37 protein-coding genes (2 of these 37 cut by a window edge) are annotated in these 57671 nt (G+C 66.6%); 23 read left to right on the forward strand and 14 right to left on the reverse strand.

Going from position 1 to position 57671, the window contains the following annotated elements; translation table 11 throughout:
• The 8 genes from ACG00Y_RS23460 to ACG00Y_RS23495 all read left to right on the forward strand — a co-directional run.
• Nucleotides 1-722: the end of a beta-galactosidase gene (locus tag ACG00Y_RS23460; RefSeq protein WP_394483127.1), read on the forward strand. 1330 nt of this gene lie to the left of the window's left edge; the window shows 722 of its 2052 coding nt (coding positions 1331-2052); its start codon lies off the left edge, out of view; the stop codon is at nucleotides 720-722.
• 31 nt (nucleotides 723-753) lie between these two features.
• Nucleotides 754-2709 carry a sialate O-acetylesterase gene (locus ACG00Y_RS23465; RefSeq protein ID WP_394483129.1) on the forward strand — a complete coding sequence of 652 codons (1956 nt, stop codon included), beginning with the start codon at nucleotides 754-756 and terminating at the stop codon, nucleotides 2707-2709.
• Nucleotides 2710-2743: 34 nt separating this feature from the next.
• Nucleotides 2744-3952 carry a glycoside hydrolase family 27 protein gene (locus ACG00Y_RS23470; protein ID WP_394483131.1) on the forward strand — a complete coding sequence of 403 codons (1209 nt, stop codon included), beginning with the start codon at nucleotides 2744-2746 and terminating at the stop codon, nucleotides 3950-3952.
• Nucleotides 3953-3954: 2 nt separating this feature from the next.
• Nucleotides 3955-6273 carry a PDZ domain-containing protein gene (locus ACG00Y_RS23475; protein ID WP_394483133.1) on the forward strand — a complete coding sequence of 773 codons (2319 nt, stop codon included), beginning with the start codon at nucleotides 3955-3957 and terminating at the stop codon, nucleotides 6271-6273.
• A 258-nt stretch (nucleotides 6274-6531) separates the two neighbouring features.
• Complete coding sequence (locus tag ACG00Y_RS23480) at nucleotides 6532-7491, forward strand: PA14 domain-containing protein (protein WP_394483135.1); 960 nt, start codon at nucleotides 6532-6534, stop codon at nucleotides 7489-7491.
• Between the two features lie 103 nt (nucleotides 7492-7594).
• Nucleotides 7595-9187 carry a tryptophan halogenase family protein gene (locus ACG00Y_RS23485; protein ID WP_394483137.1) on the forward strand — a complete coding sequence of 531 codons (1593 nt, stop codon included), beginning with the start codon at nucleotides 7595-7597 and terminating at the stop codon, nucleotides 9185-9187.
• A gap of 347 nt (nucleotides 9188-9534) precedes the next feature.
• Entirely contained in the window at nucleotides 9535-10836 is a 1302-nt protein-coding gene (locus tag ACG00Y_RS23490) for a hypothetical protein (protein ID WP_394483139.1), read from the forward strand.
• 86 nt (nucleotides 10837-10922) lie between these two features.
• Nucleotides 10923-11912, forward strand: coding sequence for a hypothetical protein (locus ACG00Y_RS23495; protein WP_394483141.1), 990 nt, complete (start codon nucleotides 10923-10925; stop codon nucleotides 11910-11912).
• 121 nt (nucleotides 11913-12033) lie between these two features.
• Here the strand turns inward: ACG00Y_RS23495 and ACG00Y_RS23500 are convergent, their stop codons facing one another.
• From ACG00Y_RS23500 to ACG00Y_RS23560, 13 genes are all read right to left on the reverse strand, one after another.
• The gene (locus ACG00Y_RS23500; protein WP_394483143.1) at nucleotides 12034-13533 is read right to left on the reverse strand and encodes an alpha-N-arabinofuranosidase; all 1500 of its coding nucleotides are present in this window, start codon (nucleotides 13531-13533) and stop codon (nucleotides 12034-12036) included.
• Between the two features lie 121 nt (nucleotides 13534-13654).
• Nucleotides 13655-15094 carry a glycoside hydrolase family 43 protein gene (locus ACG00Y_RS23505; protein WP_394483145.1) on the reverse strand — a complete coding sequence of 480 codons (1440 nt, stop codon included), beginning with the start codon at nucleotides 15092-15094 and terminating at the stop codon, nucleotides 13655-13657.
• A 44-nt stretch (nucleotides 15095-15138) separates the two neighbouring features.
• Nucleotides 15139-16776, reverse strand: a complete 1638-nt coding sequence (locus tag ACG00Y_RS23510; RefSeq protein ID WP_394483147.1) for a glycoside hydrolase family 43 protein — start codon at nucleotides 16774-16776, stop codon at nucleotides 15139-15141.
• 63 nt (nucleotides 16777-16839) lie between these two features.
• The gene (locus ACG00Y_RS23515) at nucleotides 16840-18501 is read right to left on the reverse strand and encodes a glycoside hydrolase family 43 protein (RefSeq protein WP_394483149.1); all 1662 of its coding nucleotides are present in this window, start codon (nucleotides 18499-18501) and stop codon (nucleotides 16840-16842) included.
• A gap of 83 nt (nucleotides 18502-18584) precedes the next feature.
• Nucleotides 18585-20255 (reverse strand): glycoside hydrolase family 43 protein, encoded by a 1671-nt coding sequence (locus ACG00Y_RS23520; protein WP_394483151.1) that lies wholly within the window; start codon nucleotides 20253-20255, stop codon nucleotides 18585-18587.
• 56 nt (nucleotides 20256-20311) lie between these two features.
• Entirely contained in the window at nucleotides 20312-20671 is a 360-nt protein-coding gene (locus tag ACG00Y_RS23525; RefSeq protein ID WP_394483153.1) for a hypothetical protein, read from the reverse strand.
• Nucleotides 20672-20693: 22 nt separating this feature from the next.
• Nucleotides 20694-22295 (reverse strand): GH39 family glycosyl hydrolase, encoded by a 1602-nt coding sequence (locus tag ACG00Y_RS23530; protein WP_394483155.1) that lies wholly within the window; start codon nucleotides 22293-22295, stop codon nucleotides 20694-20696.
• A gap of 133 nt (nucleotides 22296-22428) precedes the next feature.
• Nucleotides 22429-24015, reverse strand: a complete 1587-nt coding sequence (locus ACG00Y_RS23535) for a glycoside hydrolase family 43 protein (protein ID WP_394483156.1) — start codon at nucleotides 24013-24015, stop codon at nucleotides 22429-22431.
• Between the two features lie 190 nt (nucleotides 24016-24205).
• Nucleotides 24206-25582, reverse strand: coding sequence for a glycoside hydrolase family 43 protein (locus tag ACG00Y_RS23540; protein WP_394483158.1), 1377 nt, complete (start codon nucleotides 25580-25582; stop codon nucleotides 24206-24208).
• Nucleotides 25583-25674: 92 nt separating this feature from the next.
• The gene (locus ACG00Y_RS23545) at nucleotides 25675-27147 is read right to left on the reverse strand and encodes a tryptophan halogenase family protein (RefSeq protein WP_394483160.1); all 1473 of its coding nucleotides are present in this window, start codon (nucleotides 27145-27147) and stop codon (nucleotides 25675-25677) included.
• Nucleotides 27148-27303: 156 nt separating this feature from the next.
• A complete protein-coding gene (locus ACG00Y_RS23550) occupies nucleotides 27304-30402 on the reverse strand; it encodes a TonB-dependent receptor (protein WP_394483162.1) in 3099 nt (1032 codons plus the stop codon).
• A gap of 131 nt (nucleotides 30403-30533) precedes the next feature.
• A complete protein-coding gene (locus ACG00Y_RS23555; RefSeq protein ID WP_394483163.1) occupies nucleotides 30534-31946 on the reverse strand; it encodes a hypothetical protein in 1413 nt (470 codons plus the stop codon).
• 389 nt (nucleotides 31947-32335) lie between these two features.
• The gene (locus tag ACG00Y_RS23560) at nucleotides 32336-33163 is read right to left on the reverse strand and encodes a FadR/GntR family transcriptional regulator (RefSeq protein ID WP_394483164.1); all 828 of its coding nucleotides are present in this window, start codon (nucleotides 33161-33163) and stop codon (nucleotides 32336-32338) included.
• A 590-nt stretch (nucleotides 33164-33753) separates the two neighbouring features.
• Here ACG00Y_RS23560 and ACG00Y_RS23565 point away from each other — a divergent pair.
• The 6 genes from ACG00Y_RS23565 (at nucleotide 33754) to ACG00Y_RS23590 (ending at nucleotide 44295) form a co-directional block, all read left to right on the forward strand.
• A complete protein-coding gene (locus tag ACG00Y_RS23565) occupies nucleotides 33754-34512 on the forward strand; it encodes a PEP-CTERM sorting domain-containing protein (protein WP_394483165.1) in 759 nt (252 codons plus the stop codon).
• 126 nt (nucleotides 34513-34638) lie between these two features.
• On the forward strand, nucleotides 34639-37485 hold the full coding sequence (gene galA, locus ACG00Y_RS23570; protein ID WP_394483166.1) for a beta-galactosidase GalA: 2847 nt from the start codon (nucleotides 34639-34641) through the stop codon (nucleotides 37483-37485).
• Nucleotides 37482-40184 carry a polysaccharide deacetylase family protein gene (locus ACG00Y_RS23575; protein ID WP_394483167.1) on the forward strand — a complete coding sequence of 901 codons (2703 nt, stop codon included), beginning with the start codon at nucleotides 37482-37484 and terminating at the stop codon, nucleotides 40182-40184. Before galA ends, ACG00Y_RS23575 begins: the two co-directional genes overlap by 4 nt.
• A 13-nt stretch (nucleotides 40185-40197) precedes the next feature.
• A complete protein-coding gene (locus tag ACG00Y_RS23580) occupies nucleotides 40198-41952 on the forward strand; it encodes a glycoside hydrolase family 9 protein (RefSeq protein WP_394483169.1) in 1755 nt (584 codons plus the stop codon).
• A 154-nt stretch (nucleotides 41953-42106) separates the two neighbouring features.
• The gene (locus tag ACG00Y_RS23585) at nucleotides 42107-43663 is read left to right on the forward strand and encodes a methyl-accepting chemotaxis protein (RefSeq protein WP_394483171.1); all 1557 of its coding nucleotides are present in this window, start codon (nucleotides 42107-42109) and stop codon (nucleotides 43661-43663) included.
• A gap of 86 nt (nucleotides 43664-43749) precedes the next feature.
• Nucleotides 43750-44295: a type II secretion system protein gene (locus ACG00Y_RS23590; protein ID WP_394483173.1), complete on the forward strand. Its 546-nt coding sequence runs from the start codon at nucleotides 43750-43752 to the stop codon at nucleotides 44293-44295.
• 83 nt (nucleotides 44296-44378) lie between these two features.
• On the opposite strand, the gene yicI is transcribed toward ACG00Y_RS23590, so the two are convergent.
• Nucleotides 44379-46649 carry an alpha-xylosidase gene (yicI, locus tag ACG00Y_RS23595; RefSeq protein ID WP_394483175.1) on the reverse strand — a complete coding sequence of 757 codons (2271 nt, stop codon included), beginning with the start codon at nucleotides 46647-46649 and terminating at the stop codon, nucleotides 44379-44381.
• 328 nt (nucleotides 46650-46977) lie between these two features.
• Here yicI and ACG00Y_RS23600 point away from each other — a divergent pair, with 328 nt between their 5' ends.
• The 9 genes from ACG00Y_RS23600 to chvE all read left to right on the forward strand — a co-directional run.
• A complete protein-coding gene (locus ACG00Y_RS23600; protein ID WP_394483177.1) occupies nucleotides 46978-48192 on the forward strand; it encodes an ROK family transcriptional regulator in 1215 nt (404 codons plus the stop codon).
• Entirely contained in the window at nucleotides 48192-49640 is a 1449-nt protein-coding gene (xylB, locus tag ACG00Y_RS23605; protein ID WP_394483179.1) for a xylulokinase, read from the forward strand. The genes ACG00Y_RS23600 and xylB overlap by 1 nt, the downstream gene beginning before the upstream one ends.
• An 18-nt stretch (nucleotides 49641-49658) precedes the next feature.
• A complete protein-coding gene (gene xylA, locus ACG00Y_RS23610) occupies nucleotides 49659-50975 on the forward strand; it encodes a xylose isomerase (RefSeq protein WP_394483181.1) in 1317 nt (438 codons plus the stop codon).
• Nucleotides 50976-51004: 29 nt separating this feature from the next.
• Nucleotides 51005-52141 carry a DUF5597 domain-containing protein gene (locus ACG00Y_RS23615; protein WP_394483183.1) on the forward strand — a complete coding sequence of 379 codons (1137 nt, stop codon included), beginning with the start codon at nucleotides 51005-51007 and terminating at the stop codon, nucleotides 52139-52141.
• Nucleotides 52138-53592 (forward strand): GH1 family beta-glucosidase, encoded by a 1455-nt coding sequence (locus ACG00Y_RS23620; RefSeq protein WP_394483184.1) that lies wholly within the window; start codon nucleotides 52138-52140, stop codon nucleotides 53590-53592. The genes ACG00Y_RS23615 and ACG00Y_RS23620 overlap by 4 nt, the downstream gene beginning before the upstream one ends.
• A gap of 87 nt (nucleotides 53593-53679) precedes the next feature.
• A complete protein-coding gene (locus ACG00Y_RS23625; protein WP_394483186.1) occupies nucleotides 53680-55149 on the forward strand; it encodes a GH1 family beta-glucosidase in 1470 nt (489 codons plus the stop codon).
• Nucleotides 55146-56588 (forward strand): MFS transporter, encoded by a 1443-nt coding sequence (locus ACG00Y_RS23630; protein WP_394483188.1) that lies wholly within the window; start codon nucleotides 55146-55148, stop codon nucleotides 56586-56588. Before ACG00Y_RS23625 ends, ACG00Y_RS23630 begins: the two co-directional genes overlap by 4 nt.
• Nucleotides 56585-56743: a hypothetical protein gene (locus tag ACG00Y_RS23635; RefSeq protein WP_394483190.1), complete on the forward strand. Its 159-nt coding sequence runs from the start codon at nucleotides 56585-56587 to the stop codon at nucleotides 56741-56743. The genes ACG00Y_RS23630 and ACG00Y_RS23635 overlap by 4 nt, the downstream gene beginning before the upstream one ends.
• Before the next feature lie 38 nt (nucleotides 56744-56781).
• Nucleotides 56782-57671, forward strand: partial view of a multiple monosaccharide ABC transporter substrate-binding protein gene (gene chvE / locus ACG00Y_RS23640; RefSeq protein WP_394483192.1) — the 5' portion only. Its footprint extends 172 nt past the window's final position; only the first 890 of its 1062 coding nucleotides appear in the window; it begins with the start codon at nucleotides 56782-56784; the stop codon falls past the right edge of the window.

Raw genomic sequence — 57671 nt, forward strand, 5'->3', positions numbered from 1 at the left:
ACATCAAGCAGGCGCACGGCGCCTTCGAGCCGCTGCTGAAGGACAACATCGACGTGGCCGTCATCAAGCTCACGTACGAGGACCTCAGCCGCTATCGGCTGATCATCCTGCCGGGTATGTATCTGCTGGACAAGGCCGCCACCGAGGCGGTGCGCAAGTTCGTCGCCGAAGGCGGCACGGTCGTCATGACGGCGCAGTCGGCCAAGGTGGACGACAACAACCAATGGCACGCCACACCCAAACCCGCCGGCCTGACCGACGTCTTCGGCCTGCGCACCAACGAGTTCTACGACTGGGTTGGCACGGTCAAGCTGGGCGACGAGGAGATCAAGGGCACGGTCAACCACTTCGAGGTGCTCGAGCCCTCCACCGCCCAGGTGCTGGCGCGCTTCAGCAACTTCGACGGCCAGCCCCCGGCGATCACGGTCAACAGCTTCGGCAAGGGCCGGGCCGTCTACGTCGCCACCACGGCGCAGGCGCCGATCATGAAGCCGCTGCTGCGCCAGCTCTGCACCGAGCTGGGCATAGCGCCCGGCCCCAAGACGCCGGACGGCGTGTACGCCCGCGCCGTCGACGGCCGCGTGCTCTACGTCAACACCAACTGGACGCCGGTGGACGTGCCGATCAGCGGCGCGATGCAGGGCGTGCTGGGCGGCCAGCGTTGGGACAAAACGCTGAAGCTGGAGGCGCTTGGCGTGGAAATGCTGGAACCCCGGAATTGAAGATGGCCCCCTAGGGACGAGAACGAACCCGATGAAGAAGAAAACCTTCCTGCCTCTGCTGCTGGTCCTGGTCGCTGCCACCGCGCACGCCGACGTGCGCCTGGCCGAAGTGTTCAGCGACCACATGGTGCTGCAGCGCGACCAGCCGCTGAACGTGTGGGGCCAGGCCACGCCCGGCCAGACGCTGAGCATCGACCTCGGCGGCCGCAGCGGCACGGCCCGCGCAGGCACCGACGGCCGCTGGCGTGTGCAGCTGGCGCCGCTGCCGGCCGGCGGCCCGCACCGTCTGGTCGTCAAGGGCGACCAGACGGTGACGCTGAACGACGTGCTGATCGGCGATGTCTGGCTGCTCGGCGGCCAATCCAACATGGAATGGCCGCTGGCGCAGACCGACACCGGCCCGCAGGAAATGGCCTCGCCGCAGAACGCGCAGCTGCGCCACCTGCGCGTGCCGCACCGCGCCAGCTTGAAGGCGGAGGCTGAGATCGCGCCGGCGCGCTGGGTCGTCGCCGAGCCCGGCCGCGTGGCCGAGTTCAGCGCCGTCGGCTACCACTTCGCCAAGCAACTGCAGGTCGTGCAGGGCGTGCCCATCGGCCTCATCAACACCGCCTGGGGCGGCTCCATGCTGGAGACCTGGATGAGCCGCGAAGCCGCGCTGCGCGACCCCGACCTCGCCCCCTTCGTCCAGAACCTGCCGGCTGACAACGCCGCCTTCGGCGCCACGCTGGCGCAGCGCACGCTGCCGCGCATCGCCGCCTGGCAGCCGGGCCTGCCGCTGCAGGGCGTGGACGCCGCAGGCTGGTCGGCCGCCAGCGACATCGACGGCAACTGGCCCACGATGAAGGCGCCAGGCAACTGGGAAGGCCAGGGCCTGCCCGGCGTGGACGGCGTGGTCTGGATGCGCAAGCGCGTCGAGCTGAACGGGGCCCAGGCAGCCGGCGCTGCGCAGCTCCACCTGGCCAAGGTGGATGACTGCGACGAGGCCTGGGTCAATGGCCAAAGGGTGGGCGGCCAGTGCGGCTGGGATCAGCCGCGCCGCTACACCGTACCCGCCGGCGTGCTGCGCGCTGGCGCCAACTGGATTGCCGTGCGCGTGACCGACAACGGCGGCGGCGGCGGCATCCATGGCGAAGCCGCCGAGCTGCTGCTGGACACCGCGGCAGGCGCGGTCTCGCTCGCCGGCGCCTGGCGGGCGCGCGTCGAGAAGGTCGCTGCGGCGGCCGGCCCGGCCATCAACGACGCGCCGACGCTGGGCCACAACGGCCTCATCGCGCCACTGCAAGGCCTGTCGGTGCGCGGCGTGCTCTGGTACCAGGGCGAGGAGAACGGCGGGCGCGCGGCCGCCTATGCCGACGGCTTCAAGCGTCTGATCCAGGACTGGCGCGCGCAGTTCGCCGACACGAAGCTGCCCTTCTTCTTCGTGCAGCTGGCGTCCTGGTTCCCGCTGGCCGACAACCGACCCGACGGCAACAGCTGGGCCGAACTGCGCGCCAGCCAGGCCGCTGCACTGGCACTGCCCCACACCGGCATGGCCACGGCCATCGACGTGGGCGACGCGGTCGACATCCACCCGCGCAACAAACGCACCGTCGGCCAGCGCCTAGCCGGCCTTGCGATGCACGAGCTGGGCCTGCGTGCCGCGCCGGCCACGGGCCCGCGCCTGACCGGCCATCAGGCCAAGGGCAGCGAATTCGAGCTGCGTTTCGACACCACCGTGGGCGGCCTGCGCACGGCCCGGACCGGCGAGCCGTTGCGCGGCTTCTACGTCGCCGGTACCGACCGCCGCTGGATGCCTGCCGAAGCGCGCATCGACGGCGACCGCATCGTGCTGCGCAGTGCCGCCGTGGCCGCGCCCGTGGCGGCGCGCTATGCCTGGGTCAACAACGCCAGCGAAGCCAACGTCGTCGGCGGCGACGGCCTGCCGCTGCCGCCGCTGCGCACCGACGACTGGCCGCTTGAATCGGCCGCGCGGCGCTACGGGCGCTGACAACGAGTCTGACCTCTTTCGAAAGTACCTCCACATGCAGTCCCTCTTCCGACGCGCCGCGCGCGCCCTGACCCTGCTCTGCGTCGTTGCAGCTGCCCCGGCTCAGGCTCACGAAACGCTCAAGCTCGACGCCCCCAAGCCCAACCTCGCGCCCACGCCACCCATGGGCTGGAACTCGTGGAACAAGTTCAAGTGCGACGTCAGCGAGAAGCTGATCCGCGAACAGGCCGACGCCATGGCCGCCTCGGGCATGAAAGATGCCGGCTACCAGTACATCGTCATCGACGACTGCTGGCAGAAGAGCCGCGACGCCGACGGCAACATCCAGGCCGATCCTGAGCGCTTCCCCAGCGGCATCAAGGCACTGGCCGACTACGTGCACAGCAAGGGCCTGAAGTTCGGTCTCTATTCCGACGCCGGCTCCCTGACCTGCGGCGGCCGCCCCGGCAGCGCCGGCCATGAGTTCCAGGACGCGCGCCAGTACGCCAAATGGGGCGTCGACTACCTGAAGTACGACTGGTGCCATACCGGCACCCGCAACGCCGAGGCCGCCTACACCATCATGGCCAAGGCGCTGCGCGAGTCGGGCCGCGACATCGTGCTGTCCATCTGCGAATGGGGTACTGCGCAGCCCGAGCGCTGGGCCCCCAAGCTCGGCCACCTGTGGCGCACCACCGGCGACATCTACGACGCCTGGGAAGGCAAGAAGGACTGGTCCATGGGCATGACCAACATCCTGGACCTGCAGGCCGAGCGCGAGTCCGTTGCCGGCCCCAATGCCTGGGCCGACCCCGACATGCTGGAGATCGGCAACGGCAACATGACAACCACCGAGTACGAGAGCCACTTCTCGCTGTGGGCCATGCTGGCCGCGCCGCTGATCGCCGGCAACGATATGTCGAGGATGGACGCCGACACGCTGCGCATCCTGACCAACAAGGACGTGATCGCCGTCGACCAGGACGCGCTGGGCAAGCCGGGCCGCCGCGCGCTGAAGGAAGGCGACCTGGAAGTCTGGGTGCGTCCACTGCAGGGCGGCGAATACGCGGCCGTGCTGTTCAACCGTGGCAGGACGCCGGCCGACATGAAGCTGAACTGGGACCGCCTGGGCCTGCCCGGCAACCAGAAGGCTGACGTGAAGGACCTATGGAGCAAGAAGGTCGCGAAGGGCGTCAGCGGCAGCTACGGCGCGAGGGTCGCGCCGCACGGCGTGGTCATGGTTCGCGTCAAGCCCGCGCCATGAGGATGAGGGCTCTTCTGCTCACGCTGGCGGTGCTGGCCGGCGGTGCACAAGCCGAGACGCTGACTGTGAAGGACGCCGGCTCGCTCGAAGCCGCCCTGCTCCAGGCCCGAGCCGACAAGCGCATCCGCCGCATCGAGCTGGCGAGCGGCCGCTACGCGCTGACCGCGCCCATCGTCATCGACGAGACGCTGTCGGGCACGGGCAAGGAGCCCTTCGTGCTCGCCGCCGCGCCCGGCGCCCAACCGGTGCTGAGCGGCGCGTCGCCGCTGCCGGCGCTGCGCTGGGAACAGTGGCAGCACGGCATCTGGCGCGCGCGATTGAGCGGCACGTCGTTCCAGCGCCTGTGGATGGGGCAGCAGATGCTCGTGCGCGCCCGCTATCCCAATCTGGACCCGGCTGCGTCGGGCTTCGGCGGCGCGGCCGATGCCACGTCGCCCGAGCGCGTCGCACGCTGGCGCGACCCGCAGGGCGCGGTGCTGCACGCGCTGCACGGCTATGGCTGGGGCGGCCTGCAGATCCCCATCCTCGGCAAGAAGGCCGACGGCGGCCTGGACTACGGCCCGCAATTGGCCAACAACCGCGTGATGCCGCCGAGCGACAAGGACCGCTGGATCGAGAACGTGCTGGAGGAGCTGGATGCGCCGGGCGAATGGTTCCACGACGGCAAGCAGGGCTGGCTGTACTTCAAGCCGCTGGCCGGCGAACGCCCGCCGACGCGTGGCTTTCGTGCCGGCACACACGAGGCGCTGGTGCGCATCGAGGGCCGCGCCCGAGACGTGCAGCATGTGCAGCTGCGCGGCCTGCAGTTCAGGGACACCGAGCCGACCTTCCTGAAGGCCACCGAGCCGCTGCTGCGCTCGGACTGGAAGTTCTACCGCGCAGGCGCCGTGACGGTCGAGAACGCGCGCGATGTGCGCATCGCCGACTCCGAGTTCACCGCACTGGGCGGCCATGCGGTGGTGGTCAGCGGCCGCGCCCAGCGTGTGGCCGTGTCGGGCAACCACATCCATGCCATCGGCGGCACGGCCATCGCCTTTGTCGGCCGGCCCGAGGCGGTGCGGTCGCCGCTGTTCGAGTACCACGAGCGCTTGGAACTCGCGGCCATCGACCGCACACCCGGCCCCAAGTCGGACGCCTACCCCAAGGACTCCGAAGCCAGCGACAACCTCATCCATGACATCGGCCAGATCGACCGCCAGGCCACCGGCGTGCAGATCGCGATGGCGGCGCGCATCACGGTCGACCACAACAGCATCTACCGCATACCGCGCGCCGGCATCAACATCGGCGACGGCACCTGGGGCGGCCACCGCCTCACGCACAACGACGTGTTCGACACCGTGCGGCTGACGGGCGACCACGGCAGCTTCAACAGCTGGGGCCGCGACCGCTTCTGGCACCCCGACCGCGCCGAGATGGACCGCCGCGCGGCGGCCCACCCGGAGCTGGCGCTGCTGGACGCCGTCGAACCCATCGTCATGCGCCGCAACCGCTGGCGCTGCGACCACGGCTGGGACGTGGACCTGGACGACGGCGCCTCCAACTACGTCATCGAGGAGAACCTGATGCTGGCCGGCGGGCTCAAGCTGCGTGAGGGCTTCCAGCGCGTCGTGCGCAACAACATCCTCGTCAACGGCAGCTTCCATCCGCATGTGTGGTTCGACAACGGCGGTGATGTGTTCGAGTCCAACATCGTCATGGGTGGGCACCAGCCGGTGGAGATCAAGCACTGGGGGCGCAGCGTGAACCGCAACGTCTTTGCGAGCAAGGCCGACCTGCGACAGGCGCGGGGCCGCGGCAGCGACGCCGATTCGGTGGCCGGCTACCCGGGCTTTGCCGCGCCGGCGGAGGGCGACTACACGGTCACGAACGCTGCACTGGCGTCACACATCGGCTTCGTCAACTTCCCCATGGACGACTTCGGCGTGCGCCCGGCGCGGCTGAAGGCCATCGCCTTGCAGCCGGCCTTCCCGGTGCCCAAGCAGCTCAGCTCCGCCACGCCGCTGCAGGCCGCGCAACAGCTGCATGGCCTCAGCCTCAAGCCGGTCGAGACGCTGGGCGAGCAGTCCGCCGCCGGCCTGGGCGACAAGGCCGGCCTCATCGTGCTGGCCGTCGAACCCTCAAGCCCCGGCGCGGCGGCAGGCCTGCAGCCGCGCGACGTCATCCTCACCAGCGGCCAGCAACAGATCAACGACCTCGCCACCCTTCAGTCGCTGCTCGCCGCCGGCCATAGCGTCGAACTCACCATCGCGCGCAATCAGGCGCGCGTTCTGCTGCATTGGCCGCGGCAGGCGGCGGCATCAAGTCCGAGCAAACCATGACCCGAGGTCAAGCATCAAGATGAGACAAGCCTCCCTCATCTCCTGGCCTCCTGGACCCTCGCCGTACGCAGCGCAGCGTGTTCACGGCCAAGCACAGGCGATCCTGCAGTCCACTGCAGAGCCCGGGGACGGCAGCCGCGCCACGCTGAGCGCCGTCAGTGACGACCTGCCCGCCAGCTACGACGGTGATCGAGGTCTTCTGAACACCGACAAACCTACAGAGCTGCCAGACAACAGCTGAACGTCAAAAACGAATCCATGAACCCGCCCTCTCACGACCCGACCCCGCCCGCCGCCGAACCTGGACAACGGCCGCAATGGCAGCGCGGCCACAACGGCTACGCGCTGACCATCGCCGTGATCATCCATATCGCGCTGCTGTTGGCGGTGCTGTCCTGGCGTTCGCAGGTGCCGCCGCCAAACAAGCCCCGCAGCTCCCAGATCAACATCGTCGAGGTCAAGCAGCCGCCCAAGCCGCCGGAGCCCCCGCCGCCCGCGCCCAAGCTGCCCGATCTGCCGCCGCCGAACATGCCGCCCGTGCCCGAACTTCCGCCCATCGAGGAGACCAAGGTCGAACCCGTGCCGCAAGCCGTCGCGCCAGTGGTGGCTGTGGCGCCGGCGCCGGCGCCGGCGGCGGCTCCGGTCATCGCGCCTCCCCCGCCCGCACCCCCGCCAGTCGCCAGCAGCCCGGTGCCGCCCAAACTGTTTGAAGAATGCGGGGACTCGCCCGACCGGAAGATGATTGCCGAGGTGTTCCGCCTGCGACCTAGCTTCACCACCGTGAAGGATATTCGCCGGCTCAAGCCCATCAAGACTGTCTGCCTGGCCCAACTCAACGTCTCGCCGCGCAAATTCACTGACGGGTTCCCAGGGCTGGACGTGAGCGAATGGTTCGCGCTGGACATCCGCTTCACCGTCAACATCCCTGGGGACATCACGATGGATCTCCTGCTGCTGTCTGACGACGGGGCCATACTCAATGTGGACGACGAGGAGGTCATCAACAACGACGGCATCCACGCGCCGAACCCGGTGATGGCCACCGTGAAGCTGACCAAGGGCCTGCGCAATTTCCGCGTGCGCTATTTCCAGGGGCCGGGCCCGGACCTGGCTCTGGCGCTGGTCTGGAAGAAGCCAGGCGCGCCCGACGCCGACTACCGGTACATCCCACAACGGCTGCTCGGGCGTCCGCCGGCCGCCGCTTCGGCGCCGGGATAGCCCGGTTACGACCTAATGATCCAGCCGAACGGAGTCAAGGGATTCGCCAGGACCTCACCGTTTCGAGCAGCCGACGAAGAGGTCGTGGGATGCGCGAAGCGCGGTGGAGCAACTGAAATGGCTGCTCGATGCCGCAATCCCGGATGGGCCCAATTGTCTTTTGGAGACTGTTTTGCGAAATCGACCACTTCAGCGCATCGTCATCGTCGGCGGCGGCAGCGCCGGCTGGATTACCGCCGCACCGCTGGCGCGGATGCTGTGCCGGCCCGACCAGCCGGATCAGCATTGCGAGGTGACGCTGGTCGAGTCGGCGGACATCGGGACTGTGGGCGTCGGCGAGGCCACACTGCCGACGGTACGGTTCTTCAACCAGATGTTGGGCATCGACGAAGCGGACTTCGTTCGCAAGACGCGGGCGAGCTTCAAGCTCGGCATCAAATTTCGCGACTGGGGCTGCAAGGGCAACCGCTTCTTCCATGGCTTCGGCGGCTTCGGCCCGGCCATCCACAACCGGCCGCTCTGGGCGTACTGGCTGCGCATGCGCGCGCTGGACCCCGGGCTGCCGTCTTACGAGGAATGGTCGGTCGCCACAGTGATGGCCCGGCAGCAGCGCTTCGTGCCGCCCCAGCCCGGCGAGCCGTCGCCGGCCAACGGGTTCGACTACGCCTTCCATTTCGATGCCTCGCTATACGCCGCCTACCTGCGCGAGTACGCGCTGCGACATGGCGCACAGCGGGTCGATGGCACGATCACGCGCGTCGAGACACGCCCGCAGGACGGCTTCGTCAAGACGCTGCACCTCAGCGACGGCCGCTGCATCGAAGGCGATCTCTTCATCGACTGCTCGGGCTTTCGTGCCCTGCTGATCGACGGGGCGATGCAATCGCCCTACGAGGACTGGAGCCGCTGGCTGCCTTGCGACCGCGCACTGGCGGTGCCTTGCGAACGCACCGACCCCATGACGCCCTTCACGACATCAACCGCCCAGTCCGCAGGCTGGCAATGGCGCATACCGCTGCAGCACCGCACGGGAAACGGGTTGGTCTACTGCAGCAGCTACCTCGATGCGGCCGAGGCGGAAAGGACGCTGCTCGGCCACCTGGACGGCAAGCCGCTGGACGAGCCGCGCGCGCAGCGCTTCGTCACGGGGCGACGAAGGAAGGGTTGGGTCAGGAACGTGGTCGCCATCGGGTTGTCATCCGGCTTCCTGGAGCCGCTGGAATCGACGAGCCTGCACCTGATCATGGACGCCGTCGGCCGCCTGATGGCGCTGCTGCCCGACTTGGACTTCGAACCCACGCTTGCCGATGAGTTCAACCGCCAGATGGCCTACCGCTACGAGTCCGTGCGCGACTTCATCATCCTCCACTACACGCTCGGCGAGCGGCGCGACAGTGAGTTCTGGCGCTACTGCGCCGACATGCCGATACCGGACGGATTGGCGCACCAGATCGAGCTGTTCCGCAAGACCGGACGCGTGGCGATCCTTGAGCCAGAAGGGTTCGCCGAGCCCTCGTGGGTCTCGATCCTGCTGGGTCTGGGCATCATCCCCGAGCGCTGCGACCCCTATGTCGATCTGGTGGACATGCCGCAGATCCGCAGCCACCTCTCGGGCGTGCGCGACGCCATCGCGCGAACGGTGGCCGCCATGCCATCCCATTCGAGCGTTCTGGAACGCCTGTCGCCTGCAATCTAAGGTGGGCTACTTGCAGGGACCGGCGCAGGACCTGGCTCTGATGGTGATCTGGAAGAAGCCAGGAGCGCCCGACGCCGACTACCGGTACATCCCACTCCGACTCATCGCGCGCCCCGCAGCTGCTTCGGCGCCGGGATAGGCCGGTTGCAGCCAATGCATTCCCGAGATGGCCGGCAACGATGCCTTGGTGTGGAAACGCATCGGTTTTTGATGGCGTGCTGCGCGACTGGGCGCTGGACGTGGTGGCCGCACAGTTTTGTGCAGGCTGAGGGTAGAACTTTGACTTGGGAGTGTTCATGAAAGCATCACGAATTGCACGTTTCGCAAACGTCGGCCCGCACACTGACATGCGCATGGCCTTGCGGTTGGTTGCCCTGGCGGCGCTGCTGCACACGCCGGCGGCAGTGCTGGCTCAGGTCGGCACCTTTCCCGGCATGGAGCCCGGTCGCGTGGGCGGCGTGTCGGCCGAAGGAGAAAACCCAGACAAAGCGGCCGCAGACCTCAAGAACAAGCAGATGGCCCAGGAGCTGATCGACAAGCAACGCGACGAAGCCGCGCTCCGCACAATGGTCGAACAGCGGGCAAAACTGCGGGAGCGCTTGGAGCGCGATGCGGGACTGTTGCAACAGCCGGTGGAATTGCTGGCGGGCATGTTCCAGTTGCCAGCCGATCTGAAGCTCTCGCCCGAGCACCGCAGCGTGGCCGAGGAGGTGCTGCGTCAACAACGTGAGCGCGCGCAGGCCGGCTGGGCGGCATGGCTGAACGAGGAAACCGCGCAGGGCAAGGGCGAGCTGCGGGCCGAAGTGGCCGCGCAGCGATTGAGCAATCGCGTACTCAACGAAGTGGCGCTCTGGCAGGCCGATACGACGCCGCACCCCAGCGACACGATCTGGATCGATGCGCTCAAGACGCCTGCCATCTGCCAGCGGCTGGACCAGACGCGGCCCGCCGGGCAGGTGGCGCAGCTGATCGAGGCGCTGCCCGCCGAGCAGCGCGATGCCGCCTGGCAAGGCGAGGCAGCGCGCCTGGCTCGCTGGGGTCAGGTCCCGCGGCAGGTACTGCCGCCGCCGGACCGTGCATTCGAGGACGAGCTGGCCGTTGCGCTGCCCAAGCTGGCGGGCAACGCATCCAGCCTCGCCCCGGATATGCGCAACGCGCTGCAGGCGCCCGGCTGGACCTATGCCGCGCAATCACCCGCTGCACGTTGCGAGTTGCTGCGCTGGTGGAGCCAGGAACAGGTGCGCACCCGGCGCATGACGGCACCACGCGCACTGCATGCCTGGCGCACCGCGATGGCCGTGCGCTCGACGGGCTATCTGCTGCCCGATGTGCCACGCAGCGGCCCGGGTGCGACCGACGCGAACGGCTTTCCGCTGTTCGCGCGCCGCGCCGAGCTTGCCGGCACGGTCGTCGTGGAACAGGACATCGATGCTGCCGGCAAGATCGTGCGCAGCTTCGTGCAGCGCCGCGAAGTCACGGCGGCCGGCGTGCGCGGCATGCCGGCCCTGGCTCTGGAGCGCGAACTGGACGCCGTGAGCCTGTCCCGCGCCGCCAGCACCCCCGCCGCTGTCCCCGACTCGGCGCAGTTGCGTGACGGAACGGCCACGCGCCGAATCGGCATCGAGTGGGTGTTGCCCGAAGGTCGCTAGGCAAAGGGCCTGGGGAAACTGGTAGACGGCCCGGCAGTAGCGAGGCAGGAGGAGAAATCGTGAGAAGGCATTGGAATCGCATCCCCGTGATTGCGCTGCTGGCGCTGCTGCAGTGCCATACGTTGGCCCAGCCGGCCTGTCGCAGAGCTCAGCTTGACGAGGCAGAGCAACTAGCTTTGGACGCTCAGGACCTGGACGCCAAGTGGCGGCGTATGCATTTCCAGAACAAGGCGACAGCCGCTGAGATTCATGCCAAGGCGGTCGACTCCATGTCGCGGGCTATCGCCATTTGGGACGGCTTGGACGTGCCGAATCTTGTCGGCCGAGGCCTGTCCGAGTTGTCCAGGCTCCAGATCACGTTTGGCGATGTGGATGCTGCCGTCGCGACCGCCCGTCGACTCGTCGAACACTGGCACGCGCGTGGAAATGTCCAGAAGGAAGGCGATGCCTATTTTGAGCTGGCCACCCGGATCGAGGCTGGTCGGCAATGCTTCGAAGCGCTCGCCGGGTGGGAGCAGACCATCGCGTTTGCCCAAGCCAATCATCTGGACTTTCTCTACGCGAACGCCTTGAGGCAGAAAGCCAATTGGTTGAAGGCACAGGGTCGGGAGTCAGAAGCGGAAGCGGCTCAGCAGGCGGCTTCAAAGGCAATGACCGAGGCTTTTGGCTCAACGAAAAAACGTCGTGTTGACCCGGAAGCTCAAATGCCGGAACGCTGGGTTGACGTGCCGGCAGCGCCCATGTTTGCCGAACTGCTGGTGCTTGACAAAGGTCAACGTCTGGCCTTGACGAACCGCAGCACCAAGTTCATCGAGTCCGCCAGCCTGGGCTGCGCCACCGATGACGGCGGCCAATGGAGGCTTGGCAGACCCCTCTTTTCCATATTCATGAACCATGGCGGCGTTGGTCCCAACGGCCACTTTGACGTCACGCGCGCGTTTGCCGGCACAAGAACCCGGTGGACCGATCGGCCGATGGGCTGCGAGGAAGGCCGCCCCACGGTGGTCGAAGTGCTCTATGCCGACGGAACGAAATGGCGGCTGGCCACCGATGCGCCGGATGAGGGCGGCCGTTAAATCGAGTACGCCGTCGCAGCGGCGACGTGTGCTTCCAGCTCAGGCCACGCTCGTTGCGCGATGCCCTTGCGCGGGATGCGGCACATCCGCGCGAAGGGGCGACAAAGCGGCGGCCAGACGTTCACTCCTCCAAAGCGACGACCATCACGGCCTTGGCAGGCACCTTGATCGCCAGCTTGCCGCCCGCAGCACGCGTGCTGAACGCCGCCGGCTTGATGACCTGCGGATTCTGGAAGGTGTTGTGCGCATCCATTGCGGCCGAGGTGAGCACCTGGCCGGCCGCCCCTTTGACCTGCGTGCCGCTGACGTTGACGGCGACATCGACCGCCTTGTGCGGATCGGTGTTGACCAGCGCCAGGTGCACCTTGCCGTCCTTGGCGCGTGCCGCCGTAGCACTCACACCCGGAATGGTCACGGCACCCAGGGTGTAGCGGGTGTTGTCCTTGATCGCCAGCGGCAGCGACTTGGCATCCTGGAACGGCGCATACATCTGGAAGGCGTAGTAGGTCGGGGTCAGGACCATCTTCTCCTTGTCCGTCAGGATCATGGCCTGCAGTACGTTGACCATCTGGGCGATGGTGGTCATGGGGACCCGTTCCGCGTGCTCGTGGAAGATGTGGAAGTTAAGCGCCGCCACGAGCGCATCGCGCAGCGAGTTCTGCTGGAACAGCCCACCTCTGGGGTTCACTTCGTCATACCAGGTGCCCCACTCGTCGATCATCAGTCCGATCTTCTTCTCGGGGTCGTTCTTGTCCAGCACGACCACGTGATCCTTGATCAGCTGATCCATCTTCAAGGTATTGGCCAGGGTCGAGATCCATTCGTCTTCCTTGAAGCCGAGGTCCTTGCCCTTGACCTCCCAATTGCCGGTCGGGACGGTGTACTGGTGGACGGTGATGCCGATCGTGCGGCCCTTGAGTTCCTTGCTCAGGACCTGGGTCCAGCTGGTGTCGAAGCCGCTACCGCCGCTGGCGATCATCTTCGGCCTGGACTTCTCGGGTGCCCACAGGAAGTGTTCGTAGTTGCTGTAGAGGTTGGCGTAGTAGTCGGGCTTCATGTTGCCGCCACAACCCCACAACTCATTGCCGATGCCGAAGTAGGCGACCTTCCACGGTTTCTCGCGCCCGTTCTGAGCGCGCAGCCTGGCCAGCGGCGAGCCGCCGTCCGCAGTCATATATTGGACCCAGTCGGCCATCTCCCGCACGCTGCCCGTACCGACGTTGCCGTTGACGTAGGCGTCGGCGCCGATCATCTCGATCAGGTCGAAGAACTCGTGGGTGCCGACGGCGTTGATCTCTTCGACGCGACTGCCGTAGACGTTGCTCGGGCGCTTGTCCTGCGGGCCGATGCCGTCGCGCCAGTGGTAGGTGTCGGCGAAGCAGCCGCCCGGCCAGCGCACCAGCGGCACCTGCAAGGCCTTGAGCGCGCCGACGACGTCGTTGCGCCAGCCCCGGGTGTTGGGAATGCTGGACTTCGGGCCGACCCACATGCCTTCGTAGACGCCGGTGCCGAGGTGTTCGGCGAACTGGCCGTACACGTACTTGTTGATGATCGGGCCGGGTTTGCCGGTGTCGATGTCGATGCTGACCGGGTTGGCCGCGAAAGCAGGTGCAGCAATCATGCCGAGAATGGCCAAACTATGTTTGATTTTGTTCATACAAAGAGTGCGGACAGCCAAAAAGCCGGCGCGTGGTTTGGTTGCAATGAACCCGTTGATTCATCGCCATTATTTTTTCAGCGCCTTAATCGGCCGTTTTGTCCGCAGGCAAGGCGCGTTGGGAGAATTGCCAGTAATCGAACTTGAACAGTTCTTCGCCGGCCGCACCGCGGAATAAGAAGAAAAGGTCATGAACGCCGGAGGCGCCGGAGATCTGCGCCAACTGCTGCTGCCATTCACCGCCGGTGCCCGAGACCGGCAGGGTGCCGATCAACTGTCCGTCGAGTTTGCCCAGCCGAATTTCTATCTTCGCCCCGCTGGCCTCCTTGGCCTTGGCCGCGCTGGAGAGGCTGGCCATGAAGGCGCGCGCGCCGGTGGCGCCGAAATCGACATTTCGCACCTGGATATACGCCTTGTCGTGGATGTCGCGCAAATTCTGGCCACCCGCGCTGCTGGGTTCGATCTTGACGCCGGAAGACCAGGCGATGGTTTCGGCTTCGACTCGCTTGTAGGGATTGAGCGTGCCCACCGGTGCCGGCCCTTCCTTGGTCGGCTGCACCATTGGGACAGTGCCATCGGGGTTGAACTTCAACTCATCGACGCACACGGAACGTTTGAATCCGTCGCCGCCCGGAAGCGCGGCGTTGTGATAGAAAAGGTAGGTCTTGCCCTTGTAATCAACCACGCCGGGGTGGTTGGTGAAGGCGCTTTGCGGGGCCATGACGGGGCCGCCGTAAGTCCACGGCCCCTGCGGCGTGGGGCCGGTGGAGTAGCCAAGAGGCTCAGGAAGCGGGCCAGCGGCAAAGAACAGGTAGTAGCGCTCGTTGCGCTTGTAGAGCCAGGGGCCTTCTTCGTAAGACGTGCCGCGTTTTGCGTCTGCGGGAATGCGCTCGCCCAAGGCCTTGATCGTCATCGGATGCCGAATGAGGCCGTTCTCCCCCACGCTGGTGTCGTAGGAAATCATGTCCTTGTTCAGCTTCACCGACCACAGGTTGGGATTGCCCCAGGCGAGATAGGCTTGGCCCTTGTCGTCGATATAAACGGTCGGATCGATACTGTCGTGTTCGGCGGCGATCAGCGGTTTCTTGAGGGGACTGGTATAGGGACCGAGGGGATTGTCGGCCACCAGCACGCCAATACCCCGGCCTTGCACCGGGGCGTAAAGATACCACTTGCCGTCCCGCTCAATCACCTGGAGAGCCCAGGCGCCGTTGTCAAAACCGTGCCAGCCGGAGATTTCCTTGGCGGCCCAGGGAAGATCCCGGAGTGAGGCGATGGCGCCATGCTGGGTCCAGTTCACCATGTCCGTGGTCGTCGAGACCACCCAGTTCTTCATGTTGAAGTTGCCTTTTTCCCCGACATCTTCATCGTGCCCGGAAAACACGTAGAGCGTGCCGTTATGCACGATGGGGGCCGGGTCGGCCGTGTACATCGTTTGAATGATCGGGTTGAGCGCCAATGTTGTCGCGGGCAGCAATGCCAGCACGGACAAAAGAAGGACAGCGGGGAAGATTGGCTTTTTCATGACAAGCTGAGATTGGGAAGGTCGGGAAATAAGGTCGCGCCGTGTCAGCGCCCGTCTTTTGTCCCCGGCCCGACCCGGTAGTAATCAAAGTCCACACGGCCGCCGGCCGCCTTGGTCGAGTAATAGAAGAGACCAAAGCGGTAGCCCATGAAGTGCGGGAAGGTGTAGGCCAGACGCGAGGGGCGACCGATGGGGGTCCACGATTTGCCGTCGAGGCTGTAGGAGAACCGGGCGACTTCAGGCGCGGGCTGAAATTCCGTGTCGACCCTGAGGTGAACGGTTTTGCCAGACAGCGGAACGGCGGCGATTTCCTCGGGCTTGTCCGTTTCGGCGCTCACCATGACGAGGGATCTGGCGCCGTCGCTCATCTTGACACCCACGAAACCGTACTGCCTCTGGAATGCGGCCAGGCCAGCCCAGTCGCCATCATTCATGCCGCTGACGTCGATGCTGGTGGCGGCCGAACTCTTGGGGCCGAAGGTGCGCTGGGTGAGGGTGTTGGTGGCCTCGGGCAGCGCGGCCACGACCCGGCTGGTGGACAGGCTCAGGTAGCCCGGGCGCTGGGTGAGCGACCAGTCATCGAGGCGCGGGTTGTGGTTCCATTGCCAGGCCAGGGGCAGAGCGGGGTCGCCGGGCCGGCGGTCGAATTCGTCGGAGGCGACGATGCCCGAGACGCCGGAGACCCCTTGACCGCCGGCGGGGATGTCCAGCGTCATGGGCGCCTTGCCGTCGGTACCGAGCACCGGCCAGCCGTCCTTCCAGGTCACGGGGACGAGGTAGGGGATGCGACCGACGGCGCCGTTGTCCTTGAACAGATAGGCGTACCACTTGCCGTCCGGCGTGTCGATGAGGCCGCCCTGGGCGATGCCGCGGTCGTCGAGCGCGATGCGACTCTCGTAGGGGCCGTCGATGGCGTCGGCGCGGCTGATGATGACGGTGCGCGCCCAGCGGCTGCCGGGCGAGGCGATGTTGAAGAGGTAGTAGCGGCCATTGGCCTTCACGAGCTGCGAGCCCTCGCCCTTGAGCCCGCCCTGGTCGGCGCCGAAAAGGGCGTTGACGCTTTCGACGATGGTCTTGTTCACACCGCCGAGCTTGATGCCGGAGAGATCGGGTTTCAGCTCGATGAGGGAGATGCGCCCGCTGCCATAGACCATGTAGACGCGGCCGTCGTCGTCGAAGAACAGGCTGTGGTCACCCAGCGAGGGCTCGAAGCTCGTCGCCTTCCATGGGCCACGCTCAGGGTCGCGCGTGGTGAAGATGTGGGTGCGCCCGGTGTTGGCGGAGAACGTCGAGGCATGGAACACGCCGTCGTGGTACCGCAGGCTGCTGGCCCACGAGCCTTCCCCGTAGGTGTTCTTGCCGTTGTCGAGGCGGAAGGCTTCGTTGTCGGCAAGGGTTTCATAGGCGTACGACGCCATGCGCCAGCTCACCAGGTCCGTCGACTTCATGATCGGCAGCCCCGGGCTCATGTGCATCGTCGTGCTGCTCATGTAGTAGGTCTTGCCGACCCGGATGATGGCGATGTCCGGGACGTCGGCCCAGATGAGGGGGTTGTGGGCACGGTTGGACGGTGCCGCCGCAACGGCGTTGCCGCCGGGCGATGGTTCTGCGGCTATCGCGGTTGCGCCGGTGAACGCGGCCCAGCAAAAGGCGAGGGGGTGCAGGAGTCTGGCAAGGCGCATGGCTGGATATGAAGCATCAATAGGAGAACGGTGCCCGTTCTCTAGGGCCAAAGCTGGCGCAGGTCAGCGCGAGCCGGCGCCTGGCACGATCCGGTAGTAGTCGAAGTCCACACGACCGCCCGCCGTCTTGGTCGAGAAATAGAAGAGGCCGAAGCGATTACCTATGAAGTGCGTTGGGTAGGAATAGGTCAGGCGCGAGGGACGGCCGATGGGCGTCCAGGATTTGCCGTCGAGGCTGTAGGAGAAGCGGGCAAACTCAGGCGCGGGATGGAACTCGGCGTCGACCTTGAAGTGAACGGTTTTGCCAGACAGGGGAACGGAGGCGATTTCCTCCGGCTTGTCGGAATCGGCGCTCACCATGACCAGCGATCTGACGCCGTCGGTCATCTTGACGCCGACAAAACAGTACTGCTTCTGGAAGACCGTGAGGCCGGCCACGTCGCCGTCCTTCATGCCGCTCACATCGATGCTTGTCGTGGCGGAACTGGCAGGGCCAAAGGTGCGCTGGGTGAGAGTATTCGTGGCCTCGGGCAAGGTGGCAACGACCCGGCTGGTGGCGAGGCTCAGGTGGCCCGGACGCTTGGTGAGCGACCAGTCACTGGGCCTCGGGTTGTGGTTCCATTGCCAGGCCAGGGGCAGGACGGCGTCGCCGGGCCGGCGGTCGAATTCGTCGGAGGCGACGATGCCGGAGGCGCCCGAGACGCCCTGTGCGCCGGCCGGGATGTCCAGCGTCATGGGCACCTTGCCGTTTTCGCCGAGCACGGGCCAGCCGTCCTTCCAGGTCACGGGCACGAGGTAGGGAATGCGACCCACGGCGCCGTCGCCCTTGAAGAGATAGGCAAACCATTTGCCGTCCGGGGTGTCGATGAGGCCGCCCTGGGCGATACCGCGGTCATCCAGCACGATGCGACCCTCGTACGGCCCGTCGATGCGGTCGGCACGGTGGACGATAACGCTGGGCGCCCAGCGGCTCTTGGGCGAGGCGATGTTGAAGAGGTAATAGCGGCCGTTGATCTTGAAAAGCTGCGACCCCTCGCCGTTGAGCCCGCCCAGATCGGAGCCGAAGATGGTGTTGACGTTCTCGATGAGAACCTTGTTCACGCCGCCGGGCTTGATGCCGGAGAGATCGGGTTTCAACTCGACGAGCGTGATGCGACCGCCGCCGTAAACCATGTAGACGCGACCGTCGTCATCGAAAAGCAGGCTGTTGTCATGCAGCAAGGGCTCGAAGCTCGTCTCTTTCCACGGGCCGCGCTCCGGATCGCGCGTGGTGTAGATGTGAGTGCGTCCGCTGGTGTAGGAGAAAGTCGAGGCGTAGAACACGCCGTTGTGGTACCGCAGGCTGCTGGCCCAGGAGCCTTTGCTGTAGGCGTCCTTGCCGTTCTCGAGACGCATGGCTTCGTTGTCAACGAGGGCTTCATGGGCGTAGGAGACCAGGCGCCAGTTGACAAGATCCTCCGACTTCATGATCGGCAGACCCGGGCTCATATGCATCGTCGTGCTGCTCATGTAGTAGCTTTTCCCGACGCGGATCATCGACATGTCTGGGACGTCGGCCCAGATGATGGGGTTGTGGGCAAGCTTCGTCTGTGGCGCCGCAAGGGCGCTGGCGCCGTCGCGCAGCGCCGGCTTGGCACCGGGCGACGGTTCTGCGGCAAGGGCGATTCCGCTGGTGAGGGCAGCCCAGCAAAAGACGACGGGGTGGAGGAGTCTGGCAAGGTGCATGGCTGGATGTGAAGCGTCAATAGGTTGTAGGGAGGTGCCCCGGAATGGAGGGCCCGGCGGCAACCCGCTTGGGCGCGCCCCGGTCAGCGCGAGCCGCCTGGCTCGATCCGGTAGTAGTCAAAGTCCACACGGCCGCCGGCGGTCTTCGTCGAATAGAAGAAGAGGCCAAAGCGATAGCCCATGAAGTGCTGCGGAAGGGTGTAGCGAAGGCTCGACGGGCGACCGATGGGGGTCCAGGTCTTGCCATCAAGGCTGTACGAGAAGCGGGCAGCGTCAGGCGCCAGATTGAAATCGCAGTCGACCTTGAGGTGAACTGTTTCGCCAGTGAGGGGAATGGAGGCGATCTCCTCCGGCTTGTCGGAATCGGCGCTCACCATGACGAGGGATTTCGCGCCGTCGGTCATCTTGACGCCGACAAAACCGTACTGCTTCTGAAAAGCCGTGATGCCGGCCACGTCGCCGTCTTTCATGCCACTCACGTCGATGCTCGTGGTGGCGGAACTGCGCGGGCCGAAGGTGCGCTGGGTGAGGGTGTTGGGGGCCTCGGGCAGACTGGAGACGACCCGGCTGGTAACAAGGCTCAGGTGGCCCGGGCGCTTGGTGAGCGACCAGCCATTGGGCCTCGGGTTGTGGTTCCATTGCCAGGCCAGGGGCAGGACGGGGTCGCCGGGCCGGCGGTCGAATTCGTCGGAGGCGACGATGCCGGAGGCGCCCGAGACGCCCTGTGCGCCGGCCGGGATGTCCAGCGTCATGGGCACCTTGCCGTTTTCGCCAAGCACGGGCCAGCCGTCCTTCCAGGTCACGGGCACGAGGTAGGGAATGCGACCCACGGCGCCGTTGTCCTTGAAGAGATAGGCGTACCACTTGCCGTCCGGCGTGTCGACGAGGCCGCCCTGAGCGATACCGCGGTCATCGAGCGCGATGCGACTTTCATAAGGCCCGTCAATGCTGTCGGCTCGGCTGACGATGACAGTGCGCGCCCAGCGGCTGCCGGGTGACGCGATGTTGAAGAGGTAGTAGCGGCCGTTGATCTTGAAGAGCTGCGAACCCTCGCCATGGAGCCCGCCTTGGTCGGTGCCGAAGACGATGTTGACGTCATCGACGACGACCTTGTTCACACCGCCGGGCTTGATGCCGGAGAGATCGGGTTTCAGCTCTGTGAGCATGAGGCGACGGGCACCCCAAACCATGTAGGCGCGGCCGTCGTCGTCGAAGAACAGGCTGTGGTCATGCAGCGATGGCTCGAAGCTCGTCTCCTTCCACGGGCCGCGCTCCGGATCGCGCGTGGTGTAGATGTGGGTGCGTCCACTGGTGGAGGAGAAAGTCGTCGCGTAGAACAGGCCGTTGCGGTAACGCAGACTGCTGGCCCAGGAGCCGTAACCGTAGGCGTCCTTGCCGTTCTGGAGGCGGAGGGCATCGTTGTCGGCCAGAGTTTCATAGGCGTAGGAAGCCATGCGCCAGTTCACCAGGTCCGTCGACTTCATGATCGGCAAGCCCGGGCTCATGTGCATCGTCGTGCTGCTCATGTAGTAGGTCTTGCCGACACGGATGATGGCGATGTCCGGGACGTCGGCCCAGATCAAAGGGTTGTGGGCACGCCCTCGCTGCGCAGCAGGAAGCGCCTCGACAGTTGAAAGAGGCCGCCCATCGAGCGCCACCTGATCAGCGGGCGAGTTTTCCGAGGCACTGACCCCAGCGCCGGCAACAGCGGCGCACCACAAGGCGAGGATTTGAAGACGTCGAGCGAAGTGCATAGGCGGCTAAAGATGGAGGCGGGGTGCAACGGGCGAAATTCCACGTCGCTCTTGAGTTAACGCGACGCCCCAGGCAACGAAGATCGCCCGGAAGGCTGTGACAGCGGCGCGGGGATCGGACCGTTGGACGGGTTGGGGGCCACGGGTCGACTGGCCTCGATGCCGCGGATGAATTCAGACAGGTGACGAATCGAATCGCTCGCGCGGTGGAATTTCCGCCGGCACAGGGCAGGCGCCGGAACGTCGTCATGTGGCACCTTGACTTCGGTCGTGGTGGCGACGCACATCACCGAAGCAACAAGGGCGCTGCGGAGACTGTCAACGTCTTGGACGAACACCCAGCCCTCAGCCACTTGAGGACGGCTGGCCACGACGCCGCGGATGAAGTCGGACATGAAATCGCTCGCGTAGGTCATGGGGGTTCCGGAGGTGGGTGGCTCAGCGCTTGGCGGGGTTCAGCGTCAGCAAGGTGATGTCGTTGCTGCGCATGGGCACGCTGTAGTTCAGCTGGCCGTCCTTGCCGACGTTGACCGTACGTTGCACCTCGGGCAGGTCCCGGGTCAGCAGCTGCAGCTTGGCGAGCTGCGCGGCATCGAGGTTGACGGGCGAGCCCATCTCCAGGTAGGCGGTGTAGGCGTCGTTGACCTTGTAGCCGGCGCGACGCAGTTCGAGCCGATAGGCGCCCGGCTTCAGGTTGCGCAGCGCAAGCTTGACTTCGGGCGCCGGGCCGTTGGGCACCGGCTTGGCGAAGAACACGCCGTTGCTGATGCTCTTTTGATCAGGATGCTGCCAGTCCCACGCCACGACGGCCGTCTTGTCGCCATCGACTGCGGCCAGCACCTTGTTGTCGGTGCTCGGGATCTCATTCCCCCGCAATGCGTTGAGGTACTTGTAGGCGAACCATGTCGACTTGCGCAGGCCATCGCGTGTCATCAAGCCGAAGCCGCCATGGAAGGCGCGAGGCGGCGGGCCCGGCTCCTCGAACAGGTCGCTGTAGGTCCAGTAGCTCATTGCCTGCGCATAGCCTCGCGTGGCGCGCAGCTTGGTCAGGATCCACGGCGCGCTGATGTAGCTGTCGTGCACCTTGTCGTACGGGTTGTAGCTGGTGCTCCACTCGGTGATGTACAGCGGAATGCCAGGGAACGGCGAGGCTTCGATCTCTTTGCGGTTGCGGCGCACGTCGCCGACGATGGCGTCGGGGTTGGGGTCCAGGATGCGGTCCGACTTGCCGAATTCGTCGAGGTAGCCCTCGGTGACGCCGTAGGTGTGCGTGGTGACAAAGTCCACCGGCACGCCCTCCTGTTTCGCATAGGCCAGCAACTCGGGCACCCAGAAAGCGCCGGCCGTGGCAGGGCCGCCGACTTGCAGCCCGGCGTCCACTTTCTTGAGCATGCGCGCGGTGTTCGCGTACAGCTCGAAATAGGCCTTCTGGTCGGCTTTCTCCCAGAAGCCGTCGAGGTTGGGCTCGTTCCACACTTCGAACGGCCATTTGCGGACCTCTTCGATGCCATAGCGCTGGATGAGGTGGCGCGCAAAGGCGTCGATCAGCTCGGTCCAGGGCCCTGGCTGCGGGTGCGAGGTGTTGCCCTTCCAGTAGAAGATCTTCAGGTCGGAGGTCTTCATCACGGCGGGTGTGAAGCCCAGCTCGATGAAGGGCTTGACGCCACTGGCCAGCAGGCCGTCGTACAGCTTGTCGATGCCGGTCCAGTCGAACACCAGCTTGTCGCCTTCCTTCTTCACCGTGCCGTAGACGTCGTGAAAGATGTCGTGGAAGCGCACGTAGCGAAAGCCCAGCTCGTCCGCCGCCGTCTTGAGCTGGGCGAGGTTCTCAGGGCGGCCGGTGGTGCCCGGGAAGTCGGCACCGACCGAGAGGTCAAAGAAGCGGTCCATCGGCTGGGTCGCGGCAGCACGGTCCAGCGTCACCTCGCGTGCGGCGGGGAGCGCAGCGGGAGCGGCGAGAGTGGCGCTGCCCAGTCCTAGTGAAAGGAGCGTTACCGCGAGACTGATAGCGCTTCGGCTCAGGGAAAGGGAGGTGTTCATCGGAAGATTTGGGAGGACGTCGAAAGAGAGGTGGCGCCGAGGCCTGGAGCCAAAAACTGGACAGATGCAGCTCAATGCATGAGCCCTATCCGACGACAACGATGGACTTGGGCGGCAAGGCCTGCGGGCCGTACTAGCGCGCGTACAGCGCGAACGCAAAGTCGCCGGGGCGGCCGCTCTCCCGGTCCTTCAGCGGCCGGTCATCGAGGGTCGCCTCGCCGTCGGCATAAACGTCGCTGCGGCTGGCGCGCAGATTGATGGTCAGCGCGTCCTTCTGGCCTTGCAGCGCCAGTGCATAGCGGCGCCCGGCCTGCAACACGACAGCCGGATGGGCGCTGAAGTCGAAGCTCAGCAGCCCGGCGCCTTGCGGCCGGTAGGCGACTGCCAGGCCCTCGCCGGCACCGAGCAGTTCGGTGCCGGCCTCCACGTCGCGCAGCGACAGCCGCAAGCTGCGCGTGGCATCCGTGCCATGGCCGTCGCCGGCGTACAGGCTGAGCCGGCCCAGCGGGATGTCGGCACGCGGCACGAAGGTCTGCACCAGGCGGGTCGCGCCGCCGTCGCGGTTAAAGCCGATGGGCTCCGGCGCCTGCTCGAAAGGCTTGGCGACCGAGGCCAGCGCCGGGCTGCCCGGCCAGGTTTCGGGATAGCCCTGGGCGAACTGCTGAACGGCCACGCGCGGGTCGGAGCGGCCCGGGTCCGGCAGCGCCGGCACCTTGCCCTTGGGCGGCTGCGGCGGCTTGCTGATGCCGGCTTCGGTCTGCGTGATCGGCCACATGCGGCCGTCGGCGTCGTAGTAGAGGTACTCCATCGCGGCGGAGCGGCGGGAGCCGGCGCCGGTCTCGCCGTTCAGGGTAAGCCCGGCATTGTGATAAACGAGGTAAGACTGGCCCTTGAAGTCGTCGATGACGCCCGCGTGGATGGTGAAGCTGTTGGGCACCGGGCCGGTTAGCAGGCCCTGGTAAGTCCAGGGCCCGCGCGGGCTGGGCGCAGTGGCATAGGACAGGTGTTCGAAGAGACCCTGCTGCGCCATCGACGCGTAGGTCATGTAGTACGTGCCCTTGCGCTTGGACAGCCACGGCCCCTCGGTGTAGTTGGGCAGCGCGATCTTCTCGATGGGGCCGTCCAGCTCGGTCATGTTGGCTTTGAGCTTGGCCAGGTAGAGCACCGGGTTGCCCCAGGCCAGCCAGGCGGTGCCGTCGTCGTCAACGAAGACGGTGGGATCGATGTCACTCCAGCCGTAGGGGCTGGGCGTGGACGCATCCGTGATCAACGCCGAGCCGCGCGCATCCTTGAACGGGCCCAGCGGGTTTTCGGCCACCGCCACGCCGATGGCCTTGCCGGGGTGGGTGTCGTTGTGCTGTACGGTGGCGTAGAAGTAGAAGCGGCCGTTGCGCTGCACCACCTGCGCGGCCCAGGCGTCGCCCACCGCCCACTTGAAATCGGTGGGCTTCATGAAGGCGCCGTGCGAAGTCCAGTTGCGCAGGTCCTTGGACGAATAGGCCAGCCACTCCTTCATGAGGAAGAAGTCGTTGCCCTTGGCCTCGTCACGGCCGACGTAGAGATAGACCGTGTCGCCCACGCGCAGCGGCGCGGGGTCGGCAGTGAAGCGGTCGCGCAGCACCGGATTGGCGCCGGGCGCCGGTTCGGCGGCCAAAGCGGCCCCGCTGGCGAGGGCGGCGCAGCAAAGGGCGATGCGGTGCAGGGGGCTGGGGAGGTGCATGGCTGGGTGTGAACCTTCAATGGGTTGTGGCGGGCGACGTGTTCACCCGACCAAGTCAAGCGGGGCCGGCGATCAGCCCAGCCTCTTAAGCAGCGTGAGGTGCGACAGCGATGAAGCGTCCGCTGCGGCGATGGAAATCCTGCTCATCCCTTATCGCTTGGATCAGGGGGCGGCTTCAGGGTCGCAGGCTTCACTTGCGCTCGAAGCGCCAGTGATCGAACTCAAACATCGTCGGCCCGCCCTGCCCCCTGAAGATGAGGTAGAGGTCATGCACGCCTGTGGCGCCCGAGACCGGCACGCCTTGCTGCTGCCACTGATCCAGGCCGCCGGTTCGGGCCACCGTCAGGGTGCCGAGATGCGGCCCATCGACGCTGTCTAGCCGCAACTCGATCTTGCCGCCGTCCATCTCGCTGGCCAGGTTGGCGACGAAGCGGGCCGCGCCCTTGCTGCCAAAGTCGACGCCGTTGACCTTGATGTAGCTGAGATCGGTGATGCGCGTGACCACCATGCCGACCTTGTCATTGCGCGCGGTCTTGATGCCAGGCGCCCAGTCGAACGGGCGATCCCGGTCCCGCTTCAGGCGGGACGTCCAGGCCATGGTCTCGGCCTCCACGCGTTCGTAGGGCGACAAGGGTTTGAGCGGAGCGACGCCGACGTTGTCCCACCAGGGGAGCATGTTGATGGTGCCGTCCGCGTTGTAGTCGAACCGGGTCACCGTGACGGAGCGGCGTTCGCGGTGGATGGGCGTGTCGGCAAAGTTCAGCCGGTAGTTGAACCCGAACACGTAGGACCCACCCATGTAGTCGACGATGCCCGGGTGGTTGCCGGTCGAGTTGGCGTTGTGGTCCATGATGTCGCCCTTGTAGACCCAGGGGCCGGTGGGCTTGTCGCTCATGGCGTAGCCAATGCCTTCGGGGCAGCAACTCGACGCGTAGGCCATGTAGTACTTGCCCTGGCGCTTGTAGACCCAGGGGCCTTCCTGGTAGTTGCGCGGCCTGCCCTCGGCCTGCTGGATCTCGCCGCTGTAGGAGATCATGTCCGGGTTCAGCTTCACGTAGTACAGCTGCGGGTTGCCCCAGTACATGTAGGCTTGGCCGTCGTCGTCGACGAAGACCGTGGGGTCGAAGTAGCCGATGCCCTTGTCGATCAGCGGCTTGCCCAGGGCATCCTTGAACGGCCCCTCGGGCCTGTCGGCCACGGCGACGGCAATCACGCTCTTGGGCCAGCCCTGCACGCTCACCGACGCGTAAAGGTAGAACTTGCCATTGCGCTCGACGACCTGGGAGGCCCAGGCATCGTTGTCCTGCATCGCCCAGGGAAAGGTCGCCAGCGACGCCACGACGCCCTTGTCGGTCCAGTTCGACATGTCGGTCGACGTGTAGAGGCGCCAGTTGCGCATCTTGAAGTCTCGGGCGTCATCCTCATCGTGCCCGGTGTAGAGGTAGACCACCCCCTTGTGCACCAACGGTGCCGGGTCGGCGGTGTAGCTGGTCTGCACGACCGGGTTCTCGGCCTGGCTCGGCCGCGGCCAAACGCAGGCCATTACAAACACCAGGAACGCAAGCATGCGCGCAATCATGGGAAACCTCGATTCGGAACGATGCGGGACGGCGAAGCGGCCGTCCGCTGGGAAAACGATGAGCTCAAGGTGGCCCTGGATCAGCCCAGCATCTTGAGCAGCGTGCGATGGTGCTGCGGCATGCGCTCTACGGACGCTGCGATGGCTTTGCGACGCTGGTCCAGCGCAGCCATCGCCCGCTCGCGCGGGATCTCCGAGAAGACCGGATCGTTGCGCTCCGGCCAGTGCTCCATGCCCGCGTGGATGGCCAGCCAGCTGGTGGCATCGAATCCTTCCTCGTCGTACTCGTGCAGCACGCCGTAGCGACGCCACAGCTCCATCCGGAAGGCCAGGGTTTCCGGCAACACCATCGATGACACATGACGCCATAACTCGCTGTCTCGGCGGCGGGTCAGGCAGTAGTGCAGGATGATGAAGTCGCGGATGCGCGTGAAGCGCCGCGCCGCACCGTCGTTGAACAGGGCCCGGTCGTTCTCATCCAGCGGCCGGCCGGCCGTCAGCAGGGTCATGAGGCGGCTGATGCCGTCCTGGATCAGGTAGATGCTGGTGGACTCGAGCGGCTCCAGGAAGCCGGAGGACAGGCCGATGGCGACGACGTTGTGCACCCAGAAGCGCTCACGGTGGCCGGTCGTGAAGCGCAGCAGCCGCGGCTCGCCAAGCGGCTTGCCGTCGAGCCGGGCCAGCAGTTGTTCGCGCGCACGGTCGGCGTCGATGAATCGGCTCGAGAACACATGGCCATGGCCCGTGCGGTTCTGCAGCGGGATGCGCCACGCCCAGCCACCTTCCAGCGCCGTAGCCTGGGTGTACGGGGTCAGTTCCTCGCCAACCCGCTCCGTGGGGCAGGCCCATGCGCCGTCCACGGGCAGCCAGTGGCTGAAGTCGACGAAGGGCTCCTCCAGCGTCCGGCCCAGCAGCAGGGAACGAAAGCCCGAGCAGTCGACGAACAGATCGCCTTCTATGCGCCGGCCGTCCTCCAGCTGCACGGCGGCCACGCCACCATCGGCGCGGCGTGAGACCTCGGTGATGCGTCCCAGCGTGTGGCGGGCACCGCGCTGCAGGGCCAGATTGCGCAGGAAGGCGGCGTACTGGACGGCGTCGAAGTGGTAGGCGTACTTGAACTGCGCCTGGTCGTCGGGCAGCACAAAGCGCCCCTTCATCGCCATCACGGTCGGCACACACTGCACGCCCAGCGGTTCGGTCAGCCCCATGCGGCGGTGCTGGCCCCACAGCGTCTGCGAACCGAACAGGTTGCCGAAGTGCCCGAAGGTATGGAAGTAGTCCTTGCCAACGTCCAGCCAGTCGCAGAAGCGGATGCCCAGCTTGTAGGTGCCGTTCGTGGCGCGCAAGAAATCGCGCTCGTCGACGCCGATCAGCTGGTTGTAGTTGCGGATGGACGGGAACGTGGCTTCACCGACACCGATGATGCCGATGTCCTCGGACTCGACCACCTCGACGCAGGCGCGGCCCTTCAGCCCGGTGACCAACGCCGCGGCCACCATCCAGCCGGCGCTGCCACCTCCCACGACGACGATGCGATCAACTTTTTGCGTCATAGAGATCTTGCCAAGTTCCTTGGCACCTTGAACGACGTGCGCCGACGTCCATCATTTCCATCTCTGGCCACGTGCGGCGACCACCCACGCAATTGGGCATGCCGCCCGGACACCTCGTCCGGACTGCATGCAGGTGCTACCGCGTCGGAGACCGCGTCAGAACTCGTAGCGTGCGCTCATCGAGTAGCTGCGGCCAGGGTAGAACCACGCGCGCCCCATCGTGCCGATGTGCTGCTGCTGCGTCTGGCGGACGATGACGTTGTTCAGGTTCGTCACGTTGATCGACGCACTCAGCGTGTTGCTGAATCTGTAGTGCATGCCGGCGTCCCACTGGCCGAACGCCTCCTGCCAGGTCGGCAGGCCCCAGCCCACATCGCGGGCACCCGGGCGCGACGGGTCCGCGCTCGTCCCATCCTCGCCGCGCGTGCCATTGGCATCCGTCGCCTGCAGCACCCGGCTACGCCAGTTGTAGGCCAGCCGCGCCGAGAACGGGCCGCGGTCGTACATCAAGACGAAGTTGGCCGCGTTCTTGGCCATGTAGGGCAGCGGCAGATTCTTGAACGGCACGCCGTTGGTGTCGCAGCCGAACAGGTGCAGCGTGCCATTCGTCGTCGCCCTGCCCGCATCGCAATAGGGGTTGTCGATCTGCTTGTACAGGCTTTGCTTGGCATCGATGTAGGTGTAGTTGGCCGACACGCCGATGCCCTTGGCCCACTCCGGCAGCACGCCTTCCAGGAAGGGCAGCTTGTCCAGGTAGGTCATGCCCGCAAGCTCGATGCCGCTGACCGTCGCCTTCCCGACGTTGGCGGGCCCCGTGACCGGGAAAATCTGCGGATTGCCACCCACACTGGTGTAGGCACGGGCGTAGGCGCTTTTCATGATGACGTCCTTGACATCCTTATGGAACAGCGTGCCCGTGATGGACTGGCCGTCACGCGGGTACCACTCCAGCGCCAGGTCGTAGCTGTTGGCCGTGATCGGCTTGAGCTTGACGTTGCCGGTGTTCTCTCCACGGTAGGTGACCCTCTGGTTGACGGCGTCGTAGTCCTGCCAGAGCTTGACGTACTCGCCCAGCTGGTTGAAGCCGGGTCGGTTCATGCTCTTGGCCATTGCCAGGCGAGCCTGCAACCTGTCGGTGAAGTTCATCTTCAGGTTGAGCGACGGCAGCACCTTGACGAATTCGTTCTCCACGTCCAAAGGCCCTCCGAGCTGGTCAAAGCGCGGCAGATCGGGCGGCGTCATCGAGTTGTATCGCGTCTCGAAAACTGTGAAGCCGTGCGAGACGTCGCGGGTCAGCACGACGCGCACACCGGCGTTGCCTTCGATCGGGAACTTCAAATCGTCAAAGCCAAAGCGCAGCGTGGCGTAGACCGCATCGGTCTGTTCACTGTGCGTGCTGGTCTTGGACGGGTCATTGTTGAAGACCAGTTCCTGGAAGCCCTGGAAGTCCGCCGGATTGCACGTCAAGTTATTGGTGGGGAACAGCTTCTGGCCATCCAGGCATTGCTGGTAGCGGTAGTCGTTGGCCAGCGTCGTGTAGGTGTTTGGGTAGTCGCGCACGGCACCGATCGTCGGCATGACGATGTTCGGCAGCGAGCCCACCTTGCCGCCATAGAAGTTGCCGAAGTTGAACACTTCGACCGGCACGGTCTGGTAGCGCGGGTCGCTCATGTAGGCGAAGCTTCCGCGCGACTGCCAGCCCTCTCCATCGGTGACCGCAGGCGGCTTGCCGGGCGTGGAAGTCTGCTTGACGGCCCAGGGATCGGCAACGGACGTCCAGCCGTTGCCCGAGGCTTCGTAGCGGCGTGCCACGCGATAGGTGGCTCTCACGCCGACACGGATATCACGCAGGATGGGATCGTCGAAACGGTAACGCACGTCGGCCTTCCAGGCGTAGAGGTCGGCATCGGCCTTGCTCATGCCCGGCATGACCAGGTTCCAGTAATAGTTTTTCGGGTCGGCCAGGAAATCCGTGGCAGTCTGGTCGAAGCCAATGCGCGCCGGGCTCTTTCCGCTCACGTCGATGTTCATGCTCGGCACGTAAGTACCCAGTTGCAGATTGCGGCCAATGGAATCGTTCTTCGCATGAACCCATTGGAGGTCGTTCTCCACCTGCCACTGGTCGTTGACGTTCCATTTGAATTTCCACGCGAGTTCGCCGGTTTTCGAATTGCTCCGATTCCAGCCGCGCGAGACGTTGAAGCCCAGCCCGCCATCGGCAAAGGTGTTCGCCCCGAGGCCGCCGCTGGGGTAGGTGTAGAGGCCAGAGGTCAGCACGTTGTTGGCGTCGTACGTCGCATTCTTGATCACCGACTTGTACGGGCTCTCCACACCGGTGTAGATGCCCTGCTCGCTGCCCGTCTCACGTGCGCCCGAAAGGAAATAGGTCAGCGACGAATCCATGCCGCCCTTTTTCCACTGCAGCGCGCCATAGAAGCCGGCGCGTTCGGTGTCGCCCGTGTTGTTGCGGTATGAGGCGGACTTTGGCGCCCAGGCCGTCTGGCCGCTGATCAGGTCGGTGCGCGGGAAGTAGGCATCCAGCTGGATGCTCTCGTTCTGGAAGCTGGAGTGGTTGTAGGAAAGGTCGAAGAGGACCCCGACGCGCCCAATGTCCGTGTTCCATTGGGTGGTGTACAGCCCCGACACGCTGGGCGAATGCTTGCCCGAGCGCTGCACGTAGTTGTTGCCCGCAGACAGGTAGGCCTTCGTCTCTCTGTAGTCAAAGGGCAAGGCCGTGCGCAGGTTCACCGTGCCGCTGACGCCGCCTTCGATGATTTCGCTGGAGGGGTTCTTGTACACGTCGACGCCCGCCATCAGCTCGGGCGGCACGTCACCCCAACTCAGCTCACGACCAGGCCAGCCGGCGGAGAAGGTCTCGCGCCCGTTCAGCAGCGACGAGCCCCAACTGAGGCCGCGCACGCTGATACCCGATCCTTCGACCGAGAAATGCTCCGGGTCGCCACGCGATTTGTTGCGGTCAATGGTGATGCCAACGACGCGCTGCAGCACCTCGGTGATCGACTTGTCCGGCAGCTTGCCGGCCTCTTCTGCCACGACCGAGTCGACGATCTCCTCGGCGTTCTGCTTGAGCTTCTGCGCCGTCGCCAGCGCGGCGCGCTGCCCGGTGACGACGACGGTCTCCAGGCTTGCCGGCTTGTCAGTCGTCGCCTGCGCCAACGCGGCACCGCCGACGGTCAGCAGCATCATGTGGACCATGCCGCGATGGATGGCCGTGGTGCGGAACTGTTTTTTCATGGTGTCTCCGTATTCGTTCGATGTGTCCGGCGGCAGCTGCCGTCCTCGGCGCTGCCGCGTGCCCAGGCACTGGATGCCGGGGCAGCTCGCTGCGATGCTGGCGTCACTGACCAGATCGACGCAGCGGCTGGTTACTGGATGGTGATGGCGCCCTTGATGGTCAAGTCGGAGGCGAAGATGCCGGCAGTCTTCCTGTCCACATTTGCGTCCATCAGCCAGAAGCGTGTGCGAACGATGTTGGAGGACTGCAGCAGCGTCGCGGCCGACGCGCGCGAGGCCGCCATCTTGTCCAGGGCCTCCTTGAACGCGGCAGCATTGACCGGGGTGCCCGTGCTGTCATAAGGGTTCGGCAGCTTTCGTACATCGTCGTCCAACGACGCAGTCGTCACACCCGCCAGGCCGCAGCTATCGGTGACGGCAAAGTTGTCCAGCGGCACGGCATAGCTGATCAACCCCGGCTGAGGCGCCCAAACCAGAGTGCTCAGCCTCACGTTGCAACCGTCGTTGCGCTTACCTAGATCAAGGTGCACGACGATGGGCTTGCTGGAAGCGTGGAGGTCGGCGTTCAAGCCCAAGGTGAAGCCCAGCGCCTTCTCGGTGGTGACTTGCAGTCCACCCGCCGTGTCGCCCGACCCATTGAAGCCGCTCAAGCCAGGCGCAAAGATGTCGATTCGGTTGAAGCCGTACTGCCAGCCGCCGGTGAACATGGTGTCCGGGATATGGAGGGCCGAATCGAGCGTGGAGCCATCGCTGGAGACCGTGCTGTAGCACCAGTCGCCACCGCTCGCATCGCACCACTCCCACCCCGCGTTGAGCGCGCTGTTCCAGGGGTTCACCATGACGTTGCCGCCCTGCTTGGTTAGCAGGTCGTTCTTGGTTCCGCGACCACCTCCCGGCGCGAAGCCGTCAGCAACGAGCAGCGGGTCGACGGCGATGAAGCGCTGCGTCGTCGCTTCCTTGTAGTTCGCATCGCCGGCCTGCTTCGCCGACACCGCACAGGAGCCCTTGGCCAGCAACTGGACCGTACTCCCGCTGATCGAGCAGACAGCGGGCGTGTCGCTGGAGAACGTTACCGGCAGCCCTGACTCCGCAGTCGCACTGAGCGCGACCGACGTTGCCGTCGTCCTCAGCACATAGTCAGGCGGCGAGAACGTCAACACCTGCGCATGCTTCAACACATTGAACAGCTGGCTCGAATCGTCGGCAGCCGCCCATTTGGTGCCGTCCGAACCGACCCCGCCAGGCTGGCTGGCGATGACCAGGCACTCACCCGCGGCCACCAGCGTCAGCTGGTCACCGGCGACCGTGCAAGTGGTGGGCGTGCCGGTGCGGAAGCTGATCGGCAGCCCGGATGTTGCCGTGCCTGACAAAGTCGTCGGGGCAGTCAGCAGCGTGCCGCCACCCGGATACTTGAAAGTGATGACCTGGTAGCGGCCCTCTGAGCCTCCACCGCCATCGCCATCGCCCCCCCCCCCGCAGGCGGCCAAAAATGCGCACGTCGCCACAACGGTCAACTTCCGGGCCTGAATCAACTTTTTCGTCACGTTCTGTCTCCTTTTTTGAATTAACTGGTAGCTGTTCAAACTGCAGAACTTGCAGCAACGCAGCTCCTTGATCTCGGGCCCGTCTCGCCGAACCTATGGCCACTAGGCGCGGTCGTTGCCCGAACTGTTTCCGAGTGAGAAATCCCTCTATCCGCGTGCTTGGTCGCCTTGCTTGGGCTCCATCCACACCCACCCATCAGGAGCCGAGATGTGAACTCGGGGCCGTCCTGGTCGCCGCTCCACCCCCGGAAGTACGCTCGGGGCACGCGCGAAACCGCTGAGGCGCACGGGCTGGCCGACTGGGAGGCTGAGGGCGAGGTCAATCACAGGCTGATTCCGACTGATGAATGGGGCGCGCTGGAGGGTGCCTGACGGTGGTGGACCAGCGGCTACACCGCAGGTTCCGCGCGAAAACCAAATCTTGCTTGATTCGACGCCGAATCAACCAGCGAAAAAATTGCCGTCATGCCACAACTGTCCGCCCCAATTTTCGAGGGCTCGATCGGTTCGCCGACCCAGCGCTTGTGGGAAGACTGCAGGTGATGGCACATCTGCGCCGCCGCCGCCTGAGGATTGCGCGACTTGAGCACCCGCAGAATCGCCTCATGCTCTTCCAGGGCAGCCTGCCAACTGTCCATCGTTTCGGCGCGCATGCTCATCCGCGATGAAATCGGGCTGTGTCGGTCGTCGAACAGCGCCCCGACCATTCCGACCAGCACCGAGTTCCCGCTCTGCTCGGCGATGCTGAGATGAAATCGTCGGTCAGCCTCGACTGGCATACATCCTCTGGCCAGCTCATCCCGCATCTCCCCCAGTGCCTCTTCGACACGAAGCAGCCCCAACGTACTGACGCGAGCGGCAGCGAGCGTGATCACCGCGCTCTCCAGGACAGCTCGCGCTTGCAGCAGTTCCCCGGGGCTGTCACCCAAACCCAACGCGGAGCTGTCGCCGCGCCGGCCAGATGGGCAGACGTAGACGCCCGATCCGCTGCGGATCTCGATGCGTCCCTCCACCTCCAGCGCGATCAGCGCTTCACGAAGGGAGGGGCGCGACACCCCGAGCTGCGAGGCCAGATTGCGCTCACCCGGCAGTCTTGCACCTTCCAGCAGGCCCTCGGCGTCTATCAGCGCCCTGATCCGATCGGCGATCTGCTCGTACAGGCGACGAGTCTCGACCCGCGGGCTGGCCAGCCGGGCGCCAACGGTGAGGTCATTCATGGGTTGAGTCCGGCTGACATGAAGCATTCGCTGGAAGGGCATTGGCGGTGGACGACCGTTGGCTGTCGGGTGCTGGCGTTCGCATCAGAATCATCAAAACCAGCTTCATTCGGCGCCGAATCAATCGACGCAAAAAATTTGGTCATACCATGCAGCAGTCTTAGTCGGAAGATGGGTGAATTGGTCATACCGCTGCGCAATGATATTTAGATCGCCGGTCGAACCAACTAGGGGAAACCCAAGAGCACGTGCACCCCCGTGCAGATCTGGAGCGCCGCCGGCCTCGTGCTGCGAATGAACACCTGCTACTGCGCCTCTCCGGCCGGTGAGCACGCCGCGTCGAAATGCACGGCGGGCACCAATCTTCGCAACCGTGCTGACCGCACAGCCGGTCAGTCCAATGGGCATCAAAACACCTATGACCCGTCGTTTTGTTCGACATCCCCTGCTTGCGGGGGGCGATTGGTCAGGCCTCTAGGTGTTTTCATCGGTAAGACCTCTTCTGTATTTTGGCACACTGGTAATACCAAAACAGGCGCGACTCCCTCCCGGGTCCATAGCCGTTCGATGTGAAACCAGCTGGAGACAACATGCAAAACACTTTCAAGTACGCCCTTGGCGTGGCGCTGATTGCCGCGTCCCAACTCGCCAGCGCCGATGTGGCCGAGGTGAAGATTTCGAACCTGACCTTGTCCGTCCAGAACGGCGGTGGGTGGGCCTACATCCCGTTCGAGGTGGACTGGACGAGCCCCACCGCCGGCACCTCGGCCGCGCTGCTCAATCCCAGTTTCGCCGACGCAGCTGGCGGCTGGCATGGCTATGCCCTGACCAGCTCCGCCATGGACGGCGCCCACATCGCGCAGGCGCAACTGACAGCCAAGACCCCCCAGACCGACATCAACGGCGTGACCGCCTCAGCCAAGGTGGACGTGAACGGCGGCCAGGCTGGTTGGGCATTCGCCAAGGTTTTTGACGGCCAGATCCTGGTCAGCGGCAATGCGACCGTGACGGTCAGCTTCACGCTGGACAGCATCCTCGCGACCGGCAACATGGCGCAGGCCAACGCCTCCATCGAGTTCTGCAGCACCGACTTCGTCACGGACACCTGCGAAGCTGCGAACTACGCGGAAGCCTTTATCGACGCCACCTCGCCCACTTACACCGGCCCGTCCATCCTGACAGCGAGCTGGACCAACCTCAGCAGCGACAACACCTGGGCCAAGATGCGCATCGGCCTGAGCGCGTCCGCCGACTCGTTCACCTCCCCGGTGCCCGAGCCCACCACCATCGCCCTGTGGCTGGCTGGCCTGGCCGGCATCGGCACCATCGCGCGTCGCCGCAAGCTCTAACACTTCGTTTCCGCGGACCGCAGCCGCCCGCAAGGCGCCGCCCGGTCCGGCACAGTCGCGCGGCCTCGCAAGAAGCCGCGCGATTTTGGTCATTTTGCAAATCCAATCGACAAAAGGTGTTCGCCCATGGCCCGCGCCACATCCCTGTTTCACTGGCTGAGCGCCTTGCTGCTGCTGACGCTCGCGCTATCAGCCGGCACCGCGCAGGCCAACGGCCGCGAGCGCTTGTCGCTGGACGCCGGCTGGCTCTTCCATGCCGGCGACGTCAAGACGCCGCCGATCAAAGGCCATGGCGCGAGCTACCACCAGGCCAAGGCCGGTGGAGCGGCCGGAGCGGCCTCGCCGGAGTTCGACGACTCCGGCTGGCGCCGACTGGACCTGCCGCATGACTGGGCCATCGAGAACCCGTTGGACCGCAACGAGAACGCGTCGCAGGGCTACCGCGCCCGCGGCTTCGGCTGGTACCGGCGCTATCTGCAGCTGCCCGAGTCCGACCGCGGCCGGCACATCGAGCTGCAATTCGACGGCATCGCCACGCACAGCACGGTCTGGGTCAACGGCATCGCCGTCAACCGCAACTTCTCCGGCTACAACGGCCGCGCCATCGACATCACGCCTTATGTGCGCTACGGCGAGGACGTGAACAGCATCGCCGTGCGCGTCGACGCCGAGGCCCAGGAGGGCTGGTGGTACGAAGGCGCCGGCATCTACCGCCACGCCTGGCTGGTCAAGCGCGACAGCCTGCACATCGCCACCGACGGCCTGCACGCCAACCCGGTTCAACGCAACGGCCGCTGGCTGCTGCCGGTGGAGGTGCAGGTTCAGAACACCGGCGAGGCGCTGCGCGACGCGGTTGTCGAGCTGCGCGTGACCGGGCCGGACGGCGCGGCCGTCGCTCAAGGGTCGGCGCGCGTGCGCGTGGCCGCCCTCGACAACGCCACCGCCAAGCTGGAGCTGGCCGTGCAGGCGCCCAAGCTGTGGTCGCCAAGTTCGCCCCATCTCTACCAGGTGAAGGCGACGCTGCACCAGGCCGGCAACGGCCCCGTGCGCGAGATCGACGCCACCAGCCTGAAGACGGGTTTCCGCACACTGCGCTTCGATGCCGACAAGGGCTTCTTCCTGAACGGCGAGGCGATGAAGCTGCACGGCGTGTGCATCCACCAGGACCATGCAGGTGTCGGCGTCGCCGTGCCCACGGCCATCTGGGAATTCCGCCTGCGTCGCCTGAAGGAAATGGGCGTCAACGCGGTGCGCTTCTCGCACAACGCCGTAGCGCCCGAGGTCATGGACCTGACCGACCGCCTCGGCCTGCTGGTGATGAACGAGAACCGCAACTTCAACGCCAGCCCCGACTACATCGCCCAGCTGGAATGGCTGGTGCGGCGCGACCGCAACCGGCCCAGCGTCTTCCTGTGGTCGATCTTCAACGAAGAGCCGCTGCAGGGCAGCGAGCAGGGCCGCGAGATCGCCCGCCGCATGGTGGCTGCGGTCAAGAAGCTGGACCCGACGCGCCCGGTCACCGGCGGCATGCACGACGGCATCTTCGCCGAGCGCAATGCGTCGCAGGTGATGGACGTGGTGGGCATCAACTACCAGGCCGGGGGCTATGACCGCTACCACCGCGAGCACCCCAATCGCGCCGTGACCAGCACCGAGGACACCGCCGCCTACATGACGCGCGGCGAATGGAAGAGCGACCGCAAGGCGCAGGTGCTGGGCAGCTACGACGACGAGCCCTCGTCCTGGGGCCAGACCCACCGCGACGGCTGGCGCCGGATCGGCGAGCGCCCCTTCATCGCCGGCTCCTTCGTCTGGAGCGGTTTCGATTACCACGGCGAACCCACGCCCTTCGAGTGGCCGAGCGCCAGCACCTTCTTCGGTGCCATCGACCTCTGCGGCTTCCCCAAGGCGGCCTTCTACATCCGCCAGGCGCACTGGGTGAAGGACCGCACCATCATCAAGGTGCTGCCGCACTGGAACTGGGCCGGCAGTGAAGGCAAGCCGGTGAAGGTCATGGTGGCCAGCAATGCGCCGCGCGTGCGCCTGCTGCTGAACGGCCAGGCCGTCGGCGAGCGGGACGTGGACCGCTACGACATGGTCAGCTTCGACGTGCCGTTCGCGGCCGGCAAGCTGGAGGCTGTGGCGCTGGACGGCACGCGCGAACTGGGCCGCGACGCTGTCGAGACCAGCGGTGAGCCCACCCGCCTCGTGCTGACGCCCGACCGCCAGGCGCTGGCCGGCGACGGCCGCGACGCGCTGCCGGTGACGGTCAGCGCCGTCGACGCACAAGGCCGCCCGGTGCCGACGACGGACCTGCACGTCAAGTTCGAGGTCACGGGCGCCGGCAGCCTGATCGGCGTCGGCAATGGCGACCCGAACTCTCACGAGTCCTCCAAGGCACCGGAGCGCGCGCTGTTCAACGGCCTGGCCCAGGTCATCCTGCAAAGCCGCCGCGACGGCAAGGGCCCGCTGACGCTGCGCGCCAGTGCGCCGGGTGTTCAAGCCGCCGAGCTGGTGCTGGACGTCCAGGCCGCCGCCCAAGTGCCGGCCGTGGCCGCCGTCGAGGCGGTCAACCGTGTCAGCGGCTGGCGCATCTCGCCACCGAAGGCCGAGCGGCCCGACCCCAACCAGGTGCTGGCCGAGAACGACATGAACAGCTGGGGCTGGGGTGACCCGCCCATCAAGCAGGTCGCCGACGCCAACGCCTGGCGCGCCTACCGCGCCTCCATGCGCCTGCGCGCGGACCGCAATGACGGCCGCGGCCGGCTGGTGTTTGGCGAGATCACCGGCCAGGCCGAGATCTGGGTCGACGGTGTCAAGATCGGCGAGAAGATGTCCCCCGCCGCCGCGCCGCTGACCGTGCCCCTGGCTGCCGGCTCCGGCTGGCGCACGCTGACCGTGCTGGTACGCGCCCAGCCCGGCCAACCCTCGGGCCTGACCGGCCGTGTCTGGATGGAGGCTGCCCCACGATGAATTGGTGCAACACGCTGCGCAGCGCCGCCCTGGCGCTGCTGCTGACCACGCTGGGCGCGGCGCAAGCCGCCCGTACCGTCACGCCGCTGGACGGCCCCTGGCGTTTCAATCGCAGCGATGTGCCCGGTGCTGCCGAGCCTGCCTTCGACGACGCGGCCTGGGCCGCCGTGACGCTGCCGCACACCTGGAACGTGCCCGACGGCGAGAGCGGTGGCGGCACTTACCGCGGTGCGGGCTGGTACCGGCGCGTGCTCGACATCCAGCCCGGCGCCGCGCAGCGACGCCTCCTGGAGTTCGACGGCGCGACGCTGGCCGCCGACGTCTGGGTCAACGGTCGCCATGCCGGCCGCCACGAAGGCGGCTATGCGCGCTTCCGGCTGGACGTCACCCCGCTGCTGCAGCCCGGCCGCAACCTGCTGGCCGTGCGCGTGGACAACAGCAAGCTGCCACACGTCGCGCCGCTGGGCGGCGACTTCACCGTCTTCGGCGGGCTGATCCGGCCGGTGCGCCTCGTCGAGACGCCCGCCGCCCACATCGAGCTGCTGGACCATGGCGGCCCCGGCGTGCGCTTTGACATCGACAAGCTGGACGCCGCCAGCGCGCGGCTGAAGGTGCAGGTGCAGTTGCGTAACGACGGCCAGCAGCCCGCCGAGCGCCAGCTGCGCCTGACGCTGCGCGATGCGCAGGGCCGCAGCGTCGCCCAGCAGGTGCGGCAGCTGCACTTGCGCGCCGGCGCGGCCGACACAGCCACCAGCTTCTTGACGCTGACGAAGCCGCGTCTGTGGCAGGGCATCAAGGACCCCTACCTGTACCGCCTCAGCGCCGAGCTGCTGGACGGCCGCCAGGTGGCCGACGCGGTGCAACTGCCCGTGGGCCTGCGCCAGTTCTCGGTCGACCCCGAGCGGGGCTTCCTGCTCAACGGCAAGCCCTACCCGCTTTACGGCGTCAACTATTTCCATGCCGGCCGCCCTGGGCGCGGCGTCGCTGTGGGCCCGGCCGAGATCGACGAGGACCTGCGCATCCTGATGGACATGGGCCTGACCGGCCTGCGGCTGGTGCACTACCAGCATCCGCCCTACACCTACCAGCGGGCGGACGAGCTGGGCCTGGTGCTGTGGACCGAGATCCCGCTGAACTCGGCCATGGAGGAAACGCCCGCCTTCCGCGACAACCTGTATGCCCAGCTGCGCGAGCTGGTGCGGCAGAACCACCACCACGCGTCGGTGGCCGTCTGGGGCATAGGCAACGAGGTCTACCGCGCCGACGAACCCATCCGCGCGCTGCTGGCCGACGTGCATGCGCTGGCCAAGCGGGAAGACCCCTCGCGCCTGACCAGCTACGCCCACTGCTGCGCGCCAGACGACCACCCGATGGCGCTGGTGGCCGACCTGGCCTCCTACAACCGCTACTGGGGCTGGTACGACGGCCAGTTCAAGGACATCGGCGCCTGGGCCGACAAGCTTCACGCCAAGCTGCCGGGCAAGCCCATCGGCCTGGGCGAATACGGCGCCGGCGCCAGCGCCATCCAGCAGGAAGACCCGCCGCGCCGCCCCGAGCCCGGCGGCCGCTGGCACCCGGAGCAATACCAGGCGCTGTTCCACGAGACTTATGCCGCCGAGATCGCCAAGCGGCCGTTCATGTGGGGCACATTCGTCTGGCTGGGTTTCGACCATGCCGCCGGCCGCCACGAGGGCGACACCATCGGCCGCAACGACAAGGGCCTGGTCAACTACGACCGCAGCAAGCTGAAGGACGCCTACCACCTGATGCGCGCCTGGTGGCAGCCCAAACCGGTGCTGCACCTCACCAGCAAGAGACTGGTTAACCGGCCGGCCGGCAAGGTGGACATCAAGGCCTACAGCAATGCGGCCAAGGCGACGCTGGAGGTCAACGGCACCGTCGTGGGCACGGTGAACGTGGTCGACCGCATCGCCGTCTGGCCGCAGGTGGCGCTGGTCGCCGGCCGCGCCACGCTGCAGGTGCGTGACGACCGTGGCAGCACCGACCGCGTGGAATGGCAGATCGACGGCTGCAGCGCCGATGCTTTGGGCACGCAGCGCGTGCTGCAGCTGCCGCGCGAAGGCGCTGCCTACGGCGCCCCGCACGCGCGGCTGCCACTGGGCCCCAAGGAGTTCGTGCTGACCTTCGACGACGGCCCCAGGCCCGGCGCCACCGAGCGCGTGCTGCAGGCGCTGAAGGCCGAATGCGCCAAGGCCAGCTTCTTTGTGAACGGCGAGCCTCTGCACCAGCATGTCGAGCTGGCCCAGCGCGTGAAGTCGGAAGGCCACACGGTGGCCATGCACGGCCACAAGCATTCGGCCTTTGGCACGCTGCCGGCCAAGGAGCAGCTCGCCGACCTGGAGAACATGCAGAAGGCGTATCGCCATGTCATCGGCGGCGAGCCGGCGGCCTGGCGCTTCCCCTTCCTGGCCGAGACGCCGGAGCTGCGCGAGGCGCTGGCCAAGCAGAAGCTGACCGTGCTGTCGGCCGATGTCCACATCGAGGACTGGGTGCAAGGCCAGACGCCCGAGGCCTTGGCCGAACGCCTGCTCAAGGGCCTGCGCGAGAAAGGCGGCGGCATCGTGCTGCTGCACGACGTGCAGGACCAGACCGCCGCCGCGCTGCCGCTGCTTCTGCGCCGTCTCAAGCAGGACGGCTGGCAGCTCGTCCACCTGCAATGGCCCGAGGCCAGGCACTGACTTCCACATCGCCATGACAACCCGTTTGCTGACCAAGTTCACCCCGCTCGCGCTTGCGCTGGCCCTGGCGGCCTGCAGTCAGGCGCCCGTGGCGCCACCCGCCACCACGGCCGCATCCATCGACACGACGGCCATCCAGCTCAACCAGGTCGGCTATCTGCCTGGCGGCGCCAAATGGGCAGTGCTGCGCGACGTGAAGGCGAGTCACTTCACCATCGTCGACGCCGCCACCGGCCGCGAGGCCTTCCGCGGCCCGCTGGGCGCGGCCCAGGCCTGGGAGCCAGCGCAGGAGACGCTGCGCCTGGCCGACTTCTCGGCGCTGCGCGAGCCGGGCCGCTACCGGCTGCAGGTGGATGGGCTGCCGCCGTCCGCGCCCTTCACCGTCGCGGCTGACGCCTATGCGGCCGTCAATGCCGCAGCGCTGAAGTTCTTCTACTTCAACCGCGCCAGCGTCGCGCTGGACCCGGCGCATGCCGGCATCTGGGCGCGCCCCGCCGGCCACCCGGACGACCGCGTGTTCGTCCACGCTTCGGCCGCCGGCCCGGGCCGGGCCGAGGGCACCATCATCTCCGCGCCCAAGGGCTGGTACGACGCCGGCGACTACAACAAGTACATCGTCAACAGCGGCATCACCGTCTACACGCTGCTGGCCGCCTGGGAGCATTTCCCCGCCTTCTTCCAGGCGCAGAACCTCAATATCCCCGAGAGCGGCAACGCCGTGCCCGACGTGCTCGACGAGGTGCTGTGGAACCTGGAATGGATGCTGGCCATGCAGGACCCGGCGGACGGCGGCGTCTATCACAAGCTCACCGACAAGGGCTTCGACGGCATCGTGATGCCGCACCAGGCGAAGAACGACCGCTTCGTCGTCATGAAGGCCACCGCCGCGACACTGGACTTCGCCGCCGTCATGGCCCAGGCAGCGCGCGTGTTCGCGCCGTTCGAGGCGCAGCGGCCGGGCCTGTCGGCGCGCATGCTGGCAGCGTCCAAGCGCGCCTGGGACTGGGCGCAGGCCAACCCCGCCGTCATCTACAAGCAGCCGGCCGACATCCACACCGGCGGCTACGACGACAAGAACGTGTCCGACGAGTTCGCCTGGGCCGCAGCCGAGCTGTTCGCGACGACCCGCGACGAGCGCTACTGGCAGGCCTTCCGCCGCAACGCGCCGCCCATCGAGGTGCCCGGCTGGCCCAACGTCGGCGCACTGGCCTGGACGACGCTGGCCCATCACCGCGACCGGCTGGCTGTGGCCGACCGTCAGTGGGTGCAGGCGCAGATCTTGGCGCTGGCCGAGGGCCATGCCGAGCGCTGGCAGGCCTCGCCTTACCGCGTGGCCATGCAGACCGTGGACTTCCACTGGGGCAGCAATGCCGTCGCGCTGAACCAGGCGCTGATGCTGATCCAGGGCCATCGCCTTGGCGGCGACCGCGCCATGCTGGATGCCGCCCAGGCCGCGCTGGACCTGGTGCTGGGCCGCCACCCCACTGGCTACGCGATGGTGACCGGCTTCGGCACGCGCTCGCCGAAGCATCCGCACCACCGTCCCTCCGGCGCCATGTCGCAACTGCCGCCGGTGCCGGGCATGATCGTCGGCGGGTCCAACCCCAGCAACGGCGACGACTGCAAGACGCCCTACCCGTCCAAGGTGCCGGCCAAGTTCTTCCAGGACGACTTCTGCAGCTACACGACCAACGAGATCGCGATCAACTGGAACGCGCCGCTGATCTATGTGAGCGCGGCACTGCAGGCGCTGACGCCGGCGCCTTGAACCGCCGTGTGGCGCACGCGGTTCCCGGTCCGAGCGCCGGGGGTCGTCAACGCCGCGGCGCTGTCGGGAGCTTGTGACGTATCGTGAAACCGGCGAGCCGGTCACCGGCCCGTGGCGACAACGTCGCCCACTCTCGAACCGACCGGAGACCCTCATGAACGCCATCGCAAACCTGAAGATTGGTGCCCGCCTGATGATCGGTTTCACCGCCGTCATCGCGCTGCTGGTGATGCTGGCGGTCATCGGCGTGACGAAGATCCGCGTCATCAGCGCCGACACGGACATCATCCTGCACGACCGCTTCGTGAACGTGGAACTGGCCCAGACGGTCGAGAACGAGGTGAACAAGCAGCTGCGCGCGCTGCGCACGGCCCTCATCGTGTCCGATGCCGGGCTGGCCGAAAAGGAACTGGCGAAGCTGGACGCGGCGCTGGCCGCCGAGTCGGTCGCCATCGACAAGCTCAAGGGCTCCGTGCACATCGAGCGCGGCCAGGCGGCGCTGAAGCAGCTGCTTGACAGCCGCGCCAGCTTCAAGGCGAAGGAGCAGCAACTGGTGGCCGCAGTGAAGGCCGGCAGCGCCGACGCGGCCCGGGCCCAGTTGGTGTCCGACATCCTGCCGCTGGAAGGCGCCTATCTGACGGCGATCGAGGCGTTCGAGCGATCGCAGGCCGACAGCATGGAGGCGTTCGGCCAGCACGCTGCCGAGCAGAGCCGCAGCGCCCAGCTGCTGATGGAGGTGCTGTCGGTGATCGCCGTCGTGCTGGCCAGCGTCATCGCCCATCTGCTGAAGCGTTCGATCACCGTGCCCATCGCCGAGGCGGTCCGCATCGCCGAGATCGTGGCCGCAGGCGACCTGACCTCGTCCATCGAAATACGCAGCCGCGATGAGACGGGCCAGTTGCTGACGGCGCTCAAGGCCATGAACGAAAGCCTGGTCCGCATCGTCAACGAGGTGCGGCTCAGCAGCGACTCCATCGCCACCGGCTCGCACCAGATCGCGAGCGGCGGCGCCGACCTGTCGCAACGCACCGAGGAGCAGGCTGCCAGCCTGGAGGAGACGGCATCGGCCATGGAAGAGGTGACGACGACCGTGCAGCGCAGCGCCGACTCTGCGCGCAGCGCCACGGCGCTGGCCGCCTCGGCAAGCGCCGTCGCCTCGCAGGGCGGCACGGTCGTGGCCGAAGTCGTCGCCACGATGAGGGAGATCAATGCCAGCTCACGCCGCATTGCCGACATCACCGGCGTCATCGACGGTATCGCGTTCCAGACCAACATCCTGGCCTTGAACGCCGCCGTGGAGGCCGCGCGTGCCGGTGAGCAGGGCCGGGGCTTCGCCGTCGTCGCGGGCGAGGTCCGCACGCTGGCGCAGCGCGCGGCCACAGCGGCCAAGGAGATCAAGGTCCTGGTCGGCGAAAGCGCCAGCCGCGTCGAAGCCGGCTCCCGACTCGTCGAAGGGGCCGGCGGCACCATGGACGAGATCGTGCAGCAGGTTCAGAAGGTGGCCCATCTGATCGCCGAGATCAGCACGGCCACGGAGCAGCAAGGCCTCGGCCTCGGCGAAGTGAACAAGGCGGTGAGCCAGCTCGACCAGGTGACGCAACAGAACGCCGCGCTGGTCGAGGAATCGGCAGCCGCAGCAGACAGCCTCAGCCACCAGGCACGCCGACTGACCGAACTCGTCGGCGCTTTCAAGCTGAAGGGCAGGCACTGACCGTGCAGCCCGCGCCCACGACCAGCCGCACGAAACCAGGTCAGCGGTCTGCTTGAGGTAGTCCTGGGCGTTCACGCATCACTCACATGCCCCTGCGCTTTCTTCACCAGGCGATGCAGGTTGAAGCAGACCGGCTGGCGCACCCAACAGCCGGAGCCGGATTGACACAACGCGGCTTTACGCTGTTCGAACTGGTCCTGACGCTGCTCATCGTCGGCATGCTGGCAGCTGTGGCCTTGCCACGATTTCTACAGGTCTCTGACGAGGCGCGCGTCGCGTCGCTCAACAGCTTGGCTGCTGCGGTGCGCACCGCAGCCACGGCCTGGCGAATGAAGTGCGCCGCCAGGTCCGCTGCAGGCTGCCCGATGAGCGTGGGCGTGTTCAATCTCAACGCGGGCACGCAATCGATTCAGATGTGGAATGGCTGGCCGGATGCCGGGGACTCCATCGGCTCAAACGGCATAGACATCGCAGTGAACGCCCGCGGCTTCGATGTGTCCATTTCGGTCGGCCAGATCACCGCATGGCGCATGGGCTCTGCGCCCGACCCGGCCAACTGCAGCGTGCAGTACCGTGAAGCCGTCTCGGCGGGAACAGAGCCCACGATCACCGTCAAGACATCGGGTTGCTGAGCGGGTGACCGCATTTCAGGCCGGATGCCAACGCGCCGGTGGACAGCCCTTGCTGGCCCGCACACCGGCTTGTCGATCGTCGCTCAGGCCGTCCAGCTCAGCGAGGCGCCTTCGGCCAGCACGGGGCTGCGCTTGCCGTCCACGTCCAGAGCCCAGTCGCGCAGCGCACCTTCGCTGACCTGGGCCGTGTACTGCACGCCCTTGCGGCTGACCGCGCCACGCGCCGCGACGTTGCCGTCCAGACCCACGACCGTGAAGGCCGCACTCGCGCCGTCGGCCAGTTCGAACACGCGCAGCACGGTGCCGCTGGCGTAGTCGTAGTCCGGCTTCTCGGTCTCGGCGCCCCAGGCAATGACGCTGTTGGGGGCTGCGTAAAGCGGCAGGCTCATGAAGTCATGCGTCTCGCGGTGCCAGCAGCCGCCCTGCTTCTTCTCGCCGTTCAGCAGGTGGGTCCACGTGCCTTCGGGGAGGTAGAAGTCCACCTCACCGCTCTCCGTGAACACCGGCGCCACGAGCAACGCTTCGCCGAGCTGGTACTGCCGGTCCAGCGTCGTGCAGGCCGGGTCGTGCGGATGCTCCAGCAGCATCGCGCGCATCAGCGGCACGCCCGTCTCCGTCGCCTCGTGGGCCTTGGCGTAGAGATACGGCATGAGCTGATGCTTGAGCTGCGTGAAGGCGCGCAGCACGTCGCAGCTCTCTTCGTCCACCAGCCATGGCACTCGGTACGAGCTGCTGCCGTGCAGGCGGCTGTGCGAGGACATCAGGCCGAACTGAATCCAGCGCTTGTAGACGGCCGGCGGCGGGTTGCCCTCGAAGCCGCCGATGTCGTGGCTCCAGAAGGCGAAGCCGCAGCTGGTCAGCGACAGGCCGCCTCTGAGGCTCTCGGCCATGGACTCGAAGGTGCTCCAGCAGTCGCCACCCCAGTGCACCGGGAAGCGCTGGCCGCTGGCATAGGTGGAGCGGGCGAAGACGATGGCGTCCCTGCCCTGCACTTCTTCCAGCAGCTCGAACACGGCCTGGTTGTAGTGCAGCGCGTAGAGGTTGTGCATCTCGACGGGGTCGGAGCCGTCGAAGTAGGTCACGCCCTCGCTCGGGATGCGCTCGCCGAAGTCGGTCTTGAAGCAGTCGGCACCCTGGGCCAGCAGGCGGCGCAGGTGGCTTTGGTACCAGGTCTTGGCGGCAGGGTTCGTGAAGTCCACGATGGCCATGCCGGGCTGCCACTGGTCGGTCTGGAACGTCAGGCCGTTCGTGCGCTTGATGAAGTAGCCGTTCTTGACGCCTTCAGCGAACAGCGGCGACTTCTGCGCCACGTAGGGGTTGATCCACAAGCTGATCTTCAAGCCCTTGGCATGCAGGCGCGCCAGCATCGCCTCGGGCTCGGGGAAGCCGCGCGGGTCCCAGGCGAAGTCGCACCACTGGAACTCGCGCATCCAGAAGCAGTCGAAGTGGAAGACGGCCAGCGGCAGGTCGCGGCGCTTCATCTCGTCGATGAAGTGGGTGGCCGTCGCCTCGTCGTATTGCGTCGTGAACGAGGTCGTCATCCACAGGCCGAAGCTCCAGGCCGGCGGCAGCGGCGAGCGGCCTGTCAGCGCTGTCAGCCGGCCGACAACTTCCTTGGGCGTGGGGCCGGCAATGACGCAGTAGTCGAGGCTCTCGCCCTCGCGGCTGAACTGCACGCGCGCGACCTTCTCCGAGCCGATCTCGAAGGACACCGGGCCGGCCTCGTTGACGAGCACGCCGTAGCCGCGGTTGGTCAGGTAGAACGGCACGTTCTTGTAGGCCTGCTCGCAGGCCGTGCCGCCGTCCTTGTTGATGTTCTCGACGATCTGGCCGTTCTTGACCCAGGGCGTGAAGCGCTCGCCCAGGCCGTAGACGTTCTCGCCGACGGCCAGCGAGAGCTGATCGTGGACGTAGTTGCCCTTGCCCGCGTACTGGATGTAGCCCAGGCCGCGCCAGTCGCTCTTGGTCAGGATGCGGTCGCCTTCGCGGAACGTCAGGCTCCAGCCATCGCCCTTCTTGACGTCGACCGAGATCGCGCCGGAGGTCAGCGTGGCCTTGGTCTCGCCGTCGACGATCTGCACGGGGCACTTGCCTGCGCCGACCATCGGAATGTGCAGGCGCGGCGGCTGGGAAGCGGTGTAGTGCTCCACGCTGACGCGAATGACGCCGGGCAGCGGCGAGCTGAGCGTCACGGTCAGCGTGGGGCCTTGCAGCGTGTCGCCGCGGTGCTTGATGGGCCGGGTCGTGGCGAGCACGACGAGGCGGTCTTCGTGGACTTCGATCGCGTAGGCCTCGGCCGCGTAGTGCGCGGCGACGCCCGGCTGAAGCATCCACTGTCCGTCAGTGAACTTCATGAGGTGGTTCCTTGTTGTCTGCGGATGGCCGGCGACGGCCCTCCGGTCTGCGGGCCGCTGGACAGCCGAAGGCCTCAGCGGCGTGCCGGCGCTGCGGCAGCGAGTGCCATCTTCGTTGGTGTAAACGAGGAGCACCAACTGTCTTCCCCCTATTTACTTGGTGCATCGCCCAAACTATTATTGGTCTTACCAAATGAAAATTTGGAGAAGAGGTCCGACCAGCAATCGCGCTCGGCGCAACCGGGCAGCAACACGGCAACCTCTGGAAACGCGAGCAATCCGGCCGCACCGATCCATCCCTCAACCTGGACACCGGGGAGACAACCACTTGCAGGCCGAAGCCGTCGGAAGCCAGCAACTGCTCAAAGGCATCCATCGCATGGCCTTGGTGCGGCAGCTCTTTGCCAAGCCGGGCCTGTCGCGGGCGGACTTGGCGAGCACGGTGGGCCTGACAAAGTCCACCGTCGGGCTGCTGGTGCGCGAGTTGATCGCCGAGGGCTGGCTGGTCGAGCGCGAGATCGTCGCGACCGGTGACATGGGTCGCCGCCCCACGCCGCTGTTCATCGACTCGCGGCGCCTGCTGCTGATCGGCGCCGAAGTGGGCACCGAGTCGGTCCGCGTGCTGGCGACCTCGCTGACAGGCGAGCTGCGCGCCTGCACCGACGAACGCTACGGCTCCACCCGCACCGCTGCCGCCTGCATCGACCTACTGGCCGCCGCCCTGCTGAAGACCCTCGCGCGTCTGGACGCGCGCCAGGAGGTGTTGGGCATCGGCATCGGCCTGCCCGGCGGTGTGGACGAGGCGCGCGGCCTGCTGCACTTCGCCCCCAACCTCGGCTGGCGCGAAGTGCCCTTCGCTTCGCTGCTCACTGCCAAGCTCGCCGGCTCCGGGCTGGAAGCCGTGCCGCTGTACTTTCAGAACGAGGCCGCCGTAGCGGCTGTCGGCGAGATGGAGTTCAACCCCGTGCCGGCCTGCGACCCACTGCTCTACGTGTCCATCGGCCAGGGCCTGGGGGCCGGCGTCATCGTCGGCGAACGCCTGCTGACGGGCAACCGCGGCTTTGCCGGCGAGGTCGGGCACACCGTGCTGCAACTGGGGGGGCCGCGCTGCTCCTGCGGCCGCGAGGGCTGCGCAGAGGCGCTGATCGCGATGCCCGCGATGTCCGGCTCGCTGACGCAGGTGCGCGCCCGGCTGGCCGCTGCAGACGCCGCGACGCTGAGCGCCGTCACCTCAGCCGGTCTCTACCTGGGCATCCTGCTGCACAACCTGTCCACCGCCTACGACCCCGGCTGCATCGTGTTGGGCGGCGCCGTCGTCGAGCTGGGCGAGCCGCTGCTGAGGCCGGCGCTGGCCACGTTGAACGACTACGCGACGGCGGCCGGCCTTGCGCCACCCAACGTGCGAACCGCCCGTTTCGGCGCCGACGCCGTGGCCCTTGGCGCTGCCGCGCTGGCCCGCTACCGCCTGACCCGCCCCGCACTGCAACTGGCGGACGGCGCGGTCACCCCCCAAGACGCAATGACCAACGAGGAAGTCCTCTGATGCATCTCGGTATCGACCTCGGCACCTCCGAAGTCAAGCTGCTGTTGCTGGACGGCAGCGGCCGCATCGTCGGCACGGCCGGCGCGCCGCTGACGCTGTCCAGCCCCGAGCCGCTTTGGAGTGAGCAAAACCCCGCCGACTGGTGGCGCGCCACCGGCACCGCCATTGCGCAGTTGCGCGCGGCGCACCCGGGGCCGTTCGCCGCCGTGCGCGGCATTGGCCTGTCGGGCCAGATGCACGGCGCTGTGCTGCTGGGTGCGGACGACAAGCTGTTGCGGCCTGCCATCCTGTGGAACGACGGCCGCAGCCATGCCGAATGCGCGGAGCTGGAAGCCGCAACACCCGCCCTGCACGACATCGCCGGCAACCTCGCCATGCCAGGCTTCACCGCGCCCAAGCTGCTCTGGGTCAGGAAGCACGAGCCCGAGATATTCGCCCAGATCAGCAGCGTGCTGCTGCCCAAGGACTGGCTGCGCCTGCAGCTGACCGGCGACAAGGTCTCGGAGCCGTCCGACGCGGCAGGCACCTTGTGGCTGGACGTGGCACGCCGCGACTGGTCGGAAGAACTGCTGGCCGCCTGCGGCCTGACGCGGGCGCAGATGCCCTGGCTGGTCGAAAGCACCGAGCCCAGCGGCGTGCTGCGGCCCGAACTCGCCCGGACCTGGGGCCTGGGCGCGGATGTGATCGTCGCAGGCGGCGCGGGCGACAACGCGGCCAGCGCCATCGGCATCGGCGCCACGCAACCGGGCGACGGCTTCATCTCGCTGGGCACCTCGGGCGTGCTGTTTGTCGTCAACGACCGCTACCGGCCCAACCCGGCTTCGGCCGTGCACGCCTTCTGCCACGCGCTGCCGCAACGCTGGCATCAGATGAGCGTGATGCTGTCGGCCGCGAGCTGCCTGCGCTGGTTCTGCAACCTCGTCGGTGCCGATGAGGCCACGTTGCTGGCCGAGCTGGAGTCCAAGGGCAGCACCGCCGACGCGCCAACCTTCCTGCCCTACCTCGCGGGCGAGCGCACGCCGCACAACGACCCATTTGCACCGGGCCTCTTCCACGGCCTGAAGGCCCAGACCCACCGCGTCGACTGCACCTACGCCGTGCTCGAGGGCGTGACCTTCGGCCTGGCCGATGGCCTGGACGCCTTGCGCGCTGCGGGCACCGAGGTCAAGCAGCTCTCCCTCGTCGGCGGCGGCTCGCGCAGCCCCTACTGGGCACAGCAGATCGCCGACGCGCTGAACGTCGAGATCGTCATCCACACCGGCAGCGAAGCCGGCGGCGCGCTCGGCGCGGCCCGCCTGGGCTGGCTCGCCAGCGGCGGCACGGTCGACGCCATCTGCAAGCGCCCGGACATAGCCGCCCGCTTCACACCCAACCCCGAACGCCATGCTCGCCTGGCCCCGCGCCTGGCACGCTTTCGTGACCTCTATAGCCGCCTACGCGGCGCCTAACTTTTTACCTGCAGAGCCATGAGCAGCTACTTCAACCACATCCAGCCCATCCAATTCGAGGGCGCCTACAGCCCCAACGACCTGGCCTTCAAGCACTACGACAAGGACCGCGTCGTCCTGGGCCGGCGCATGGAAGACCACCTGCGCTTTGCCGTCTGCTACTGGCACAACTTCGTCTGGACCGGCCTGGACCCGTTCGGCGGCGCGACCTTCGAGCGCCCCTGGTTCCAGGGCGGCAGCGCTATGGAACTCGCCAAGCTGAAGGCCGATGCGGCCTTCGAGTTCTTCACCAAGCTGGGCGCGCCCTACTACTGCTTCCATGACCGCGACGTGGCCCCCGAGGGCGCAACGCCGCGCGAAAGCCAGGACAACTTCAAGCGCATCGTCGACGTGCTGGGCGAGAAGCAGCAGGCCACGGGCCTCAAGCTGCTGTGGGGCACGGCCAACCTGTTCAGCCACCGCCGCTTCATGTCGGGCGCGGCCAGCAACCCCGACCCCGAGATCTTCAAGATGGCCGCGCTGCAGGTGCGCGACGCGATGGACGCCACGCTCAAACTGGGCGGCGAAAACTATGTGCTCTGGGGTGGCCGCGAGGGCTACGAGACGCTGCTGAACACGCGCCTGGGCCAGGAGATGGACCAGCTGGGCCGCTTCCTGAACATGGTCGTGGAATACAAGCACAAGATCGGCTTCAAGGGCGCCATCCTCATCGAGCCCAAGCCGCGCGAGCCGTCCAAGCACCAGTACGACTTCGACACCGCGACCGTCTACGGCTTCCTGGTCCGCTACGGCCTGGAGAAGGAGGTCAAGGTCAACATCGAGGCCAACCACGCCACGCTGTCGGGCCACAGCTTCGAGCACGAGATCGCCACCGCCGGCGCCCTCGGCATCCTTGGCAGCCTGGACATGAACCGCGGTGACCCGCAGCTGGGCTGGGACACCGACCAGTTCCCCAACAACGTGCCCGAGACGGCCATCGCGCTGTACGAGGTGCTCAAGGCCGGCGGCCTGGGATCGGGCGGCCTGAACTTCGACGCCAAGGTGCGCCGCCAGTCCATCGATGCCGAAGACCTCTTCCACGGCCACATCGGCGGCATGGATGTCTGCGCGCAAGGCCTGCTGATCGCCGAGAAGATGATCAAAGACGGTCGCCTCAAGGCCGCAGTCGACAGCCGCTACGCCGGCTGGGACGCGCCTGCCGGGCAGGAGATTCTCAACGGCCGCCACACGCTCTCGGAGCTGGCCGACGAGGTGCTGGCCAGGAACACGGACGTGGTACCCGTCTCGGGCCGCCAGGAAGTGCTGGAGAACCTCGTCAACCGCTTCTGCGCCTGACATCTGAGGCGAACCTCACGGCGCCCCCGATGAAGAAGACCTCCCTGATCGCGGTCCTGCTTGCCGCAATGCTGGCGGCTCCCGTCAGCACTGCTGCACCCTCCCGCGTCGTGCAGCGCGACGGCCACCATGCCTTGCTCGTCGACGGCAATCCCTTCCTGATGCTTGGCGCCCAGGCGCACAACTCCAGCAACTTCCCGGCGGCCCTCGGCGAGGTCTGGGCCGCCGCCCGGGACATGCAGGCCAACATCGTGCTGATGCCGGTGACCTGGGAGCAGGCCGAGCCGATGGAGGGCAAGTTCGAATTCAGCTTCGTCGACACGCTGGTCAAGGAGGCGCACCAGAACAAGCAACGCCTGGTGCTGTTGTGGTTCGCGACCTGGAAGAACACCAGTGCCGCCTACACGCCCGCCTGGGTCAAGCCAAAGCCCAAGCGCTTCCCCGCCATGCTGGACAAGACGTCCAACTCCGAGGCGATCCAGGCCAGCATGCGCCTGTTACAGCGCAAGCACAACGCGCCGTGGATTCCCGAGATCGGCAACGCCGAAGGCTATGTGCGCTGGATCTACCCGGCCCTGGGCCGTGGCGCCATCGGCATCGCGCCCTTCAGCCTGGACTACTTCAACTACAGCAGCTACCCGCTGGGCGCCAAGCGCACCGACACGGCCATGGGCGAGCCCTTCGCCCGCGTCTTCGGCGCCTTCCAGCCCATCCAGCGCCAGTGGGCGCAATCGGCCTTAGAGGGCAGCGACCGCAAGCCGCAGTCGCTGGAACTGCCCGGCGGCTGGGTCGCCAAGCTGAGCTACCGCCAAATGCAAGTCGGCGAACTCGCCTGGGACAGCAAGGACGAACGCCTGGCCGGCACGGAGCAGCCCGGGGGCGGCGTGGCCATCGCTCAGGTCGGTGAAGACGAATTCCTCATCGTCGGCCAGCGCACCCGCGCGCGCATGGAGGGCGCGCCGGGCGCCAGCGGCTTCATGCTGCATGCCGAGGAAGGCCGCTTCGACGACAAGAGCCGCAGGCGGCGGGAGTACGTCTGGAACGGCGACCAGGTCAAGCGCGGCCTGAACCCGACGGCCGAGCCCGTGATGCTCAAGGTCACGATGGCGCGCGCGCTGAAGCCATGTTGCTACGGCTCCAACTCAACGAGCTCAGGACCGGCATGAACGACCCTCGCCTCTGCGTTTCCGACTTCATCCGCGGCGTCAGCGCCACGGCCCCACACATCAAGGGCGACTACGCCGCCGACAGCCCCACCGTGACCTACGCCAGCCCCTTCCCCGCCGACTTCATCTTCGGCGTCGCCGCCGCCGCCCCGCAGATCGAGGGCGCCGCCTTCACCGACGGCAAGGGCGAATCCATCTGGGACCGCTTCTGCCGCACGCCCGGCAAGGTGCACGACGGCGACACGCTCGACGAGGCCTGTGACCACTACAACCGCTTCGACGACGACTTCGCGCTGATGGCCTCGCTGGGCCTGAACTACTACCGCCTGTCCATCGCCTGGCCGCGCATCTACCCGAACGGCGACGGCGAGCTGAACCAGGCCGGGCTGGACTTCTATCACCGCCTCTTTGCCAGCATGAAGAAGCACGGCATCCAGCCCTGGGTGACGATGTTCCATTGGGACCTGCCGCAGTCGCTGGAAGACCGCGGCGGCTGGACCTCGCGCGTCACCGTCGACGCCTTCGCGCGCTACGCCGACACCATCGTCAAGGCCTTCGCCGGCGAGGTGAAGCACTGGATCACGATGAACGAGATCCGCTGCTTCACGCAGCTGGCCTACGGTTACGGCACCAAGGCGCCGGGCCGCACCGAGAGCGCGCAGGTCGTCAACCAGACCTTCCACCACGCGCTGCTGTGCCACGGCCATGGCGTGCGCGCCGTGCGCGAATTTGGCGGCGCGGGCGCGGTCGTTGGCCTGACCGACAACCTCGACGTCAGCATCCCCGTCACCGAGACGCCGGCCGACATCGCCGCCGCCAAGGCCTGGTTCCTGCAGATGAACGCCCATGTGCTGGGCGCCATGCACGCCGGCGAATACCCGGCCGACTACCTGGCCCGCGTGGGCGCCGATGCGCCTTCAGTGCTGCCCGGTGACTTCGACCTCATCAGCCTGCCCACCGACCACCTGGGCTTGAACATCTACACCGGCACCTATGTGCGCGCCGGCAAGGACGCTGATACGGGGAAGGCCTTCGAGGCCTTGCCGCCGCCCATCAACTACCCGCGCGCCGACAGCCCCTGGCTGCGCCTGGTGCCGCAGTCCATCTACTGGGCCACGCGCTTCGCGGCGGAGTGCTACGGCCACCAGGCCCTCTACATCACCGAGAACGGCTGCGGCTACAACGACGAGCCGGTCGTGGACGGCGAGGTGCTGGACCTGCACCGCCGCGACTTCCTGCGCAACCACCTGCGCGAGGCCCACCGCGCCATCGGCGACGGCGTGCCGCTGAAGGGCTACTTCCTGTGGTCCTTCATCGACAACTACGAGTGGGAAGACGGCTACCAGCGCCGCTTCGGCATCGTGCACTGCGACTACGCGACGCAGGCACGCACGCCCAAGCTGTCCTCGCTCTACTACGCAGCCGTCGTCCGTGAGCGTCGCATCCTCTGACATGAAACGGGCCCGACCAAGCCGCCTATATTCCCTCGCGCCGCAGCGGGCCTCCGCCCCATATGCGGTCTACCGAGGAACATCCAGATGACTTCTGCTCGCCCCCTGCGCCGCCGCCAACTCCTTGCCGCCGCCACGCTGCCGGTACTCGCGCCCGCCTCGTTGGCCGCACCGACACAGCCCCGTCCCGCGCCCGCGACGACAGCGTTGACATACGCCAGCGCGTTCCCCGCCGACTTCGTCTTCGGCGTCGCCGCTGCCTCCGCGCAGATCGAAGGCGCGGCCTTCGAGGACGGCAAGGGCGAGTCCGTCTGGGACCGCTTTGCCCGCATCCCCGGCAAGGTCTACCAGGGCCATACGCCCGACGTGGCCTGCGACCACTACCACCGCTTCGACGAGGACTTCGCGCTGATGGCCTCGCTCGGCATCAAGCAGTACCGCCTGTCCATCGCTTGGCCACGCATCTACCCGAACGGCGACGGCGCACTCAACCAGGCCGGGCTGGACTTCTATCACCGCGTCTTCGCCAGCATGAAGAAGCACGGCATCGAGCCGTGGGTGACGCTGTTCCACTGGGACCTGCCGCAGTCGCTGGAGGACCGCGGCGGCTGGACCTCGCGCGTCACCGTCGATGCCTTCGCGACCTACTCCGACACCGTCGTCAAGGCCTTCGCCAAGGACGTGAAGCACTGGATCACGCTCAACGAGATCCTCTGCTTCACGCTGCTGGGCTACGGCACCGGCACCAAGGCCCCCGGCCGCAAGGAAAGCGCCAAGGTCGTCAACCAGACCTATCACCACGCACTGCTGTGCCACGGGCACGGGGTGAGGGCCGTGCGCAAGTTTGGCGGCAAGGGCGCCGTCGTCGGCCTGACCGACAACTGCGCGGTGTCCGTGCCCGTGACGGAAAAGCCGGCCGACATCGCCGCCGCCAAGGCCTGGTTTATCGACCGCAACGCGCAGATCCTCGGCGCCATCCAGGCCGGCAAGTACACCGCGAACTTCCTGGCGCGCGTGGGTGCCGACGCGCCCGACGTGCGGCCCGGCGACTTCGCCCTCATCAGCCTGCCGACCGACTTCCTCGGCCTGAACATCTACAGCGGCACCTTCGTGCGCGCCGCCAAGACCGACACCGGCTACGAAGCACTGACCAACCCCACCAACTACCCCCGCGCCGACAGCCCTTGGCTGCGCCTCGTGCCGCAGTCCATGTACTGGGCCACGCGCTTCTGCCACGAGGTCTACGGGCACGCGGCGATCTACATCACCGAGAACGGCTGCGGCTACGACGACGAGCCCGTCGTCAACGGCGAGGTGGTGGACCTGCACCGCCGCGACTACGTGCGCGCCTACCTGCGCGAAGCCCACCGCGCCATCAGCGACGGCGTGCCGCTGAATGGCTACTTCCTGTGGTCCTTCATCGACAACTACGAGTGGGAAGACGGCTACCAGCGCCGCTTCGGCATCGTGCACTGCGACTTTGCGACCCAGGTCCGCACGCCCAAGTTGTCCGCCCGCTATTACTCCGACGTCATCAAAGAACGAAAGATCCTGTGAACGCCAGCACCCTGCATCTCGACCGCGTCGTGCCACCCTCGGCCGACCGCCTGCCCATGCGGCAGAAGATCGGCTTCGGCCTCGGCTCCGTCCTCGACATGTGGGGCCACTGGCTCTACCCGTCGTTGGCCTTCCACGTCTTCAACATCTTCCTCGGCGTCGCACCCGGCCTGATCTCGACGGTGCAGATGGTCAAGATCTTCATCGACGCGGCCAGCGATGCGATCTTCGGCTGGATCAGCGACAACACGCGCACGCGCTACGGCCGGCGCCGCCCGTTCATCCTGATCGGCGGCGTGCTGGCCGGCATCGGCCTGCCGCTGATGTTCGCCGTCGGCAAGGGCTGGACGGACATGCAGTACTTCACCTTCATGCTGGTCAGCATGGTGATCTACGTGCCCATCATGAGCTGCTTCAACATGCCCTGGGTCAGCCTGGGCTCGGAGATGACGCCCGACTATCACGAGCGCACGACGGTGATGGCGGTGCGCAATTACATCCAGAAGCTGCCCGAGCTGGCGATGTTCTTTGCCGCCCAGTTCACGACGCTGGCCATCTTCAACGACCCCGAGACCGGCAAGCCCGACATCCTGCGCGGTGCCCAGACCTATTGCGCCATCCTCGGCGCCATCATGGTGGCGGTGTCCATCGCCATCTTCCTGATGGTGCGCGAGCGCTACTACGAGAAGCTGGTGTCGCGCACGCAGACGCACATCCCGTTTTCTGACACGCTGTGGCGCACGCTGCGCTGCAAGCCCTTCCGGCATGTGCTGCTGATGGCGCTGGCCTACGGTATTGGCACGGCCATGGTGGGCGCACTGGGCTACTACGCCACCGTCTACTACGTCTGCCAGGGCGACATCGTGCTGGCGACGAAGTGGAACACCGCGATGGGCCTAGCCGGCATGGCCTTCGGCTTTGCGGGCATCCCGTTCTTCACGTGGATCGCGCGCAGGTGGGGCAAGCGCGCCGGCCTGGCCACGGTGCTGGTCATGGCCATCTGCGCCTTCATCGGCGACTGGTGGCTGTACGACCCCGAGCGGCCCTACCTGCAGCTGTTCGCCTGCGGCTTCGTCGCCTTCACCGGCGCGGGCTTCTGGACGCTGTACGGCGCCACCATCGGCGACGTGGTGGACTACGACGAGTCCCAGACCGGCCAGCGCCGCGAGGGTTCGTTCTCGGCCTGCCAGTCCTGGATCACCAAGGTCGGCATCGCCCTGGGCGTGGGCGCGTCGGGCTGGATCCTGCAGTTCACCGGCTTCGATTCCAAGCTGGACATCCAGACGCCGGAAGCCATCTTCTGGATCCGTATCCTGCTGTCGGGCATCCCCGTCATCGGCCTGGTGCTGGCGCTGATCGCCATCCTGCGCTTCCCGCTGACCGAGGCACGCATGCTGGAGATTCGCGACCAGCTTGAAGCCACGCGGGGGACGGTATGACACTTTCACGCCGTCAGGCCTTGCAGGCCGTACTCGCGGGCGCGACGGTCACGCCCATCGCCGCCACTGCTGCCACCTCCGCATCGGCACGCCGGCTGGCGCTGAAGCTGCGCAGCCACGGCGTGCTGCAGGGCGTGAAGAAGCTCGCCGACTAACCCCCCCGGCCTTGCCACAAACACACACAGGAGACAACATGCATCGCACCACCTTCCTCACACTTGGCCTGCTGCTGGGCCTGGCCCCCGCCTCCGCCGTGTTGGCCCAGGCCAAGGGCACCATCGGCGTCGCGATGCCCACCAAGGCCTCGCAGCGCTGGATCGCCGACGGCGACAACATGGTCAAGGCCTTCAAGGCGCTGGGCTACCAGGTCGACCTGCAGTACGCCGACGACGAGATCCCCATCCAGCTCTCGCAGGTCGAGAACATGGTGACCAAGGGCGCCAAGGCCCTGGTCATCGCGTCCATCGACGGCAGCACGCTCTCGGGCGTGCTGAAGAAGGCCGCCGAGAAGGGCGTCAAGGTCGTTGCCTACGACCGCCTGATCCGCGGTACCGCCAACGTGGACTACTACGCCACCTTCGACAACTTCCAGGTCGGCGTGCTGCAGGCCAACTCCATCGTCGACAAGCTGGGTCTCAAGCAGGGCAAGGGCCCGTTCAACCTGGAGGTGTTCGCCGGCTCGCCGGATGACAACAACTCCGGCTTCTTCTACGACGGCGCGATGAGCGTGCTCAAGCCCTACCTCGACGGTGGCAAGCTGGTCATCCGCAGCAAGCAGACCGGCGCGATGAAGGTCGGCATCCTGCGCTGGGACGGCGCCACCGCCCAGGCGCGCATGGACAACCTGATGTCGGCCTTCTACGGCAAGGACAAGCTGCACGCGGTGCTGGCACCGGCCGACATCCTGTCCATCGGCATCATCTCGTCGCTCAAGGGCGTGGGCTACGGCACACCCAAGCAGCCCATGCCGGTCATCACCGGCCAGGACGCCGACCTGCCCTCGGTCAAGGCCATCCTGCGCGGCGACCAGACCTCCACCGTGTTCAAGGACACGCGCCAGCTCGCCAAGGTCACGGCCGACCT

Source organism: Pelomonas parva (assembly GCF_043555835.1).
GTDB lineage: Bacteria > Pseudomonadota > Gammaproteobacteria > Burkholderiales > Burkholderiaceae_C > Pelomonas > Pelomonas parva.

Excerpts from the sequence above, each read along its gene's own strand:
- ACG00Y_RS23585 (WP_394483171.1), top strand. The coding sequence starts at position 42,107 with ATGAACGCCATCGCAAACCTGAAGATTGGTGCCCGCCTGATGATCGGT.
- ACG00Y_RS23540 (WP_394483158.1), bottom strand. The coding sequence starts at position 25,582 with ATGCTTGCGTTCCTGGTGTTTGTAATGGCCTGCGTTTGGCCGCGGCCG.
- ACG00Y_RS23515 (WP_394483149.1), bottom strand. The coding sequence starts at position 18,501 with ATGCACCTTGCCAGACTCCTCCACCCCGTCGTCTTTTGCTGGGCTGCC.
- ACG00Y_RS23625 (WP_394483186.1), top strand. The coding sequence starts at position 53,680 with ATGACTTCTGCTCGCCCCCTGCGCCGCCGCCAACTCCTTGCCGCCGCC.
- ACG00Y_RS23635 (WP_394483190.1), top strand. The coding sequence starts at position 56,585 with ATGACACTTTCACGCCGTCAGGCCTTGCAGGCCGTACTCGCGGGCGCG.
- xylB (WP_394483179.1), top strand. The coding sequence starts at position 48,192 with ATGCATCTCGGTATCGACCTCGGCACCTCCGAAGTCAAGCTGCTGTTG.
- ACG00Y_RS23580 (WP_394483169.1), top strand. The coding sequence starts at position 40,198 with ATGACAACCCGTTTGCTGACCAAGTTCACCCCGCTCGCGCTTGCGCTG.
- ACG00Y_RS23465 (WP_394483129.1), top strand. The coding sequence starts at position 754 with ATGAAGAAGAAAACCTTCCTGCCTCTGCTGCTGGTCCTGGTCGCTGCC.
- ACG00Y_RS23505 (WP_394483145.1), bottom strand. The coding sequence starts at position 15,094 with ATGAAAAAGCCAATCTTCCCCGCTGTCCTTCTTTTGTCCGTGCTGGCA.
- ACG00Y_RS23615 (WP_394483183.1), top strand. The coding sequence starts at position 51,005 with ATGAAGAAGACCTCCCTGATCGCGGTCCTGCTTGCCGCAATGCTGGCG.
- ACG00Y_RS23565 (WP_394483165.1), top strand. The coding sequence starts at position 33,754 with ATGCAAAACACTTTCAAGTACGCCCTTGGCGTGGCGCTGATTGCCGCG.
- ACG00Y_RS23490 (WP_394483139.1), top strand. The coding sequence starts at position 9,535 with ATGCGCATGGCCTTGCGGTTGGTTGCCCTGGCGGCGCTGCTGCACACG.
- ACG00Y_RS23530 (WP_394483155.1), bottom strand. The coding sequence starts at position 22,295 with ATGAACACCTCCCTTTCCCTGAGCCGAAGCGCTATCAGTCTCGCGGTA.
- ACG00Y_RS23475 (WP_394483133.1), top strand. The coding sequence starts at position 3,955 with ATGAGGGCTCTTCTGCTCACGCTGGCGGTGCTGGCCGGCGGTGCACAA.
- ACG00Y_RS23525 (WP_394483153.1), bottom strand. The coding sequence starts at position 20,671 with ATGACCTACGCGAGCGATTTCATGTCCGACTTCATCCGCGGCGTCGTG.
- ACG00Y_RS23510 (WP_394483147.1), bottom strand. The coding sequence starts at position 16,776 with ATGCGCCTTGCCAGACTCCTGCACCCCCTCGCCTTTTGCTGGGCCGCG.
- ACG00Y_RS23550 (WP_394483162.1), bottom strand. The coding sequence starts at position 30,402 with ATGAAAAAACAGTTCCGCACCACGGCCATCCATCGCGGCATGGTCCAC.
- ACG00Y_RS23520 (WP_394483151.1), bottom strand. The coding sequence starts at position 20,255 with ATGCACTTCGCTCGACGTCTTCAAATCCTCGCCTTGTGGTGCGCCGCT.
- ACG00Y_RS23575 (WP_394483167.1), top strand. The coding sequence starts at position 37,482 with ATGAATTGGTGCAACACGCTGCGCAGCGCCGCCCTGGCGCTGCTGCTG.
- yicI (WP_394483175.1), bottom strand. The coding sequence starts at position 46,649 with ATGAAGTTCACTGACGGACAGTGGATGCTTCAGCCGGGCGTCGCCGCG.
- ACG00Y_RS23590 (WP_394483173.1), top strand. The coding sequence starts at position 43,750 with ATGCCCCTGCGCTTTCTTCACCAGGCGATGCAGGTTGAAGCAGACCGG.
- ACG00Y_RS23545 (WP_394483160.1), bottom strand. The coding sequence starts at position 27,147 with ATGACGCAAAAAGTTGATCGCATCGTCGTCGTGGGAGGTGGCAGCGCC.
- ACG00Y_RS23620 (WP_394483184.1), top strand. The coding sequence starts at position 52,138 with ATGAACGACCCTCGCCTCTGCGTTTCCGACTTCATCCGCGGCGTCAGC.
- ACG00Y_RS23470 (WP_394483131.1), top strand. The coding sequence starts at position 2,744 with ATGCAGTCCCTCTTCCGACGCGCCGCGCGCGCCCTGACCCTGCTCTGC.
- ACG00Y_RS23480 (WP_394483135.1), top strand. The coding sequence starts at position 6,532 with ATGAACCCGCCCTCTCACGACCCGACCCCGCCCGCCGCCGAACCTGGA.
- ACG00Y_RS23560 (WP_394483164.1), bottom strand. The coding sequence starts at position 33,163 with ATGAATGACCTCACCGTTGGCGCCCGGCTGGCCAGCCCGCGGGTCGAG.
- ACG00Y_RS23535 (WP_394483156.1), bottom strand. The coding sequence starts at position 24,015 with ATGCACCTCCCCAGCCCCCTGCACCGCATCGCCCTTTGCTGCGCCGCC.
- xylA (WP_394483181.1), top strand. The coding sequence starts at position 49,659 with ATGAGCAGCTACTTCAACCACATCCAGCCCATCCAATTCGAGGGCGCC.
- ACG00Y_RS23500 (WP_394483143.1), bottom strand. The coding sequence starts at position 13,533 with ATGATTGCTGCACCTGCTTTCGCGGCCAACCCGGTCAGCATCGACATC.
- galA (WP_394483166.1), top strand. The coding sequence starts at position 34,639 with ATGGCCCGCGCCACATCCCTGTTTCACTGGCTGAGCGCCTTGCTGCTG.